Source organism: Kitasatospora sp. NPDC049285, from assembly GCF_040678815.1.
Classification (GTDB): domain Bacteria; phylum Actinomycetota; class Actinomycetes; order Streptomycetales; family Streptomycetaceae; genus Kitasatospora.
On the sequence record NZ_JBFAQR010000034.1, the window covers coordinates 1 to 56,642 of the forward strand.

The 56,642-nt window shown below is 74.0% G+C and carries 49 protein-coding genes, 1 pseudogene and 1 riboswitch (1 of these 51 running past the window's edge); of the genes and pseudogenes, 15 read left to right on the plus strand and 35 right to left on the minus strand.

From position 1 onward, the window contains the following. The first annotated feature begins 321 nt into the window (after nucleotides 1–321). Complete coding sequence (locus AB0K51_RS21485; protein WP_363457812.1) at nucleotides 322–984, plus strand: carbohydrate binding domain-containing protein; 663 nt, start codon at nucleotides 322–324, stop codon at nucleotides 982–984. A gap of 7 nt (nucleotides 985–991) precedes the next feature. Here the strand turns inward: AB0K51_RS21485 and AB0K51_RS21490 are convergent, their stop codons facing one another. Then, nucleotides 992–1,696, minus strand: coding sequence for a 50S ribosomal protein L11 methyltransferase (locus tag AB0K51_RS21490; protein ID WP_363457814.1), 705 nt, complete (start codon nucleotides 1,694–1,696; stop codon nucleotides 992–994). A 308-nt stretch (nucleotides 1,697–2,004) separates the two neighbouring features. Between AB0K51_RS21490 and AB0K51_RS21495 the strand changes: the two genes are divergently transcribed. Next, nucleotides 2,005–3,159 (plus strand): ROK family protein, encoded by a 1,155-nt coding sequence (locus AB0K51_RS21495; RefSeq protein WP_363457817.1) that lies wholly within the window; start codon nucleotides 2,005–2,007, stop codon nucleotides 3,157–3,159. Nucleotides 3,160–3,208: 49 nt separating this feature from the next. On the opposite strand, the gene AB0K51_RS21500 is transcribed toward AB0K51_RS21495, so the two are convergent. Further along, nucleotides 3,209–3,850 carry a hypothetical protein gene (locus AB0K51_RS21500; RefSeq protein ID WP_363457820.1) on the minus strand — a complete coding sequence of 214 codons (642 nt, stop codon included), beginning with the start codon at nucleotides 3,848–3,850 and terminating at the stop codon, nucleotides 3,209–3,211. Between the two features lie 197 nt (nucleotides 3,851–4,047). After that, the gene (locus AB0K51_RS21505; protein ID WP_363457936.1) at nucleotides 4,048–4,734 is read right to left on the minus strand and encodes a GntR family transcriptional regulator; all 687 of its coding nucleotides are present in this window, start codon (nucleotides 4,732–4,734) and stop codon (nucleotides 4,048–4,050) included. A gap of 268 nt (nucleotides 4,735–5,002) precedes the next feature. Here AB0K51_RS21505 and AB0K51_RS21510 point away from each other — a divergent pair, with 268 nt between their 5' ends. Next, entirely contained in the window at nucleotides 5,003–5,800 is a 798-nt protein-coding gene (locus tag AB0K51_RS21510) for an exodeoxyribonuclease III (RefSeq protein WP_363457823.1), read from the plus strand. A 45-nt stretch (nucleotides 5,801–5,845) separates the two neighbouring features. On the opposite strand, the gene AB0K51_RS21515 is transcribed toward AB0K51_RS21510, so the two are convergent. Both AB0K51_RS21515 and AB0K51_RS21520 read right to left on the minus strand, forming a co-directional pair. Next, complete coding sequence (locus AB0K51_RS21515; protein WP_363457826.1) at nucleotides 5,846–6,802, minus strand: sigma-70 family RNA polymerase sigma factor; 957 nt, start codon at nucleotides 6,800–6,802, stop codon at nucleotides 5,846–5,848. 25 nt (nucleotides 6,803–6,827) lie between these two features. After that, nucleotides 6,828–8,075, minus strand: a complete 1,248-nt coding sequence (locus AB0K51_RS21520) for an FAD-dependent oxidoreductase (RefSeq protein WP_363457829.1) — start codon at nucleotides 8,073–8,075, stop codon at nucleotides 6,828–6,830. A 304-nt stretch (nucleotides 8,076–8,379) separates the two neighbouring features. On the opposite strand from AB0K51_RS21520, the gene AB0K51_RS21525 reads away from it, so the two are divergent. From AB0K51_RS21525 to AB0K51_RS21535, 3 genes and pseudogenes are all read left to right on the plus strand, one after another. After that, entirely contained in the window at nucleotides 8,380–9,525 is a 1,146-nt protein-coding gene (locus AB0K51_RS21525) for a beta-propeller fold lactonase family protein (protein WP_363457832.1), read from the plus strand. 106 nt (nucleotides 9,526–9,631) lie between these two features. Further along, a pseudogene (locus tag AB0K51_RS21530) lies at nucleotides 9,632–9,883 on the plus strand (AAA family ATPase); the annotation flags it as partial. Between the two features lie 570 nt (nucleotides 9,884–10,453). Further along, nucleotides 10,454–10,858: a VOC family protein gene (locus AB0K51_RS21535; protein WP_363457938.1), complete on the plus strand. Its 405-nt coding sequence runs from the start codon at nucleotides 10,454–10,456 to the stop codon at nucleotides 10,856–10,858. 51 nt (nucleotides 10,859–10,909) lie between these two features. Here the strand turns inward: AB0K51_RS21535 and AB0K51_RS21540 are convergent, their stop codons facing one another. The 5 genes from AB0K51_RS21540 to AB0K51_RS21560 form a co-directional block, all read right to left on the minus strand. Continuing rightward, complete coding sequence (locus AB0K51_RS21540) at nucleotides 10,910–11,794, minus strand: geranyl diphosphate 2-C-methyltransferase (RefSeq protein ID WP_363457835.1); 885 nt, start codon at nucleotides 11,792–11,794, stop codon at nucleotides 10,910–10,912. Nucleotides 11,795–11,811: 17 nt separating this feature from the next. After that, the gene (locus AB0K51_RS21545) at nucleotides 11,812–13,062 is read right to left on the minus strand and encodes a family 2 encapsulin nanocompartment cargo protein terpene cyclase (protein WP_363457838.1); all 1,251 of its coding nucleotides are present in this window, start codon (nucleotides 13,060–13,062) and stop codon (nucleotides 11,812–11,814) included. Between the two features lie 897 nt (nucleotides 13,063–13,959). Then, complete coding sequence (locus tag AB0K51_RS21550; protein ID WP_363457841.1) at nucleotides 13,960–14,943, minus strand: DUF3048 domain-containing protein; 984 nt, start codon at nucleotides 14,941–14,943, stop codon at nucleotides 13,960–13,962. A 152-nt stretch (nucleotides 14,944–15,095) separates the two neighbouring features. Continuing rightward, nucleotides 15,096–16,103, minus strand: coding sequence for an MASE1 domain-containing protein (locus tag AB0K51_RS21555; RefSeq protein WP_363457844.1), 1,008 nt, complete (start codon nucleotides 16,101–16,103; stop codon nucleotides 15,096–15,098). An 80-nt stretch (nucleotides 16,104–16,183) separates the two neighbouring features. Next, nucleotides 16,184–17,014, minus strand: coding sequence for a PP2C family protein-serine/threonine phosphatase (locus tag AB0K51_RS21560; RefSeq protein ID WP_363457847.1), 831 nt, complete (start codon nucleotides 17,012–17,014; stop codon nucleotides 16,184–16,186). Between the two features lie 216 nt (nucleotides 17,015–17,230). Between AB0K51_RS21560 and AB0K51_RS21565 the strand changes: the two genes are divergently transcribed. After that, a complete protein-coding gene (locus tag AB0K51_RS21565) occupies nucleotides 17,231–17,971 on the plus strand; it encodes a Mut7-C RNAse domain-containing protein (protein WP_363457850.1) in 741 nt (246 codons plus the stop codon). A 15-nt stretch (nucleotides 17,972–17,986) separates the two neighbouring features. Here AB0K51_RS21565 and AB0K51_RS21570 read toward each other — a convergent pair whose 3' ends face one another. The 6 genes from AB0K51_RS21570 to kdpF form a co-directional block, all read right to left on the minus strand. After that, nucleotides 17,987–19,432, minus strand: a complete 1,446-nt coding sequence (locus tag AB0K51_RS21570) for a hypothetical protein (protein WP_363457852.1) — start codon at nucleotides 19,430–19,432, stop codon at nucleotides 17,987–17,989. Between the two features lie 157 nt (nucleotides 19,433–19,589). Continuing rightward, entirely contained in the window at nucleotides 19,590–22,130 is a 2,541-nt protein-coding gene (locus tag AB0K51_RS21575) for an ATP-binding protein (RefSeq protein ID WP_363457854.1), read from the minus strand. Nucleotides 22,131–22,219: 89 nt separating this feature from the next. Then, the gene (gene kdpC, locus AB0K51_RS21580; RefSeq protein WP_363457856.1) at nucleotides 22,220–22,828 is read right to left on the minus strand and encodes a potassium-transporting ATPase subunit KdpC; all 609 of its coding nucleotides are present in this window, start codon (nucleotides 22,826–22,828) and stop codon (nucleotides 22,220–22,222) included. A 17-nt stretch (nucleotides 22,829–22,845) separates the two neighbouring features. Then, on the minus strand, nucleotides 22,846–24,936 hold the full coding sequence (gene kdpB / locus AB0K51_RS21585; RefSeq protein ID WP_363457858.1) for a potassium-transporting ATPase subunit KdpB: 2,091 nt from the start codon (nucleotides 24,934–24,936) through the stop codon (nucleotides 22,846–22,848). Continuing rightward, nucleotides 24,936–26,597, minus strand: a complete 1,662-nt coding sequence (gene kdpA, locus AB0K51_RS21590; RefSeq protein WP_363457860.1) for a potassium-transporting ATPase subunit KdpA — start codon at nucleotides 26,595–26,597, stop codon at nucleotides 24,936–24,938. Before kdpA ends, kdpB begins: the two co-directional genes overlap by 1 nt. A 1-nt stretch (nucleotide 26,598) precedes the next feature. Next, nucleotides 26,599–26,688, minus strand: coding sequence for a K(+)-transporting ATPase subunit F (gene kdpF / locus AB0K51_RS21595; RefSeq protein ID WP_097237446.1), 90 nt, complete (start codon nucleotides 26,686–26,688; stop codon nucleotides 26,599–26,601). A 763-nt stretch (nucleotides 26,689–27,451) separates the two neighbouring features. Between kdpF and AB0K51_RS21600 the strand changes: the two genes are divergently transcribed. Beyond that, complete coding sequence (locus AB0K51_RS21600; RefSeq protein WP_363457862.1) at nucleotides 27,452–27,631, plus strand: hypothetical protein; 180 nt, start codon at nucleotides 27,452–27,454, stop codon at nucleotides 27,629–27,631. Nucleotides 27,632–27,684: 53 nt separating this feature from the next. On the opposite strand, the gene AB0K51_RS21605 is transcribed toward AB0K51_RS21600, so the two are convergent. The 3 genes from AB0K51_RS21605 to AB0K51_RS21615 all read right to left on the minus strand — a co-directional run bounded on the left by AB0K51_RS21605 (nucleotide 27,685) and on the right by AB0K51_RS21615 (nucleotide 28,865). Then, nucleotides 27,685–28,113 carry a hypothetical protein gene (locus AB0K51_RS21605; RefSeq protein ID WP_363457864.1) on the minus strand — a complete coding sequence of 143 codons (429 nt, stop codon included), beginning with the start codon at nucleotides 28,111–28,113 and terminating at the stop codon, nucleotides 27,685–27,687. Nucleotides 28,114–28,254: 141 nt separating this feature from the next. After that, nucleotides 28,255–28,632, minus strand: coding sequence for an SAV_915 family protein (locus tag AB0K51_RS21610; protein WP_363457866.1), 378 nt, complete (start codon nucleotides 28,630–28,632; stop codon nucleotides 28,255–28,257). Between the two features lie 32 nt (nucleotides 28,633–28,664). Further along, nucleotides 28,665–28,865 (minus strand): hypothetical protein, encoded by a 201-nt coding sequence (locus tag AB0K51_RS21615; protein ID WP_363457868.1) that lies wholly within the window; start codon nucleotides 28,863–28,865, stop codon nucleotides 28,665–28,667. A gap of 289 nt (nucleotides 28,866–29,154) precedes the next feature. On the opposite strand from AB0K51_RS21615, the gene AB0K51_RS21620 reads away from it, so the two are divergent. Next, nucleotides 29,155–31,101 (plus strand): potassium transporter Kup, encoded by a 1,947-nt coding sequence (locus AB0K51_RS21620; protein ID WP_363457870.1) that lies wholly within the window; start codon nucleotides 29,155–29,157, stop codon nucleotides 31,099–31,101. A gap of 82 nt (nucleotides 31,102–31,183) precedes the next feature. Next, a complete protein-coding gene (locus AB0K51_RS21625; protein WP_363457873.1) occupies nucleotides 31,184–31,876 on the plus strand; it encodes an ester cyclase in 693 nt (230 codons plus the stop codon). A 29-nt stretch (nucleotides 31,877–31,905) separates the two neighbouring features. Here the strand turns inward: AB0K51_RS21625 and AB0K51_RS21630 are convergent, their stop codons facing one another. From AB0K51_RS21630 to AB0K51_RS21650, 5 genes are all read right to left on the minus strand, one after another. Next, nucleotides 31,906–32,049 carry a hypothetical protein gene (locus AB0K51_RS21630; RefSeq protein WP_363457875.1) on the minus strand — a complete coding sequence of 48 codons (144 nt, stop codon included), beginning with the start codon at nucleotides 32,047–32,049 and terminating at the stop codon, nucleotides 31,906–31,908. Nucleotides 32,050–32,134: 85 nt separating this feature from the next. Continuing rightward, nucleotides 32,135–33,007: an AraC family transcriptional regulator gene (locus AB0K51_RS21635; protein WP_363457877.1), complete on the minus strand. Its 873-nt coding sequence runs from the start codon at nucleotides 33,005–33,007 to the stop codon at nucleotides 32,135–32,137. Nucleotides 33,008–33,149: 142 nt separating this feature from the next. Beyond that, complete coding sequence (locus tag AB0K51_RS21640; protein WP_363457880.1) at nucleotides 33,150–35,030, minus strand: discoidin domain-containing protein; 1,881 nt, start codon at nucleotides 35,028–35,030, stop codon at nucleotides 33,150–33,152. 135 nt (nucleotides 35,031–35,165) lie between these two features. Next, nucleotides 35,166–37,055, minus strand: a complete 1,890-nt coding sequence (locus tag AB0K51_RS21645) for a hypothetical protein (RefSeq protein WP_363457883.1) — start codon at nucleotides 37,053–37,055, stop codon at nucleotides 35,166–35,168. Nucleotides 37,056–37,212: 157 nt separating this feature from the next. Beyond that, nucleotides 37,213–38,262: a mechanosensitive ion channel domain-containing protein gene (locus AB0K51_RS21650; protein ID WP_363457886.1), complete on the minus strand. Its 1,050-nt coding sequence runs from the start codon at nucleotides 38,260–38,262 to the stop codon at nucleotides 37,213–37,215. 195 nt (nucleotides 38,263–38,457) lie between these two features. On the opposite strand from AB0K51_RS21650, the gene AB0K51_RS21655 reads away from it, so the two are divergent. Further along, complete coding sequence (locus tag AB0K51_RS21655) at nucleotides 38,458–38,835, plus strand: PRC-barrel domain-containing protein (protein WP_363457889.1); 378 nt, start codon at nucleotides 38,458–38,460, stop codon at nucleotides 38,833–38,835. A gap of 10 nt (nucleotides 38,836–38,845) precedes the next feature. Here the strand turns inward: AB0K51_RS21655 and AB0K51_RS21660 are convergent, their stop codons facing one another. Further along, entirely contained in the window at nucleotides 38,846–39,148 is a 303-nt protein-coding gene (locus AB0K51_RS21660) for a hypothetical protein (RefSeq protein ID WP_363457891.1), read from the minus strand. 139 nt (nucleotides 39,149–39,287) lie between these two features. Further along, a complete protein-coding gene (locus tag AB0K51_RS21665; RefSeq protein WP_363457894.1) occupies nucleotides 39,288–41,387 on the minus strand; it encodes an FUSC family protein in 2,100 nt (699 codons plus the stop codon). A 209-nt stretch (nucleotides 41,388–41,596) separates the two neighbouring features. Beyond that, nucleotides 41,597–41,709, plus strand: a riboswitch (SAM riboswitch). 59 nt (nucleotides 41,710–41,768) lie between these two features. Between AB0K51_RS21665 and AB0K51_RS21670 the strand changes: the two genes are divergently transcribed. The 4 genes from AB0K51_RS21670 (at nucleotide 41,769) to AB0K51_RS21685 (ending at nucleotide 45,541) form a co-directional block, all read left to right on the plus strand. Next, a complete protein-coding gene (locus AB0K51_RS21670) occupies nucleotides 41,769–41,915 on the plus strand; it encodes a putative leader peptide (protein ID WP_363457897.1) in 147 nt (48 codons plus the stop codon). Nucleotides 41,916–42,069: 154 nt separating this feature from the next. Beyond that, nucleotides 42,070–43,293 carry an LLM class flavin-dependent oxidoreductase gene (locus AB0K51_RS21675; RefSeq protein WP_363457899.1) on the plus strand — a complete coding sequence of 408 codons (1,224 nt, stop codon included), beginning with the start codon at nucleotides 42,070–42,072 and terminating at the stop codon, nucleotides 43,291–43,293. Between the two features lie 20 nt (nucleotides 43,294–43,313). Next, nucleotides 43,314–44,666: an NtaA/DmoA family FMN-dependent monooxygenase gene (locus tag AB0K51_RS21680; RefSeq protein WP_363457901.1), complete on the plus strand. Its 1,353-nt coding sequence runs from the start codon at nucleotides 43,314–43,316 to the stop codon at nucleotides 44,664–44,666. Nucleotides 44,667–44,716: 50 nt separating this feature from the next. Further along, the gene (locus AB0K51_RS21685; RefSeq protein WP_363457904.1) at nucleotides 44,717–45,541 is read left to right on the plus strand and encodes a DUF1684 domain-containing protein; all 825 of its coding nucleotides are present in this window, start codon (nucleotides 44,717–44,719) and stop codon (nucleotides 45,539–45,541) included. Nucleotides 45,542–45,604: 63 nt separating this feature from the next. Here the strand turns inward: AB0K51_RS21685 and AB0K51_RS21690 are convergent, their stop codons facing one another. From AB0K51_RS21690 to AB0K51_RS21730, 9 genes are all read right to left on the minus strand, one after another. Continuing rightward, complete coding sequence (locus AB0K51_RS21690) at nucleotides 45,605–46,261, minus strand: 4'-phosphopantetheinyl transferase superfamily protein (RefSeq protein ID WP_363457907.1); 657 nt, start codon at nucleotides 46,259–46,261, stop codon at nucleotides 45,605–45,607. 283 nt (nucleotides 46,262–46,544) lie between these two features. Further along, complete coding sequence (locus AB0K51_RS21695) at nucleotides 46,545–48,308, minus strand: ABC transporter ATP-binding protein (protein ID WP_363457909.1); 1,764 nt, start codon at nucleotides 48,306–48,308, stop codon at nucleotides 46,545–46,547. Further along, nucleotides 48,305–49,123, minus strand: coding sequence for an ABC transporter permease (locus tag AB0K51_RS21700; protein ID WP_363457911.1), 819 nt, complete (start codon nucleotides 49,121–49,123; stop codon nucleotides 48,305–48,307). The genes AB0K51_RS21695 and AB0K51_RS21700 overlap by 4 nt, the downstream gene beginning before the upstream one ends. Before the next feature lie 3 nt (nucleotides 49,124–49,126). Further along, a complete protein-coding gene (locus AB0K51_RS21705) occupies nucleotides 49,127–50,080 on the minus strand; it encodes an ABC transporter permease (RefSeq protein WP_363457914.1) in 954 nt (317 codons plus the stop codon). 1 nt (nucleotide 50,081) lies between these two features. Continuing rightward, on the minus strand, nucleotides 50,082–51,740 hold the full coding sequence (locus tag AB0K51_RS21710) for an ABC transporter substrate-binding protein (RefSeq protein ID WP_363457917.1): 1,659 nt from the start codon (nucleotides 51,738–51,740) through the stop codon (nucleotides 50,082–50,084). 115 nt (nucleotides 51,741–51,855) lie between these two features. Continuing rightward, complete coding sequence (locus AB0K51_RS21715) at nucleotides 51,856–52,257, minus strand: nuclear transport factor 2 family protein (RefSeq protein WP_363457920.1); 402 nt, start codon at nucleotides 52,255–52,257, stop codon at nucleotides 51,856–51,858. Nucleotides 52,258–52,393: 136 nt separating this feature from the next. After that, nucleotides 52,394–52,810, minus strand: coding sequence for an ester cyclase (locus AB0K51_RS21720; RefSeq protein ID WP_363457923.1), 417 nt, complete (start codon nucleotides 52,808–52,810; stop codon nucleotides 52,394–52,396). Nucleotides 52,811–52,857: 47 nt separating this feature from the next. Then, nucleotides 52,858–53,622 (minus strand): SDR family oxidoreductase, encoded by a 765-nt coding sequence (locus AB0K51_RS21725; protein WP_363457925.1) that lies wholly within the window; start codon nucleotides 53,620–53,622, stop codon nucleotides 52,858–52,860. After that, a protein-coding gene (locus AB0K51_RS21730) for a type I polyketide synthase (RefSeq protein ID WP_363457928.1) crosses the window boundary here: on the minus strand, nucleotides 53,607–56,642 show its 3' portion. The gene runs 2,928 nt beyond the window's last position; the window shows 3,036 of its 5,964 coding nt (coding positions 2,929–5,964); its start codon lies off the right edge, out of view — the gene reads right to left on this strand; its stop codon occupies nucleotides 53,607–53,609. The genes AB0K51_RS21725 and AB0K51_RS21730 overlap by 16 nt, the downstream gene beginning before the upstream one ends.

Below are 56,642 nucleotides of genomic sequence, written 5' to 3' on the forward strand. Positions count from 1 at the left end.
GTGTCGATGTGCTGTGGGCGATGCTGCGTGACAAGAGGCTGTTCACCTCCGCCCCGTCGGTCACGCAGACGGCTTGACACGATCATTGAGATTCCTATCAACGGCGCGGCACCGCCCACCAGCGGTTTTCACCAGCCGGACGCCGGACCCTGTTCACCGGGCGCCAGGTCGTCGGCCTCCGCGGGGTGGCCGGCATACCGGCTGACGCAGTGTCAACCGCCGTACGGTGAGACGCCCTTGACGGCGGAACGTCCGCTCCAGCAGGGTGGCTGCCGCTCCCCGCACCGCACTCCATCGACCTCCCCCACACCTGGAGATGGCATGCGTGCACCCCTGACCTCCCGCCGCCGCGGCGGCGGCCTGCCGATCGGACTCGCCGCCGGCGGCCTCGCGCTGGCGGGCGCCGTGTTCGGCGCGGCCGCCCCGGCGACGGCGCTCTCGCCGAACGTCGAGGTGGTCCGCAACGGCGGGTTCAACCAGGGCAACCGAATGGTGTTCTGGTCCTGCGAGTCCGGCACCGTCGCGCCGTTCCACAGCGACGAGCTGGGCTACGGCCTGCAGGGCTTCCCCGGACCGGACGCCTACTCGGGCTGCACCCAGCAGGTCCCGGTCGAGCCGAACGCCACCTACCGGATGCAGGCGACCGTCGCCGGCCCGTACGCCTTCGTCGGCACCACCGGCGCGGGCACCACCGACCTGACGCTGTGGTCGTCCACCATCGGCTGGAACACCCTGTCCGGGACGGTCACCACCGGGCCCGCCACCACCTCACTGACCGTCTACTTCCACGGCTGGTACGGCCAGGGCCCCTACCAGGTGGCCCGCGTCTCGCTGGTCGGCCCCGGCACCCCGCCCGACCCGTGCGCGCCCATCCCACCGACCGCCACGACCGGCCCGACCGGCCCGACCGCAACGCCCACGGCCACCGCCGTCAGCACGCCGACGCCCAGTTGCAGCTCCACGCCGTACCCCTCCACCACCTGACCGCGGGTCAGCGCAGCGCCCACACCGTGGTGGTCTTGACCGAGGCGTCCTCCAGGTCCGCGGCGACCGGGACGCGGTACTCGGCGAGCGCGGTGAAGTGCTCGCGCGGCAGGTAGGCCCGCCCGGGGTCGCCGACCACCACGGTGGCGCCCCGGGCGGCGGCGCGGTGCAGGAACGGCAGGAAGCGGGCGGCCATGGCGCGTTCGTAGAAGACGTCGCCGGCCAGCACGACCTGGCAGCCCTCGCCGTCGCCGTCCAGCACGTCGGCGAGTTCGGCGGCGATCCGGACGCCGTTGGCGGCGGCGTTGACGGCGATCGAGGCGACCGCGTAGGCGTCGATCTCGGCGGCCCGCACCTCCTGCGCGCCGCGCAGCGCGGCGGCCACCGCGACCAGTCCGGAACCGGCCGCGAGGTCCAGCACGGTTCGACCGGCCACCAGTTCGGGGTGGTCGAGCACGTACCGGGCGACCGCGACCCCGCCCGCCCAGGGGAACGCCCAGAACGGCGGCGGCAGTCCGATCTCCCCGCGCGCCCGCTCGGTGGTCTCCCACAGGTCGATGGCGTCCTCGGCCATGTGCAGCCGCACCTCGGGCACGAACGGCACCGGCCCGGGCCGGGTGTGCGCCCGGACGAAGTCGGTGTCCGCGGACGTGGATTGGCTGGGAGCCGGGTACGCGCTGGCGTCCGGGCGGGTGACTGCGTCGTTCCGCATGCCGTGAGTCTAGGGGGCACCGGATGTCCGGAAGATCCGCCTCCGCTCCCGCATGGTGCCGCCGGAGGGTCACCGGGCGATCACAGACCACGTACCGTTTCGATACCGAAGCCGTTATGAGCTGCGGAAACGCTCGCTCCCGAGGGGGTGCCCGAGTACGATCCGGGCAGACGTCCCGGTGGTGCCGCAGGCTGGCGCCGCGCCGAGGCGAGGGCTCCACGCGGGCGCGTCCGGCACACACGCCGGTGGCGGGCCGCGCTCACGGCACCGCGCGCCAGGGCAGTCGCGCGAAGCGGAAGGGCAGCGACTTGGCGGATCGGCTCACCGGAGGGGACTCCTCACTGCTGCGGCGGATCAACGCGGCGGTCACCCTGCGGGCGTTGCGCGACGGGCAGGCGGTCACCCTGACCCAACTGGTCGGCGACACCGGGCTGTCCCGGCCCACCGTCGAGGGCGTGATCGAGGGGCTGCTGGAGGCCGGGCTGGTCGCCGAGGTGGAGCACGGGCAGGAGACGGGCCGTCAGCGCGGCCGTCCGGCGCGCTGGTTCCGCTTCCGCGCCGAGGCCGGACACGTGCTCGGCATCGAGATCGGCGTGCACGACATCCGGGTGGTGCTCGCCGACCTGGCCGGCGAGGTGCTCACCACCTTCTCGAAGCCGGCCGACGAGTCGCTGGACGCCGAGGACCGGCTGACCCTGGTCCGCACCACCGTCGCCGAGGTGCTGCGCAAGGCCGGCGTCTCCCGGGACAACCTGTGGGTGGTCGCCGTCGGCACGCCCGGCATCGTCGACCGCGAAGGCACCGTCCGGCTCGGCACCGCGATGCCCGGCTGGACCGGCCTCGACCTCGGCGCCCGGCTGCGCCGCTCGTTCCGCTGCCCGGTGGTGATCGAGAACGACGCCAACCTGGCGGCGATCGCCGAGCACTGGAAGGGCGCCGCGGTCGGCAAGGGCGACGTGGTGTTCGTGATGGCCGGCCTCAGCCCGGGCGCGGGTTCGCTGATCGGCGGCCGGCTGCACCGCGGCTTCGGCGGCGCGGCCGGCGAGATCGGCGCGCTCCACCTGCTCGGCCAGCAGGCCACGCCCGAGCGGCTGTTGTCCACCACCGGCAAGCCGCTCGACCCGCTGGACGAGGCGGCGGTGGCCCGGGTGCTGCGGCTCGCGCGCGAGGGCGACCAGGTGGCACAGGTGGCGATGGACCGCTTCCTGGGCCGCCTGGTGCACGACGTGACCGCGCTGGTGCTCGCCCTCGACCCGCAGCTGGTGGTGGTCGGCGGCTGGGCGGCCGGGCTGGACGGCGTCCTGGAGCCGCTGCGCGAGCAACTCGCCCGCTACACCCTGCGCGCCCCCGAGGTGGCGCTGGCCGCGCTGGGCTCCGAGGTGGTCGCGATGGGCGCGCTGCGGGTCGCCCTGGACCACGTCGAGGAGCAGCTGTTCGCGGTCGACCCGCCGCCCGCGCGCTGACGGGCCGTCGGCAGGGGGGCGCGGCCGGGGCTGCCGGCTACGGCTTCGACTACGGCAGGCAGAGCAGGTCGTACTCGCCCTTGAGGCGGTCGCGGGCGTGGGTGCGCATCCGGTCCGCGTAGACCTGGTGGTGGCGCAGGCCGTCGTAGCCCTGGTAGTCGGGGTCCTCGACGTCCAGGACGCCGGCGGTGTCGGCGAGGTAGACGTCGAAGCCGGGGTACATCAGCACCGCGTACGGCAGGTCGTCGATGTCGAGCGCGAACACCGGGTACTCGCCGTGCTCGTCGCGCTGCCCGGCCGGTCCGACCGACAGCACGCGCCGGGAGTCGGAGCCGCCGGGCAGCAGGAAGCACTCGCCGAACAGGTCGGAGAACGGGACGAAGCACCCGCCCCAGCCCTCGCCGAACTCCTCCTCGGCGATCTCGCCCAGGGTCCGCGGGGCGAGCGCGCCGTCCTCGTCGAACCAGCCGTTCCGCTCCAACAGCCCGCGGTCGTACGCCAGCCAGGCGCGCACGCTCGGTGGCAGCGGGTGGCCGCTGGGGAACGCGTCGACGGCGAGCGGCCGGGGGGCGCCCTCCACCCAGGAGCCGGCGAACCGGTTGTAGTCGAGGACCGGCCGCCCGGGGTCGACGGCTATCGCCGCGATCGCCCGCTCGACCAGTGCCGCCCCGTGTGCCGCGTCCGAAGTCATCGCCGTCCCGCCCCTGGTGTCCGTCCCGTCAATGCGCCAGACGGTAGTGGACCGGGGTGACATCCCGATTCTGACGGGGCGTCAGAATCGGGTCCTCCGGGATGACGGTTCGGCTTGAGTGACGGTTCGTCCGGGCTGGCGATTCACCTGGACTGACGGCTCGGCCGGACTGACGGCGCGGCCGGACTGACGGCGCGTCAGGACGCGGCGGAGACCGCGGTGGTGGCGACCTCGACGGTGCCGGACTCGCCGAAGGTGAGCTTGCAGGTGTCGGCGCGGTAGGTGGAGACCGCGACGGCGGCGAGCCGGCCGGCCGTGGCGTACTGGGTGGTGACGACCAGCACCGGGGTGCCCGGGGGGCGCTCGAGCAGGGCGGCCTCCTCGGCCTCGGCGACGCCGAGCTCCACCGAGCGGGACTCGCCGTCCACGCCGATCCGCTCCAGCTGGCGCAGCACGCCGCGGGCCCGGTCGTTCTCCTCGGCGAAGGCCGCCAGGTGCGGCAGCGCGACGGCCGGGACGTGCAGCGACTCGGCGGCGACGGTGACGCCCTGGACGATCCGCAGCCGGCGCACGGTGTGCACCTGCTCGCCCTCGGCGACGCCGAGGGTGCGGGCCAGCGCGGCGGAGGCCGGGGCGGTGGTGCAGTCGACCACCCGCCAGGCGGTGCTGCGGGCGGCGCCCGGCCAGCCCGCGTCGCGGCCGTTGACCGGGACGCCGACGCGCGGGGCGGCGATCAGCGTGCCGATACCGCGGCGGCGGACCAGGCGGCCCTCGAGTTCCAGCTGGTCCAGCGCCTGCCGGAGGGTGGCCCGGGCCACGCCGAAGCGGGCGGACAACTCCCGCTCGTTCGGCAGGACCTGGCCGGTGGAGAACTCGGTGTCCATGGTGCGCAGCAGCACCGTACGCAGGTGCCAGTACTTCGGCTCCGCCACCGCTGCGAGCGTTCCTTGCCCCACCGTGTCCTCCACCCTGAAGGGCGACGGCCCGGGAGCCTCCCCCGTTTTGGCAGGTGGGGAGGCCGGGCTTTATCCGTCCTTCTTTATTAAAGGTCTTTGCAGTAAGTGACAGTAGGGGGTGCCTCCGGAGATGGTCAAGACCAATGGTCGGCCTTGTGTCCGGCTCGTTGTCGGACGCTGCGGGTACCCTCGCTGGGTGCAACGAGTTACGACGGTCAACGTGAACGGAATCCGGGCAGCGGCCAAGAAGGGCTTCCTGGAGTGGATGGGCGACACCAAGGCGGACGTGGTCTGCCTGCAGGAGGTGCGCGCGGAGGTCGAGCAGTTCCCCGAGGTGCTGAGCGAGCTGGACGGCTGGCACGCGGTGTGGGCGCCGGCCGCCACCAAGGGCCGCGCGGGCGTCGCAGTACTCTCCCGCCGCGCCCCGGAGCGCACCGCCATCGGCTTCGGCTCGGCGGAGTTCGACTCCTCCGGCCGCTACGCCGAGCTCTCGCTGCCCGGCCTGACCGTCGCCTCGCTCTACCTGCCCTCCGGTGACGTGGGCACCGAGCGGCAGGACGAGAAGGAGCGGTTCATGGCCGAGTTCCTCGTCCACCTCGCCGAGCTGCGCGACCGCTCCGCCGCGGAGGGCCGCGAGGTGCTGGTCGGCGGCGACTGGAACATCGCCCACCGCGAGGCCGACCTGCGCAACTGGAAGGCCAACCAGAAGAAGGCCGGCTTCCTCCCCGAGGAGCGCGCCTGGCTCACCCGCGTCCTGGACGGCCACGGCTACGTCGACCTGGTCCGCCGCCACCACCCCGACCAGGACGGCCCCTACTCCTGGTGGTCCTACCGCGGCCGCGCCTTCGACAACGACTCCGGCTGGCGCATCGACTACCTGATGGCCAGCCAGGGCCTCGCCACCCGCTGCACCGAGGCCTACGTCGAACGCCCCGCCTCCCACGCCGAACGCTGGTCCGACCACGCCCCGGTCACGGCCGTCTTCGACGTCTGAACTGCCTGACCGCACAGGGCAGTTGAGTCGATCCGGGGCGGGGGATCACCACTCGGCGAGGAGCGGCTCGTCCCGCCCGTGCCGCCGCCACGCCTCGCCGAGGCGGACGAGCCGGGCCGGGGCGGCGATGCCGCGCACGGTGGTGATCCGGCCGCCCGTGACGTCGAACGTCACGGCGCCGGTGACCTGGTCGCCGACCACGAAGAGGATGGCGGGGGCGCCGTTGACGAGCGCGTAGTGGACGGCGGGCGTACCGCCGGCCAGTCGGCGTTTCGCGGGGGTGGGTGTGAAGCCGGCCCGTGCGACGGCGGCCACGCGCTCGGCGGTGTCGAACCGCAGCAGCTTCCGGGACAGGCCGGCCCCGTCGGAGATCGCGGTCGCGTCGTCGGTGAGCAGCGCCACCAGCCGTTCGGTGCGGCCGGTGGAGGCGGCGGCGAGGAATTCCTCGACGATCCTGCGGGCGGACGCCGGGTCGACTCCCTCGCCGCCGGGGCGACGCGCGGCGGCGATCCGGCGCCGGGCCCGGTGGAGGTGCTGCTGACTTGCGGACTCGGTGACGTCGAGGATCTCGGCGATCTCCGCGTGGCTGTGGGAGAACGCCTCGCGAAGCAGGTAGACGGCCCGTTCGACGGGCGACAGGCGTTCCATCAGGGTCAGCACGGCCAGGGAGACCGATTCGCGCTGCTCGAAGGTCTCGGCCGGGCCGAGCATCGGATCGCCGTCGAGCAGCGGTTCGGGCAGCCAGGCGCCGACGGTGCGTTCGCGGCGGGCCTGCGCCGAGCGGAGCCGGTCGAGGCACAGGTTGGTGACGACCTTGGTCAGCCATGCTTCCGGCACCTTGATCCGCTGCCGGTCGGCGGCCTGCCAGTGCAGGAACGCGTCCTGCACGGCGTCCTCCGCGTCGGTGGCGGAGCCCAGCATCCGGTACGCCAACGAGGCCAGCCGGTTCCGGCCGGCCTCGAACCGACCGGTGTCGAAGCGATCAGTGGCAGTGCTGTCCACGCGGACCACCTTAGGTACCCGGCGGCTACGCGACCGACCGCCGGGGGTTCGCCGGCACGCTCCCCGCGGGCACCCTCCCCGCGGACGCGTCAGGCGTAGCCGCCAGGCGGCGCTTGCGCCTGGGCAGGCCGAAGGTCGGGTGCGAGGTGGCCCACAGCGCCGTCCCGAGGATGCCCGCCTTGATCCGCGCGGCCTTCCGGCCACCCAGGTACCTCGGCTTCGCCCGCCCTTCGTCGTCGACCATCTGCAGGATCCCGTCCCGCCGCCCGAGGCTGATGTGGTTGCCCAGGTACTCCAGCTTGGTGCTCGCGATCCTGCGGCCGGTCAGGCGTCCCACGATCGCGGCCACGGCCTGCATGCCGGTGAAGCCGGCCGAGGCGCAGGACATCGGCAGCGGCCGGCCGTTGTCGCCGATGGCGTGGGCGCTGTCGCCGACGGCGTAGACGTTCGGGTGCGAGACCGACCGCATGGTGCGGTCGACGACGATCCGACCGTGGTCGGTGACCTCCAGCCCGCCGGCGGTGGCGATCGGGTCGACCGCGAACCCGGCCGCCCACACGGTGGCGTCGGACGCCAGGGCGGTGCCGTCGGAGCACCGCACCCGCGTCGCTTCGACGGCTTCGACGGTGGTGTGCTCGAGAACGGTGATGCCCAGTCGGTCGCAGGCCCGGCGCAGGTGGCTGCGGGCTCCGGCGGAGAGCGGGGCGCCCAGCGCGCCGCGGGCGATAAGTGTGACCGCCAGACCGGGCCGGGACTCGGCGATCTCGGTGGCGGCCTCGATGCCGGTCAACCCGTCGCCGACGACCAGCACGCTCCCGCCTTCGCGCCGCCCGGCCAGGCTGTCCAGGCGCTCGCGCAGGCGCAGCGCCGAGGGCCGGCCGGCGACGTCGAAGGCGTGCTCGGCGACGCCGGGGACGCCGTGGTCGGCGACGTGGCTGCCGAGCGCGTAGAGCAGTGTGTCGTAGCCGAGCTCGCCGCCGCCCGCTGTGCTTGGGCCGGCGTCGGCCACCGTGACGACCTGGCGCTCGGGGTCGACGGCGGTGACGCGGCCCAGGCGCAGCCGGATCCCCGTGCCCGCGAACACGTCGGCGAGGCGGGGCGCCTCGATCTCCTGGCCGGCCGCGAGCTGGTGCAGCCGCAACCGCTGGACGAAGTCCGGCTCGGCGTTGACCACGGTGATCTCGGTGTCCGCCGGGGACAGCCGGCGGGCCAGGGTCCCGGCCGCGTGGGCTCCGGCGTAGCCGGCGCCGAGGACGACGATGCGGTGCTTCATGTGTCGCTCCTGTCGGTTCGCTTGCTCTCGTGACTTGAGCGGGGCAGCGCCCCGATTCCTGACGGGAACGACGTGTGACCTGCGTCACGGACCGTCGGGGAGTCCGCGGGCCGCGCGGCGCCGAGGGGTGGCGTCTTCAGCGGTTTCTGACAAACCGTCACATACCGTGGCAGAAGGGAAGGTGGCGAGCTTCTCGTGCGCAGGTCACCGCCGACGGGATTCCCGCCATGGCCCTCCCCCGATGTCGGTCCGACTCCCGTCCGAGGTGGGGAGTCGGCCCCGGACCCCCAGGAGGCAGTACCTCATGCAGAAGATCACTCGGCTCGCCGTGGCAGTCGCCACCGTGCTCGCGGCGGCAGCCGTCGGCACCCCGTCCGCAGTGGCGGCGCACGGCGGCGAAGGCCACCCGCACGGCGGGCAGCACGCGGTGTTCGTCCAGACCGACAACCCGACGGGCAATCAGGTCATCGCCTACCGGCGGGCGGACGACGGGCAGCTCACCCCGGCCGGGACGTACGACACGAACGGCCTCGGCGGCGTGCTGGCCGGGTCGGTCGCCGACCACCTCGCGTCCCAGGGCTCGCTGACCTACGACCCGCGGCACGCCCTGCTGTACGCGGTGAACGCCGGGAGCGACACCGTCTCCGTCTTCGCGGTGGACGGCGACCGGCTGGCGCTGCGGCAGGTGGTCGGCTCCGGCGGCCGCTTCCCGGTCAGCGTCGCCGTGCACGACGACGTGGTCTACGTGCTCAACGCCCTGGACGGCGGCTCGGTCCAGGGCTACACGGTCCGCGACGGCCGCCTCCACGAGGAGGCCGACTGGAACCGCTGCCTCGGGCTCGACCCGAACGCCACACCCCAGTTCACCAACACCCCGGGCCAGGTGGGCTTCACCGGCGAGGGCTCCCAGCTCGTCGTCACCACCAAGGCGAACGGCAGCAGCCTCCTGGTGTTCGACCTCGATCACGGCGGCGCCCCCGCCGACACGCCCGTGGTCACCCAGCTGCCCGGCGCCGTGCCGTTCGCGTTCGTCCCCAACGGCCGGCACGGCCTGTTCCTGGCGGAGGCGGGCACGAACGCCGTCGCGACGTTCACGGTCCACCGCGACGGAACCGCCACGCAGGAGGCGTTCGCGGCCACCGGCCAGGCGGCCACCTGCTGGATCGTCGCCGTCCGTGACCTGCTCTACACCTCCAACGCGGGCAGCTCCACCCTCACCGGCGTGCGCACCGCCGACCACGGCCGCCAACTGACCGTCCTGGGCAACACGCCCACCGACCCCGGCACCGTCGACGCCGCGGTCTCCTCGGACGGCCGGTTCCTCTACGCCCAGACCGGCGTCCACGGCATCGTCGACGAGTTCGCGATCAACGACGACGGCTCGCTGACCGCGCTCGGCTCCCAGACCGTCCCCGGCGGCGCCGGCGGCGAAGGCATCGTCGCCTTCTGACCCCCGCACGGCAGTTCGCCGCCCGACTGCTCGCCGGTGCGGCTTCGCCGGGAGCAGGGCTGCGGGCCAGCGTGGTCGTGACAGGGCAGGTGATCGCGTGGGGCAGGTGTCGGACCGCAGTCCCGCGTCGTCGGGCGGAGCGTTCCGGTTCGTCGGCCGTGGGCGCGAGCTGGATCTGCTGCTGAACGCGGTGCGGCACCCGCCGGCGGTGGTGGTGGTCGAGGGTGAGGCCGGGATCGGCAAGTCCCGGCTGATCGCCGAGGCCACCGCCGTGCTGGTCGGTGAGCGGCGGCCGGTACTGACCGGGTTCTGTCACCCGCTCCGGGAGCCGCTCCCGTACGGCCCGGTGGTGGACGCGCTGGGCAAGGCCGGGCCATGGCTGCCCGCCGACGGCCTGCCGCCCGCCACCGGAGCCCTCACCCCGCTGCTGCCCGACCTCGCCGCCGCCGCTGGTGCAGATCGCCCGCCACACCCTGGCGGGCGGCGAGCGCCGGGACTGGCTGCAGGCGGCGGAGGAGGCCGCCGACCAGGCCATCGCGCCGTCGGCGACACCGGCACCGCCGCGACCCTGATCAACCGGATCCTCGACGAGCCCGACCTGGACCCCGACCTGCGCTCGCGCGCCGCGCTGGCGCTGGCGGGCATCGCGGCCAAGGGCGTGGACCGGTCGAGCATCACGTCGCCAGCGTCCTGCGCAAACTCGAGACCACGCGGAGGAACGTCGGAGCCAAGCTCTCCGAGGACGAGGCAGCCGGCTGAGCCGGCACCTTCCCGACCTCCCCGGAGGCGGCCGTGGGGAAGCGGCCGGGGCCGTCCCGACGTCGGGACGCCATCCGGGCGCCGAGCCCGCGTCGTGGCCGCGATTTCCGGCCGCGAGCGGCTCGCGACTGGTACAGGTGGTGGATCCACCTCCGAGGAAGGGCCGCACATGACCGGCGACATCGACGTACCCCGGCTGTTCCGCCTCACCGTGGAGGTGGACGACCTGGGCCGGGCGGCTGCCTTCTACTCCGCGCTGTTCGCCCTGGACGCCCGCGAACAGGGCGGCGGGCGCTGCTACTTCGACTGCGGCCCGGTCACGCTCCAGGTGCTGGACGTCTCCAGCCGCGGCGCGGTGCAGTCGCTGCCGAAGTCGCTGTACTTCACCGTCGACCGGCTGGACGGCGTCTTCGAGCGGGCCCGCGAGCTCGGGTGCCTCTCGACCGCGCCGGTGCACGGCACCCCGGGCGGACAGATCGCCGAACGCCCGTGGGGGGAGCGCTCGTTCTACGTCGACGACCCCTGGGGCAACTCGCTGTGCTTCGTCGAGGCCGGCACCGTCTACGGCGGTTGACGCCCTGCGGGCCCGGCGCGCCGACGGCGCACCGGGCCCGGACGGCCGGGGTCAGACCCGGTCGGCCGCGATCAGGACGTACTGGAACGAGCCGTCCTTGTACGACTCGATGAAGGCCTCCTCGATGCCGGTGACCAGCGAGGACGTGGCCCGCAGCTCCCAGTAGGGCAGCGTGTCGGGGGTCAGGTCGATCACGGCCTGCGGCACCAGGCGGTTGTCGGCCATCGCCCGCAGGTACTCGCGGCGGGAGTGGATGTTGCACTCGAAGTGGGCGTTGATCTGCGAGACCCACTTCGAGGGCTGCCCGTAGCGCGGGTTCCAGCAGCCGGTGATGGTGACGTACCGGCCGCCGACCGCGAGGACCCGCGAGTGCTCCGCGAACAGGTCGTGCAGGTCGACGTACATGCTCGACTCGTTGTTCCACGAGCCGGCCATCTGCCCGGTCCTGAACGGGGTGTCGAGCATGTTGCAGACCCGGGAGTGCACCTGGTCGCCGATGCCGAGCTCCTGGGCGCGCCGGTTGCCGAACTCGGCCTGCGTGGCGGAGAGGGTGACGCCCTCGACCGTGCACCCGAAGCGCTGGTGGGCCATCACCATGGAGCCGCCGCGGCCGCAGCCCGCGTCCATCAGGGTGTCGCCCGCCTTGATCGGGCCGAGGTGGTCCAGGAGCACCTCGGCCTGGGCCGACTCCAGCCGGTGCAGTTCGGCGATCAGCTTCTTCTCGTACTCGCTGTCGGCGACGTCCCCGAGGGCGGCGTGGTCGATCTCGCCGATGCCGTAGTGGTGGTGGTAGAGCCCGTCGACGTCGCCGAGGCGCAGGTTCACCGGCCTGGCCTCGTTGTTCCAGTAGCGGGCGATGTCGCCCTGGTAGGGGGTCGCGGGCGTCGGGACGAACGCGGAAGTGCTCGCGGCGGTGGCGAACTCGGTGCTGGTCACTGATGAAGGTCCTTTTCTTACCAGAAATCGGGCAGGCTGTAGCGGTAGGTATTGGTCTGGTGCCAGTGGTGGTTGCCGTCCACCCAGGCGGCCACGCCGCGCAGGAAGCGCAGCAGGTTCGGTGCGGGACAGGCGGCGGCGAGGGCGGCGGCCTCGGCCTCGAAGGCGTGCATGAGGTCGTTGTGGACCTCGATCGCCTTCAGGTAGCCGTCCTGGTCGGAGAGGCCCTCGCGTTCGGCGATCACCACGGGCAGGTTGAGGTGCCGACCCGGGCTCGCGAGTTCCTTGGTGTACGAGTACAGGTCGTTGACGAGCGTGGTCGCGTTGCCGGCGAGTGCGATGACCCGCTGGGTCGCGGGCAGCGCGTGCAGGTCCGCCGGCAGTTCGTAGCCGCCCACGGTGTCGGTGATGGTCGGGCAGGGGCGGAAGTTGTTGAACTGACGCATCGCCAGGTACTCCCACACCTCGGGCACGTGGTCGGTCTCGGCCCACGCGGCCTCGGCCAGGTAGCCCAGGTGCAGCCGCGCCATGTCGTGCCGGAACCGGTCGGCCTGGGCCGGGGTGGCCATCTCGGCGAAGTAGCCCATGGCGGACCGGTAGGCGCGCCGCGGTGCGTCCGATCCGAGCGACTCCGCCCAGCCCGGCGCGTACTCCGGCGTGGTGTGCAGCGGGTCGAGGGCGGTGTGGGCGAGGAGCAGCCGGCTGCCGAGGCCGACCGGCGAGCCGCCGTGGTCCTCGCAGTAGCAGTCGTCGACCGCGTTCTCGGCGACCATCAGGCGGGCGGCGAGCATCAGGTGGTCGACGGTCGGGGCGTCCGGGTGGCAGGCGACCATGTAGCGCCCGATGGAGAAGCCGTCGAACTGGCCTTCCCACTCGTCGGGGAACAGGTCGACCTCGTCGACCGCCCAGTCCTTGATCCGGCGGCTGACCTCCGCCACCCGGGCGGGATCGGGCTCCGGGACCGGATGGTGGTAGAGGCCCGGCACCGGGACGCCCTCCACCACGGCGGCGGGCTGCGGCGGCTGCGCCGGCTCGGCAGGCCGGGCGAGCAGGAGGCCCGCCGTCCCCAGCCCGCTGGGACCGCGCAGGATCCGCTCGAGTTCGGGACCGGATGGTACGGGCACGGCGTCGATGCCGGGCGGCGCGGGCGGCGCGTCCGCGGGCGCGGCAGCCGCGGCCGGGAACGGGGCGGAGGGCGGACCGGGCAGCGGGAAGGGGGCGGGTGCGGGCGGACCTGAGGGCAGGGAGGAAAGCCCGGGGTCGGGCATCCGTGGCTCCTTACGGGGAGGGTGGGGCGGTTCCGGCCGGGGAGGCCGACCGGGACGGCCCTCGGACGCATCCGCCGGACGGCGGATGCGCGGGGCGGCCGGGCGAACTGACGGTTCGTCAGTTCGCCGAGCGGGTCCGGCCCGGGGGCCCGACCGAGGCGCAGGGGGTGACGGGGCGCGGGATGACCGGCTGGTGGTCGCTGCGCGTGCGGCACTCCGGCGGACCGGCCGGTCCGCCGTCGGTGGCCGATTCGGCGCAGGGGCGGGCGCCCGAGCCGGTCGGCTCCGGGCGGCGGGGGCGGCGCTCGCCGCGATCGTCCGGGGACGTGGGCGCGCCGCCGCGTACCCGCGGGCGCGGGCGCTGCTAGCGGGTCGCCGCAGCGGCCGGTCGGCTCGGCGGTCTCGGCCCGGCCGCACGCGTTCTGCCGCTGCCGGGGCGAGCCGCTCCCCCGGAGGCGGCAGTCGGGCGCCGGAGCCCGGGAACGGTGTGGCTCCGGGCAGCCGCCGTGCTCACCCTCGACTGCGGCCGCCGCGGTGCCGACGCCAGGTCCGGACCGGTCTCAACGGTCATGGGGCGAGCGCTCCTTGAAACGAGGGGAGGCCGACGAATCGCCGGAAATCCCGGCCGCCGCGGCCGGGTCGTGGGGAACGCTAACGGTCCGTGCGCACGGTTCGCCCGTGAGGCCGCAGGTGTGTACCTCGATATGGTGATCCGCTCGAAGCGAGGTTTACCCGGGCGGCCGACGCCATTCGAGCCAGCCGACGCGCGCCGCCCCGAGGCACCCGTTCGCATCCAGACTGCACGGTGCCGCGCCCGTTTTCGCCGTCACCGTGACCTGCCGACACCGGTCCGCAGGACCGGTTTCCGGCCACCGTCGCGGCCGGCCGATCCGCGCGCTACGGCACCATGACGACCAGCACCGGCCCGGTGGCGAAGGGCATGGCGGTGCCGTCAGGGAGGGTGAACGCGGTTCCGGCGGCGGGGTCGGGCCGGTCCCAGTGGGCGGCCCACACCTTGCCGTCGCGGAGCACCTCGGCCGTGCCGGAGCCGGTGGTCCGGGTGAACACCTCGTTGTCGGGGTGCCCGGCGTTGAAGTCGGTGAAGTCGCCGGGGACGATCCTGACGTGCTGGACCACGACGGTCGCGGTGCCGGACCAGCCCGGGTGGCCGTCGACGGCGACGTCGTAGGTGCTGCCGGTGTAGCGGACGCCGAGCGCCGCGGCCGGCAGGTGCCAGGTCATCGCGTCGAGCGCGCTGCCGCCGCCCGGCGCGGGGCCGAAGGTGTAGCCCGGGGAGCGGGCCGGCACGGACGGGTACCGGGCGAGGATCTGGTGCGGGTCGACGAAGGTGGGGTCCACGGCGTGGTCGGTGAACGCGCCGGAGTCGGTGGCCGGGGTGACGTTCTGCAGGTCGGCCCGGTCGAGCAGCGGGAGCAGCCCGCTGATCGCGCCGCTGTACGCGAAGTCGAGCCGCCCGTACTGCTGGAGCAGCGGGATGTCGGTCTGCCGGGCGGATCGCACGGGGCCGATCAGCGCGGGCAGGTGGTTGGCGTCGTACACGGCGAGGAACCGGGACAGTCCGCCCTCCACCTGGATCCAGTACACGATGTCGGCCTGGGCGAGCCCCCGGTGCATCGCCTGGACCTGCGTGCCGACGTTGTCGATCTTCACGGCGAGGAGGTTGCCCGCCGTGCCGACGTTGTCGAGCGGGTTCCCGGCCTGGGCGGACGGCGTGGGCCGCTCGGGTGGGCCGCCGCAGCCCTGGACGGCGGCGAGCCCGAGGCCGGCGCCGACCGCCGCGAGCGGCAGGGCGACCGTGACGCGGGTGCGCCGGCTCCCGTGGCGGGCTGCCGGTACGCGGGCCGTGCTGCGGATGTTCACCGTTGCTCCCTGTCCCGTGGACGGATGCGGTGGTGATCGGCGACGGGCGGGTGGGTGCCGCCGGCGTCGACGCTCTCGCCTGACACTGGGGAACACGAACGGCCGGGCGCTCCCGGTTCCCGACCGCGCTGTCCGGTCCGTCCGACGCTCGATCAGTCGGTGCGTCGGCGGTCGGGGTCCGGGGGGAGCCAGGAGGGGTCGGCCTCCCCCGGGGCGAGCCGGTTCACCACCTCGGCGAGGGCGAGGCAGGCCTGTTCGATGGTCCGCAGGGTGTTGTCGCGCTCGGTGGTGACGGCGGCGAGCAGCAGGCCGGTCAGGGCCAGGACGCCGTTGAGGGCCTGCAGGACGACCATGGTGGCGAGCAGGCCGTGGTGGGCGAACGGGCCGGCGTGCTCGAGCGCGGCGGGGACGGCGAACAGGGTCGCCACCAGGACGCACGGCGCGGCGCCGGCCAGTTGGAAGCGCAGCGCCGCCCACATGATCACCGGGAGGACCAGGAACAGCAGCGAGAGCGGACTGCGGGTCGCCACGAGCGCGATGCCGACGGTGCTGGCCAGCAGCGCGGCGGCCTCGACCCAGCGGTACGGCGGGACGTCGCGCGGCAGCCGGACCGTGCGGGCGGCCAGCAGCAGCGGGGTGACCACGAGCACGCCCATCGCGTCACCGGTCCACCAGGCCGACCAGGCCGGCCAGAACTGGCTGCCGGACATCGCGCCGTCGGCCAGCAGCACGACGCAGGCCGCGGTCGCGCTGATCAGCGTGGAGCCGAGTGCCCCCAGGAAGACCAGCGCCACGCCGTCGCGCAGCCGGTCGAGCTCCACCCGGAAGTCCACCCGGGCGAGCAGCAGGACGGCGACCACCGGGGCGAGCGTGTTGCCCGCCGCGATGCCGAAGGACGCGAGGGTGAGCGACCCGAAGCCCGCGATGACCAACAGGGCGCCGAGCGCGATCCCGGGCCACACGCGCAGGCCCAGCACCAGCAGGCCGGCCACGGCGACGCCGGTCGGCGGCCACAGCGGCGTGACGTGGACGCCCCCGACGACGACCTGTGCCAGCAGCCCGAGCTTGCCCCCCGCCCAGTACACGAGCGCGACGCCCAGGATCGACAGGCCGGTCCCCGCGATTCTCCCGGCCTTCGCGTTGCGCAGCACAGCAGCCATCAGACCGCACTTCATCGCCCGGACCCGGCCGTGACACGCCCGGCGGGTGCGCCGCGCTCACCCGTTGGCGGCCGCCGTCGTCACGGTTCGTCGTGGCAGAGCACCAGGACGGCGGCGTCGTCCGAGTGTCCGGTGAGTTCGGCGACCCCGATCACGTCGGCGGCCAGCGCCTCCGGCGTGCCGCCGACCCCGGCGCGCACCCGCCGCAGGACCTGCTCCAGCCCGTCGTCGAGCGGGAACGACGGTCCCTCCACCACGCCGTCCGTCACCAGCACGACGGCCTCCGGGCTCGCCAGCCGTCGCCGCGTCACCGGGTACACCTCGCCGGACTCGATGCCGAGCGGCAGGCCGACCTCCTCGACGTCCTCGACGTCCTCGACGCCGGAGCGGCCGTCGCCGGTGGCCCAGACCGCCGGCACGTGGCCGGCCCGAGCGGTCGAGAGCACCCGGGTGACGGGGTCGAAGCGCAGGAAGCAGCAGGTGGCGAACAGGCCGTCGGACATCGACAGCAGCAGTTCGTTGGTCCGGCTGAGCACCTCGCCCGGGTCGCTCGCGCCGGTGGCCAGCGCCCGCAGGCCGATCCGGACCTGGCCCATGAACACGGCCGCCTCGACGTCGTGGCCCTGCACGTCGCCGATGGACAGTCCGAGCGTCCCGTCCGGGAGGCAGAAGCCGTCGTACCAGTCGCCGCCGATGTCCAGGCCGTGGCGCGCGGGCGAGTAGCGGGCGGCGACCCGCAGCCCGGGCAGGCTCGGCAGCGCGGACGGGAGCAGCTCGCGTTGCAGCGCCATGGCGAGTTCGACCCGGGCGCGCTGCATCTCGACGTGTTCCAGCGCCTGGGCGGTGAGCCGGCCGAGCCGGCCCAGCAGTTCGTGCGCGCTCGCGGGGTGGGAGGAACGGCGACGGGTCACGGGCGGCTCCGGGGCTGGTCGGCTCGCGGACGGCGGCGAGAGCCCTCTTGCCGCATGTGTCCTATTGTCGCTTCACCCGATCGGACCCGCGTCCGCACGAACGGGAACCCCGCGAACCCGCCGGTCACCGACCGGCCCCTCCTCCCCCGGACCGCGCCCGCGGCCCGGAGCGGAAAGCACTGGCCCCGGCACCTCGCACGCTGGCATCCTGGCCGCGTGGAGAGACCCGAGATCTGGATCAGCTTCGCTCCCGAGCTGCACTTGTTCCTCGCCACGGCGCGGCGCACGGCGCGCTCGGCGGTGCGCACCGACGGCGTGTCGACGCTCGGGCACGTCGTGGAGTCCCTCGGCGTGCCGCTCACGGAGGTCGGGGCGCTGCTGGTCCACGGGCGCCCGGTCGACACCTCGCACGTCCCCGCCGACGGCGAGGAGATCGCGGTACGGAGCGTGACGCGGCCGCAGCAGCTCGCCGGCCCGCCCCGCTACCTGCTCGACGTCCACCTCGGGACGCTCGCCCGACGGCTGCGCCTGCTCGGCATCGACGCCGCCTACGAGAACCCGGACATCGGCGACGCGGCGCTGGCCGCCCGCTCCGCAGCGGAGCAGCGGGTCATGCTCTCGCGCGACCGGGGGCTGCTGCGGCGGCGCGAGATCTGGGCCGGCGCGTACGTCTACAGCCACCGCCCCGCCGACCAGCTCACGGACGTCCTCTCCCGCTTCGCGCCCCCGCTGGCCCCGTGGACCAGGTGCACCGCCTGCAACGGAACGCTCCGACCCGCCGCCAAGGACGCGGTGCACGAGCAGCTGCAGGACGGCACCCAGCACTCCTACGACGTCTTCGCCAAGTGCACCGACTGCGGCCAGGTCTACTGGCGCGGCGCGCACCACGCCCGCCTGACCGAGATCGTCGACGCGGCCCTGCGCGACTTCGGCCCACCCTGCGCCGTGCGGACCTGACGGCCCCGGTCCGGGTCAGCGGTACTCGCGCAGCCGCGGACGGACGCCGAGGACGGTCAGCGCGAGGGCGGCGGCCAGGGCGAGGGCTCCGGTGGCCGCGGTGGTGGCTCCGAGGTCGTCGTCGGTGGCGGTGACGGTGCGGTCGAAGGCGTCCTGGTTGATGGCCAGGACGCCGTCGAGGGCCTTGTCCAGCGCGCCGAAGTCGGCGTTGGACTGGCCTGCGGCGAGCCCGGTGTTGAAGGTGACGGCGTCTTTGAGCCGGCCCTGGCGGAGCAGGTCGCGCAGCGTGCGGTCGTCGCGCTGGTACTGCTGGAACGCGGTGAGGACGCGCTCGGCGGCGTCCTGCTCGCCGGGGAAGGTGATGTTGCCCAGTTCCGCACCGAGGAAGCCGCCGAACGGGACGGTGCGGCGGTCGGCGCGGTGCCGGTCGACGGCCTGCGCCAGCCGGGCGTCGTACGTGCTGAGGGTGGCCCCGTCGAGGCGGGCGAAGGACTGGGCCTTGTCGAGGAAGCCCTGCTCGTACGCGGCGGCGCGGGCCGGGTCGGTGAGGTAGCGGCTCTCGTCGGCGTTCATGTCGTACGCGGCGGCGCGGGCACGGCTGAGCGCGAGCACCGAGTCGTAGGCGTTGGACTTGGCGACGGCGAGGTGGTCCCCGGTCCGTGAGGTGAGGACCACGGCGGCGGTGAGGCCGCAGAGGAGCAGCAGGGTGGCGGCGGCCAGCGGCGGGTTGACCAGGCGTCGGTGACGGACCGTCAGGGTGCGCTGCAGGGCGGCGAGGGTACCCAGGGCGAGCAGGCCGGCGCCGAGGATCCACCGGCGGCCGCTCGCGAGGTCGCCGCGCAGCGCGGCGTGGATGCGGTCCACGGTGGCGGAGTTGGCCGCGGTCACCTGGTCGGCGGCGGGCAGCAGTTGCTGCCGCAGCAGGTCGGTGGCCTGCCGGTAGGCGTCCAGGGCGTCCGGGGAGGGCCGCCCGGCCGGGGCGTGGGCCTGGTCCTCCAGGAGCTGGGCGCGGGCCACCAGGGCTTCGTAGTGGCCGAGTTCACCGAGGACGGTGTGGACGGCCCGTTGCCCGGCGGGGTCGTCGGCGGTGGCCTCGGCGGCGTGCTGGAGGCCGGTGTCGGCCTGGGCGCGGCGCTGCTCGTAGGTGTCCAGGGTCTGCCGGCGCAGCGCGGCGTAGTCGGGGTCGGCGCCGAGCAGCAGCAGGTTGGCGGCCTGGGCGTCCATGTCGTTGAGCGCGAAGTACAGGTCTGCGGCGCGGACGGCCTGCGGGGCGGCGCGGTGGCCGATCCCGTCCATGCCGTCCCGGGCGCCGCTCAGGACGAGTGCGGTGGCGGCGGCGCAGCCGAGCAGCGTGGCCAGGCAGAGCGCGGTGAGCGCACGGACCAGCCGCGGGGTGCTCCACCGGGCGAGCCCGCTCCGCGTCGCCCTCGCAGTGACTCTTCCCCACGTACCCGCTGCCATGGCCGCGCGTCCCTCTCCCCCGGTCCCGGCCGCCGGTGGCCGGCCGCGAACTCGCGGCTGACGCTATGTCCGGCGGGAGGTCGGTCAGGGTGGTCCTGACGCTTCCTTGACGCCCTCGGCCCGGGTCCTGACGCGTTGTTGGCGCCCGGGCGGCGGGCTACGCCGCGTGCGCGTCGCGGGGCGGGTCGGCGGCGGGCAGGGTGAGCAGCATGGTGGTGCCGCCGCCGGGGGTGTCCTCGACGTCGAGGGTGCCGCCCATGGCTTCGGCGAGGCCGCGGGAGAGGGCGAGGCCCAGGCCGACGCCGGTGGTGTTGTCGGTGTCGCCGAGGCGTTGGAACGGCAGGAAGACCCGGTCTCGGTCCTCCGGCGGGATGCCCGGGCCCCGGTCGATCACCCGGATCTCCACCCGGTCGAGGTGGTGGCTGGCGGCGACCAGGACGGGCGCGCCCGGCGCGTTGTGGCGCAGGGCGTTGGTGATGACGTTGGCCAGCACCCGTTCCAGCAGCGGCGGGTCGGCCAGCACCGGGGGGGCGGTGTCCAGGTCGAGCGGTTGGACGGGCGCGTCCGGCCGTGCCAGCGAGTCCATCGCGCCGCGCAGGACCGCGGTGAGAGCCGTGGGCTCCAGGTGGAGCGTGAGGGCGCCGGCCTGCAGGCGGCTCATGTCGAGCAGGTTGTCGACGAGGCGGGTGAGCTTGACCAGCGACTCGTCCGCCATGTCGAGGAGTTCGGCCCGGTCGTCGTCGGAGAACTCGACGTCGGGGCTGCGCAGCGAGCCGACCGCGGCGAGGGCGGCGGCGAGCGGGGTGCGCAGGTCGTGGCTGACGGCGGCGAGCAGCGCGGTGCGCATCCGGTCGGCGGAGCGGATGGGTTCGAGTTCGGCGGCGGCGGTGGCGAGCCGGTCGCGTTCCAGGGCGGCGGCGATGTGGGCGGCGAACGCGGTGAGCACCCTCTGGTCGGCGGCGGGCAGCCGGCGTCCGGCCAGGACCAGCAACGACTCGGGGCCGACCGGGACTTCGGTGATGGTGCGGTCCGGTGCGGGGTCGCCGTCCGCGTCGCTGCGCCCGAGGGTCTCGCCGCCCGCGCGGTCGAGCAGGGCGACGGAGTCGAGGCCGAAGGCCGTGCGGGTCTTCTCCAGCAGGGCGGGCAGCGCGTCGGCGCCGCGCAGGACGCTGCCGGCCAGGGTGGAGAGGGTCTCGGCCTCGGCGGTGGCCCGGGCTGCGCGCTGGGTCAGCTTCGCGGCGTAGTCGACCACGGTGGAGACGGTGAGGGCGACGGCGGCGAACACCACCAGCGCGATGGCGTTGTTCGGCTCGTTGATGGTGAAGGTGTGGACGGGCGGGATGAAGTAGTAGTTCAGCAGCAGCGAGGCGACCAGCGAGGCCAGCAGTGCGGAGGTCGCCCCGCCGAGCAACGCCACCGCCACCACGCCGAGTTGGAACACCAGCGCGTCGGTGGTGAGGTTCAGGGACCCGGCGAGTTGGGACAGGACGACGGTGAGCAGCACCGGGAGCAGCAGGCCTGCGGCGAAGCCGGCGGCGGTCCGCCGCGGGGAGTGGCGGCGGCCCAGCGAGGGCAGTCGGCCGCGGCCGGTGAACGCGTGGGTGACCATGTGGACGTCGATGTCCTCGGAGAGGTCGACGGTGGTCTGCCCGTTGCCGGGGCCGGTGAGGAAGCGGTTGATCCGGCCGCGGCGGCTGGTGCCGAGGACGAGCTGGGTGGCGTCGTGGGCGCGGGCGAAGGAGAGCAACGAGCTCGGGATGTCGTCGCCGACCACCACGTGGTAGGTGCCGCCGAGCGTCTCGACCAGCTGCCGCTGCTCGGCGAGGGCGCCCGGGGAGGCGCCCGCCAGGCCGTCGCTGCGGGTGACGTGCACGGCGAGCAGTTCACCGCCCGCGGTGCGGTCGGCGATCCGGGCGGCACGGCGGATGATGGTCTCGCCCTCGGGGCCGCCGGTGAGGGCGACCACGACCCGCTCGCGGGTCTCCCACACCCGGTCGATGTTGTGGCTGGCACGGTAGTCGCGCAGGCCCTCGTCGACGCGCCCGGCGACCCAGAGCAGCGCCAGCTCGCGCAGCGCGGTGAGGTTGCCGACCCGGAAGTAGTTGGAGAGCGCGGCGTCCACCTTCTCCGCCTTGTAGACGTTGCCGTGGGCCATGCGGCGCCGCAGCGCCTGGGGTGCCATGTCGACCAGTTCGAGCTGGTCCGCGCGGCGGAAGACCTCGTCGGGCACGGTCTCGCGCTGCGGGATGCCGGTGATCTTCTGCACCACGTCGTTGAGCGACTCCAGGTGCTGCACGTTGACGGTCGTGATGACGTCGATGCCGGCGGCGAGCAGGTCCTCGACGTCCTGCCAGCGCTTGGCGTTGCGCCCGCCGGGGATGTTGGTGTGGGCGAGCTCGTCCACCAGCACCACCGCGGGCCGTCGGGCCAGCACGGCGTCGAGGTCCATCTCCTGGAAGTCCGTCCCCCGGTAACGGCGCGTCAGGCGCGGGACGGTCTCCAGCCCGTGGAGCATCTCCTCGGTGTGCCGTCGGCCGTGGCACTCGATGAACCCGACCACCACGTCCGCGCCGCGGTCCCGTCTGCGACGCGCCTCGTCCAGCATCCGGTACGTCTTGCCGACGCCGGGGGCCGATCCGAGGTACACCCTCAACTGCCCGCGGCGGGTGACGGTGCCGGGCGTGAGGTCACGGGGCATGGGCGCTGCTCTCTCTCCGAGGAAGGGGCGGACCGACCCGGGCACGGCTCTCCCTCCGTGCCCGGGTCGGTCCGGTCAGCCTGCGGACGTCACTTGATCTCGCTGACGGCCGTGTTGAGGAGGACGACGTTGACGCCGGCCTCGCCGAGGAAGCCGAGCGAGCGGCCCTCGGTGTACGTGTCGACTAGCTTGTCGAGCTGGTCGGCGGTGAGGCCGCGCTCCTTGGCGACCCGGTTGACCTGCTCCTTGGCGTAGGCCACGGAGATGTGCGGGTCGAGGCCGGAGCCGGAGGCGGTCAGCGCGTCGGCCGGGACGCTGGCCGGGTCGACGCCGTCGAAGGCGGCGACGGCGGCGCGGCGGTCGTCGACGGCCTTCAGCAGGTCGTCGCTGTTCGGGCCGAGGTTGGACGCGCCGGAGGAGGCGGGGTTGTAGCCGCCCGCGGACGGCCGGGGCTGGAACCACTTCGGGTCAGGCTGCGACGGGTCCTCCGGGTTGGCCTTCGGCAGGTCGTAGCTCTGGCCGAGCAGGCTGGAGCCGATCGCCTTGCCGTCGGACTTCACGATCGATCCGTTGGCCTTGTCGGCGAAGGCGACCTGGCTGATGCCGGTGACCAGCAGCGGGTAGCCGAGGCCGAGGATCACGGTCATCACCAGCAGCATCCGCAGCGCGGTGAGGTGGGTGCGCAGGAAAGTGGGCATGGGGACTCTGGCCTCTCTCAGCTCAGGCCGGGGATGAACTGGACGATCAGGTCGATCGCCTTGATGCCGACGAACGGGACGACGAGGCCGCCGAGTCCGTAGATCCCGATGTTCCGCGCCAGCAGCGAACCAGCGTCGGTGGGGCGGTACTTGACGCCGCGCAGGGCGAGCGGGATCAGGCCGACGATGACCAGTGCGTTGAAGACGATCGCCGAGGTGATCGCGGAGGTCGGGCTGTGCAGGCCCATGATGTTCAGGTGCTTCAGGCCCGGGTACACGCCCGCGAACATCGCCGGGATGATCGCGAAGTACTTCGCGACGTCGTTGGCGATCGAGAAGGTGGTCAACGCACCGCGGGTGATGAGGAGTTGCTTGCCGATCTCGACGATCTCGATCAGCTTGGTCGGGTTGGAGTCCAGGTCCACCATGTTGCCGGCCTCCTTGGCCGCCATGGTGCCGGTGTTCATCGCCACGCCGACGTCGGCCTGCGCGAGGGCGGGGGCGTCGTTGGTGCCGTCGCCGGTCATCGCGACCAGCTTTCCGCCCTCCTGTTCCTTGCGGATCAGGGCCATCTTGTCCTCGGGGGTGGCCTCGGCGAGGAAGTCGTCCACGCCCGCCTCCTCCGCGATCGCCTTGGCGGTCAACGGGTTGTCACCGGTGATCATCACGGTCTTGATGCCCATGCGGCGCAGCTCCTCGAAGCGCTCCCGCATGCCCTCCTTCACCACGTCCTTGAGGTGGATCACCCCGAGCACGCGCGGCGTCCGGGCGCCGTCCTGCTCCGCGACGACCAGCGGGGTGCCGCCCGCCGCGGAGATCCCGTCGACCAGGGTCGCCACGTCCGCGCCGACGCTGCCGCCGTGCCGGGTCACCCAGTTGGCGACCGAACCGGCCGCGCCCTTGCGGACCTGCCGCCCGTCCACGTCCACGCCCGACATACGGGTCTGCGCGGTGAACGGCACCCAGGTGGCGTGCGCCAACTCGCCCTGGGCGCGGGCCCGCAGGCCGTACCCGGTCTTCGCGAGCACCACGATCGAGCGGCCCTCGGGCGTCTCGTCCGCCAGCGAGGACAGCTGCGCCGCGTCCGCCAGCTCCTCGACCGAGACCCCCTCGGCGGGCTGGAACTCGGCGGCCTGCCGGTTGCCGAGCGTGATGGTGCCGGTCTTGTCGAGCAGCAGGGTGTTGACGTCGCCCGCCGCCTCGACGGCCCGGCCGGACATGGCGAGGACGTTGCGCTGCACGAGGCGGTCCATGCCCGCGATGCCGATCGCGGAGAGCAGCGCGCCGATGGTGGTCGGGATCAGCGCCACGATCAGCGCCACCAGCACGATCGTCGACTGCGGGGCGCCCGCGTAGGTCGCCATCGGCTGCAGGGTGACCACCGCGATCAGGAACACGATCGTCAGCGACGCCAGCAGGATGTTCAGCGCGATCTCGTTGGGTGTCTTCTGCCGGGCCGCCCCCTCGACCAGGGCGATCATCCGGTCGATGAAGGACTTGCCGGGCTCGGAGGCGATCTTCACCACGATCCGGTCGGACAGCACCTTGGTGCCGCCGGTCACCGCCGAGCGGTCGCCACCGGACTCGCGGATCACCGGCGCGGACTCGCCGGTGATCGCCGACTCGTCCACCGACGCGACGCCCTCGACCACGTCGCCGCCACCGGGGATCACCTGCCCGGCCTCGACCACCACGTGGTCGCCCAGCCGCAGCGCGGTGCCCGGCACCTCCTCCTCGTCCTGCGAGGCGGGCCAGTTGACGAGGCGTCGGGCGGTGGTCTCGGTCTTGGTCTTGCGCAGCGTGTCGGCTTGCGCCTTGCCGCGGCCCTCGGCGACGGCCTCGGCCAGGTTGGCGAAGACGGTGGTCAGCCACAGCCAGACGGTGATCGCCCAGGCGAAGACGGACGGGTCGGCGATCGCGGCGACGGTGGTGACCACCGAGCCGACCTCGACCACGAACATCACCGGGTTCTTCACCATCACCCGCGGGTCGAGCTTGCGCACCGCGTCCGGCAGCGACTTGACGAGCAGTTTCGGGTCGAGCAGGCCGGAGGAGACTCTGTGCGGCGCCTGTTCGGGGGCCGCGGGATCAAGGGTGCTGGTGGACATCAGTGGAGACCTTCTGCGATCGGCCCGAGGGCCAGGGCCGGGAAGTAGGTGAGGCCGACGACGATCAGGACGACGCCCGAGAGCAGACCGACGAACAGCGGCTTGTGCGTGGGCAGGGTGCCCGCACTCGCGGGGACCGGCTGCTGCTGCGCGAGGGAGCCCGCCAGCGCGAGGACGAACACCATCGGCAGGAACCGGCCGAACACCATCGCCAGACCCAGCGCCGTGTCGTACCAGGCGGTGTTGACGGTGATGCCGGCGAACGCCGAACCGTTGTTGTTCGCCGCGGAGGTGAACGCGTACAGCACCTCGGAGAAGCCGTGCGCACCGGAGTTGAGCATCCCCGCCCGCTCGCCGGGCAGCGCGATCGCGGTGCCCGCGCCGATCAGCACGATCGCCGGGGTGGTCAGGATGTACAGCGAGGCGAACTTCATCTCCCGGCCGCCGAGCTTCTTGCCCAGGTACTCGGGGGTACGGCCGACCATCAGACCGGCCACGAACACCGCGACGACCGCCAGGATCAGCATGCCGTACAGGCCGGAGCCGGTACCGCCGGGCGCGATCTCACCGAGCATCATGTTGAAGATCGTCAGACCGCCGCCGAACGGGGTGAACGAGTCGTGGAAGGCGTTGACCGCACCGGTCGACGTCAATGTGGTCGACGCCGCGAACAGGCTGGATGCGGCCACGCCGAAGCGCTGCTCCTTGCCCTCCATCGCCGCGCCCGCCGCCTGCAGCGCGGCACCGCCGTGCTGCTGCTCGAAGAAGGTGATCAACGCGGCGGAGGCGACCCAGAACAGGCCCATCACCGCGACGATCGCGTAGCCCTGCCGGTGGTCGCCGACCATCCGGCCGAAGGTGCGCGGCAGCGCGAACGGGATCACCAGCAGCAGGAAGATCTCCAGCCAGTTGGTGAAGCCGGTGGCGTTCTCGAACGGGTGCGCCGAGTTGGCGTTGTAGAAGCCGCCGCCGTTGGTGCCCAGCTCCTTGATGACCTCCTGCGAGGCCACTGGGCCGCCCGGTATCGACTGCTGACCACCCGTCAGGGTCGTCAGGTCGTGGAAGCCGTGGAAGTTCTGCACCACGCCGTTGGCCACCAGGACCAGGGCGAAGACGATCGACAGCGGCAGCAGCAGGCGCAGCGTGATCCGGGTCAGGTCGACCCAGAAGTTGCCGACCCGGTCGGTGCGGTTGCGGGTGAATCCGCGGATCAGCGCCGCCACGATCGCGATGCCCACCGCGGCGGAGACGAAGTTCTGCACCGCCAGCCCGGCCATCTGCACCAGGTGGCCCATCGCGGACTCGCCGCTGTAGGACTGCCAGTTGGTGTTGGTGGTGAACGAGATCGCGGTGTTCCAGGCCTGGTGCGGGGCCATCTCCGGCACGCCCAGGCTCAGCAGCAGGTGTGTCTGCAGCCGGATCAGCCCGTACAGGAACAGCACCGAGAGGGCGGAGAACGCCAGCACCGACCGCAGGTACACCGGCCAGCGCTGATCGGCGTCGCCGTCGACACCGACCACCTTGTACAGGATCTTCTCGGCTCTCAGATGCCGCGCCGAGGTCAGGAGGTGGGCGATGTAGTCGCCCACCGGGCGGTAGCACAGGGCCAGCGCGCCGACCAGGGCGAGGGCCTGCAGCCACCCGGCAAGAGTGGAACCCATGTCAGAACTTCTCCGGGTAGATCAACGCGACGACGAGGTAGCCGACGAGCGCGACGGCGACGATGAGACCTGCGATGTTCTCGGCGCTCACAGCTTCTCGACCCCCCTGGCGATGAGGGCGATGACGGCGAACACGGCGACCGTGACACCGACGAAGACGAGATCGAGCATGGTGCTCCACCCACTGGTCAGAGGCTGTTGCCGCCGGTGTCCCTCGGACTCCCCTGGCGGCACCGGTGGACGACCGGCACAAGCAGCAAACCAGCCGGTCAGGGCCCTTTTCGGGCTCCCTGACGTCCTCCATACGGGTGCGCACGCAACCTTGACGCCGCCTTGACGTCCGGGCCATTCGCCCGAGTCCGCGCCTTGGCCGGAACGCGCCGGCCCCGGCTCACGCTTCCGCAACTGTGCGCCTCCGCCGCACCGTTGCGCTGCCACGATGTGCCGGTCCGCCACGACCACAGTCAAGGATCTGCCGTGCGCCACCACATCGTCGGCATCGCTGCGGCCGCCACCGCGCTGCTCGCCGCGACCGCCTGCAGCAGCACCAGTAGCCCCGCGACGGCTCCCGCCACGCAGGCCGCCGGCAGCCAGGCCCCTGGCGCTGCTCCCGCCGGCTCCGCCCCGCCCAAGGCAGCTCCGCCGAAGGACGCCACCGCCGCGCTCGCCGCCCTGGCCAAGGCCGTCCCCTCGGCGAAGGCCGGCACCGTCATCACCGACACCACCGACCCGAACCATCTCCTCGGCCGGCCGGTCAGTACACCTCGAAGATCACGTTCACCGACTCGCGCATCAACGCCGCCGACGCACACAGCAACGACCCCACCGACATCGAATCCGGCGGCGCCATCGAGATGTTCGCCAACGCCGACGACGCGAAGCTCCGCGCCGACTACATCCAGAGCATCGGCAAGAGCATGCCCGCGCTCCTGGAGTACGACTTCCCGCACGGCAACGTGCTGGTCCGCGTCTCGAAGCTCCTGACCGCGCCGCAGGCCGGCGAGTACGACAAGGCCGCGTCTGCAGTGGGCTGAGGTCCGACCGGTGGGTGGGTGGCGGTCGTGACGGGGTGTCGGCTGACGGAGCCTCAGCTCCGGGTGCCGGCCTGGTGATCAGCCGCCCTCATCCGTTGGACGCGGACCCGGCGGTGGGGCAGCGCGCCCGGGAGGGAGGTGAGCAGGGCGGCAGCGGCGAGCGCGCCCAGGCGCAGCAGGTCGGTTCGTCCGGACCAGCTCAGGGTCGCGTCGCCGTGCACGGCGAACCCGTCGAAGAACAGCCAGCCCGCGAGGCCCACCAGCGGCGCCGTCGGAGGCCGGGAGACCGCTCCGACGAGGGCGCAGAGCAGGGCGTACGCGCCGAGGGCGAACCAGCCGCCGTTCAGCTCGCCCACCCAGTCCAGGGCGGGGGTCAGGGCCGCGCTCAGGGTGAGCGCGACGGCCGATGCCGGGCCGGCGCCGAGCCGCGGTACCGCCGGGTGGTACCAGCGGCCTCCGGGCCGGACGCGGTAGAGCCTCACCGGTTCGCTCCTCGGGGTGGTCGGTCGTTCAGGGGCAGCAGACACCGCGGCCGTCGACGCCGGGCCGCCGCCGCGCCAGCGGGTCACCGGAACGGCCGCGCCGCCTCGCGCTGCGCGTCCCAGCCAAGCCGCTCCGCCCGGTCACGCCGCGTTTCTTGACGGGCCCCTGACGGTCCGGCCCGGAATCCCGACGCGGCCTTGACGCTCGGACGGCGCCGCGGCCGTCGAGACCCGGTAGGCGCCCGCCGCGGGGGCGACGAGCGCGGGGTCGAGGACCAGGCGGTGGACGCCGAGCGGCGCGGTGAGGCCACGCAGCGCCGGCTCGGTGAGCTCCGCCGACTCCTGGTCGGCCCCCAGCAGCGCGTGCAGCGCCGCCAGGGTGCTGAAGGCGACGGCGCAGCGGCCGCCGTCGCGGTCCCGGAACAGCCGCAGCACCTGCGCCGGGCCGACGGTGCGCACCGGCACGTGGCGCGGCGCGTGTTCGTGCGGGTCGTCCGCTGCTTCGTCTTCGGTGGTCATCACACGCTCCTCGGGGGTTCCGTGACGCGTCGTCAGTCGACGTAGTACATGGCGGACCGGCAGTGTGCGGCGGCCGGGCCGCCGTCCTCGTCCGCCGGGAGCGGGCGCTCCTGCGCGGCGTGCCGCGGCTCCGCCGTTCCTCCGGCGGGCCGGGGGTCGAAGACGGTTCCGTGCAGCAGCTCGCGGAACGCGGCGTCGTCGCGCGCGGCGACGATGCGGTCGTGGGTCGTCATGGCTCACCGTTTCGTTGGGGTCGCGGCGGGAGCCGGGGATTGGTCCTGCCGCAGCTCCAGTGCAGCGCCTGCGTCCACCGGTCGCAGCGGCCTTGACGCCGGGGCTACGCGGATCGGGCCCGCGTTGACGGGACGCTGACGCCGGGCGGCCAGAACGCGGTCGGAACGCGAACGGAACACGGCGACGGGCGGCGCTGCCTGCAGCTGATCGAACAATCGGATCGGTAATGTCCCCACCGGAGCCCATGCCTGGCAGCGTCCCGATCCGCGGCAGAGCAGGAGTGTCACCATGGCCGATCGCGATTCCGCCGCCCAGCCGGCTGCGGCGGGGCATCCGCACGGGCCCGACGCGGCGCGTCTCGGACTCGTGGTCGGCGCGCTCGGCGTGGTCTTCGGCGACATCGGCACCAGCCCGATCTACACGCTCCAGACCGTGTTCAACCCGGACGACCCGCACCCCGTGCCGGTCTCCACCCCGAACGTGTACGGCGTGGTGTCGCTGGTCTTCTGGTCCGTGGTGATCATCGTCCTGATCACCTACGTCCTGCTGGCGATGCGCGCCGACAACGACGGCGAGGGCGGCATCATGGCGCTGATCACCCTGCTGCGCCGCTCGGCCTCGCAGCGCGGGCGCCGGACCACCGCCGTGCTGGCCGCGCTCGGCATCTTCGGCGCGTCACTGTTCTTCGGCGACAGCATGATCACCCCGGCGATCTCGGTGCTGTCCGCGGTCGAGGGCCTCAAGGTGGTCGAACCCTCGCTCGGGGACGCGGTCGTCCCGATCACCGCGGTGATCATCGTGGTGCTGTTCCTGGTCCAGCGCAACGGCACCGCCGCGGTCGGCCGGGTGTTCGGACCGGTGATGATCGTCTGGTTCGTGACCATCGGCGCCTGCGGCGTCTCCGGCATCGTCGACCACCCGCAGATCCTCCGGGCGCTCTCGCCGAGCTACGCCCTGACCTTCCTCACCGGCCACTTCGGCACCGCGTTCTTCGCCCTCGCCGCCGTCGTGCTGGCGGTCACCGGCGCGGAGGCGCTCTACGCCGACATGGGGCACTTCGGCCGCCGCTCGATCACCCGCGGCTGGCTGTTCCTGGTCTTCCCCGCCTGCGTGCTGAGCTACCTCGGCCAGGGCGCGCTGATCCTCGCCGACCCGGCCAACATCAGCGGCCCGTTCTTCCTGCTGGTGCCCGGCTGGGGACGCTGGCCGATGGTCCTGCTCGCCACCGCCGCGACGGTGATCGCCTCCCAGGCCGTGATCACCGGCGCGTACTCGGTCGCCTCGCAGGCCGCCCAGCTCGGCTACCTGCCGCGTCTGCGGATCGCGTACACCTCCGAGTCGACGATGGGTCAGATCTACGTCCCGTGGATCAACTGGCTGCTGATGGTCTCGGTGCTGACCCTGGTCTTCGCCTTCCGCAGCTCGGCGGCGCTCGCCTTCGCCTTCGGCATGGCGGTCACCGGCACCATCACCATCACCACGCTGCTGTTCTTCTACGTCGCCCGCGCGCGCTGGGGCACGCCGAAGTGGCTGATCGCCATCGGTGCGAGCACGCTGCTCTTCGTCGACCTGCTGTTCGTCGCGGCCAACGCCACCAAGTTCCTGCACGGCGCGTGGCTGCCGCTGCTGATCGGGCTCACGGCGTTCACCGTCATGACGACCTGGCAGCGCGGCCGCGAGATCGTCACCGCCGAACGGGCCCGGCACGAGGGCCCGCTGCGCGAGTTCGTCGACGGCCTGCACAGCGGGCGGGTGCACGCCCTCCGGGTCCCGGGCACCGCCGTCTTCCTCAACCGCGGCAAGCAGACCGCTCCGCTGGCCATGCGCGCCAACGTCGAGCACAACCACGTGCGGCACGACCAGGTCGTCATCCTGTCCATCGAGACCGAGACCGTCCCGCGCGTCCCGGCCGAGCGGCGGCTGCTCGTCGACGACCTCGGCTACGCCGAGGACGGGATCATCCACGTCACCGCCCGCTTCGGCTACATGGAGACCCCGGACGTGCCCGGGACGCTCGCGATGCTCGACCCGGCCGAAGCCGAGGGGCCGTTGGCGCTCGACCAGGCGTCCTACTTCCTGTCGACGATCGAACTCCGCCGCGGCCAGGCGCCGACCATGGCCCCCTGGCGCAAGCGCCTGTTCGTCGCCACCTCCTACATCACCGCCGACGCCGCCGAGTACTTCGGCCTCCCCCGCGACCGCACGATCATCATGGGCGCCCACGTCGAGGTGTGAGGGAGCCTCGCAATCTCGCGGCGCGGTACCGCCGGGCGCACAGTGGAACCAGGACGATCGGCGCCGGATCGGGAGGTTCACGATGACTTTTGTGCAGATCGTAGAGTGCCGCACGGAGCGACCTGACGAGCTCAACCGGCTGATGGACAGCTGGATCGAGATGACCGAGGGCAAACGGACCGCCACCCACACGATGGTCGGCGCGGACCGGGACGACGCCCGACACGTGGTGGAGATCGTCGAGTTCCCCTCGTACGAGGCGGCGATGCGCAACTCCGGGCTGCCGGAGACCGACCGGGTCTTCCAGGAGATGGTCGCCCTCTGTCAGGAGCCGCCCACCTTCACCAACCTGGACCTGGTCCGCGACGAGCAGTTCCTCAAGGACGCGGCGCGCCGCATGCTGGTGGAGCCGCCGACCGGGGACATGTCGTGCATCGACGAACTGGTGGCCCCCGGCTACCGGGATCACGACCCGTCGATGGAGGAGGACACCGTCGGTCCCGCCGCCGTCAAGGCGATGATCGAGGGCTACCGCCGCGCCTTCGACTTCTCGTTCACCATCGACGGCCAGATCGCCGAGGGTGACCAGGTGTGCACCCGCTGGACCTGGCGCGGCACCAACATCGGCGAGTTCATGGGCATGCCCGCCACCAACCGGACCGCCGAGGTCACCGGCATGACCATCTGGCGCTTCGAGGACGGCATGGCCATGGAGGGCTGGTGGAGCTGGGACGGCGTCGGCATGATGCGCCAACTCGGCATGATGCCCTCCTGACCGCCCGCCCGCCCGGTACCGGTGCCGGCTCAGCGCAGCACGGGCGGCGTCGGGGCCACCGGGACGTCGATGACCACGGGAGAGTGGAAGAGCCGGTGGTCCTGCGGGAAGCCCGCGCGGCCGTCGGCGGCCGTCGACCACACCGCCAGGTGGCAGCGCTCCGCCAGGGCCACCGCGTCCGCCCAGGCGTGGCCGGCGTGCGCGTTCGCTCGAAATGGCGGGCGCGCACGCCGGGTTGACGGACCGTCGGTTGCCGGGTCAGACCGCGGTGCGGGCCACTGGGATCCACAGCTGGGCGTCGGACTGCGCCGGGTCGGCCTGTGCCGGGCGGGTGCGCAGGATCTCCGGCCCCGGGCGGTACTCGTACGGGTTGGACGGGAACCACTGGGCGGCGACGTCGGCCCACATCTGCTGCAGTGCCTCCGGGAACGGCCCGGTGTTCTCGAACACCGCCCAGGTGCCCGCCGGGCAGTCCAGCACGTCGAGGTCCGCGGGCAGCTCGGCGGCGGTGCTCACCACGGCGTGGTAGTAGTCGAGTTCGCTGCCCTCCTCGAAGCCGTCGGACAGCCGCACGGTCGCCGACACCACACCCTCCGGGTCCTCGCCCGAGAGGGCGGCGATCCGCAGCATGGTCTCCGGCGGGATGCTCCGGATGTGCGCGGCGATGTGCGGGTTGACGCCCTGGTAGATCAGCGGGACGCGGGCCTTCCTGCCGACCACCCGGAAGGCTTCCTTCTCCACGATGCGGTACCGCATGGTGCTGTTCCCTTCGACGATGAGGCGGAAGGACAGCCGGGGCTGCGAGTTCAGGGCCGCGCCGGTACGCCGGGCCTCACCGGGACCGATGCCGTGCACGGCGCGGAACGCCCGGGCGAAGGCCTCCCCCGAGGTGTAGCCGTAGCGGACCGCGATCTCCAGCAGGGTCGGCTCCCCGGCCAGCACGTCGGCGCCCGCCACGGTGAGCCGGCGGCGTCGGACGTACTCCGACAGCGGCATCCCCGCCAGCGACGAGAACAGCCGCCGGAAGTGGTACTCCGACGTGGCCGTGATCCGGGCCAGCGCGGACACCTCGATCTGCCGGTCGAGGTGCTCCTCGATGTGTGCCATGGCCTGGTTCAACCGATCCAGCAACCCCGGCCTCCTTCCTTCTTACGATCACCCACCGTAGGAAGGACCAAGCCTGCCGCACCCGACATCCTGTGCCCGCTCCGGTCGGGTCCCCCGGCGGGGGTGGGCCGCCCCTGACGCGGTCCACCCCCGCCGGCGCTCGCGGTCAGGCGAGCTGCTCCACCCGCACCCAGTCCACGGCGAGGGTGGCTGCGCCCGCGGCGACCTGGTCGACGCTGGACTGCGGCAGGCCCCAGTACGGGGTGGTGACCTTGTTCCAGCCGGCCGGGTAGGCGCCGCCGAGGGCGAAGTTGAGGATCACGTACTGGTTGTGGTCGTAGGCCCAGGCGCCGCGGGTGGCCTGGGTCTTCTGCCGGGTGACCTCGAGGGTCTGGACGCCGTCGACCGAGAAGCGCATCGCGGTGGGGGTCCACTCGACCGCGTAGACGTGCCAGGCGGTCGCGTCCTGGCCGGCCGGGAAGTTCTGCAGTGCGCCGATGTTGCCGTCCGCGGAGTAGCCGGGGCCGTGCAGGGCGCTGCTGGTCCAGGCCGGGTAGCCGATGTTCTCCATGATGTCGGTCTCGCCGCAGTCGGGCCAGGAGACGTCCGGGTCCTCGACGTTGCTGCCGAGCAGCCAGAACGCGGGCCAGAAGCCGAGTCCGGCGGGCATCTTCAGCCGGGCGCTGACCCGGCCGTAGGTGAAGTTGACCGCGGCGGAGGTGTCGATCCGGGCCGAGGTGAAGTGGTAGGTGCCGCCGCCCGGCGCGGTGTAGCCGTTCGGCAGGTAGCGCGGGGTGATGAGCAGTTGGCTGTTGGCGAGGGTGAGGGTGCTGGCGGAGTCGATGTAGGCCTGCGCCTCGCCGTTGACCGACCCCATGGTCGAACCGGTCACCACCACCCGCCACTTGCTGCGGTCCAGGGTGGCGCCGGTGAAGTCGTCGAAGAAGACCGTGCGGTAGGTCCCGGTCCGGTCGCCCGGCTGGGCCGGGTACTCGGCCGCGCCGCTGCCGCCGGTCCCCCAGACCTGGAACTCGTAGAGCGAGTAGCCGAACTGGGCGGTCGCCGGGGCCGGGTTGTAGAAGCGGCGGCGGCGCAGCCCGAGCATCCGGACGTAGCGGCCGGTCACCGGGGCGGGCAGGGTGATCGCGTCGTGGAGGCCGGCCGAGGAGCCGGGGGTGCCGATGTCGGCGTCGCGGGCGGCGACCTGAGCGGCCGTCGGCTGGTACACGGTGCGCCAGGTCTGGTTGTCGTCGGAGACCTGCAGCTGGTAGTCGACCGCGTAGGCGGACTCCCAGTACAGGTCGAAGGCGCTGATCCGGGCGCTCGCGCCGAGGTCGACGGCGACCCACCGGTGGTCGTTCCAGTCGCTGGCCCACCGGGTGGCGTCGCCGCTGAGCCCGGCCGGGAAGCCGCCGTCGAAGGCGTGCAGCGGGGTGTGCCCGGCGTCCTGGTAGTAGTTGCCGAACGCGGGGTGGTTCAGCGCCAGGTTGGCGGTGGTGGCGGCGGCGGGGGTGGGGATGCCGCCGTTGACCTGGAAGGCGTAGAGCGAGTAGCCGTACGGGGTGGCGCGCTGGACGCCGCGCATCCGGACGTAGCGGCCGAGGGCGGGCTGCGGGTGGGTGTGGATGGTGACGGTGCCGCCGGTGCCGGCGTTCTCGGTGTAGATCGACTTCCAGCTGGCGCCGTCGGTGGAGACCTCGACGGCGTACCGCAGGCCGTACGCGGCCTCCCAGACCAGGACGACCTGGGTGACCCGGATGACGGTGCCGAGGTCGATCCGGATCCAGGCGTCGTCGGCGAAGTTGCTGGAGAACCGGGTGCCGCCGTTGTTGTCGAAGGCGAGGCCGGGGCCGAGCCCGGCGTTCTCGGTGCCGGAGGCGGTGGCGGCGCCCGGGTCGGCGGCGTAGGCGGCGGCCGCCCAGTCGTCGCTCCAGCCGAGGGCGGTCGGGGCGGCGGACGCGGTGGCGGGTGCGGCCAGGGACACGCCGCCGAGGCCGGCGGTGAGGGCGGCGAGGAGCAGGGCGTTGCGACGGCTGAGCTCGGTCATGGGGACTCCGCTGCGGGTGTGGGGAACCGGTGGGTGGGGGTACCGGCCTGGGGGCTGGCCGGTGACGCTGCCGGTTGGTGCGGGGCGGGCTCCGGGGGTTGTCCGGGGCCCGCCCCGCGGTTCGGGGGGGTCGGGTCAGGGGGCCGGGTAGCTGACGACGTCGCTGGGGCCGCCGAAGGTGGGGTCGACGGCGCGGCCGGTGCCGTTGATCACCGAGTCGATGCCGCCGGAGCCGTTCAGGAAGACCGTCAGCAGGTCGTGGAACTGCACGCCGGGGGCGGTGGGCGCCTGGAAGGCCATCGCGTTGCGGATGTCGACGCCCTGGTTGAAGTACGAGTAGCTGCCCATGCCCCAGCCCTGGAAGGTCTTCACCTTCGGGCCGACGGCGAACGCCGGGTAGCCCCGCTGGGTCGGGCTCGCCATCCACGCGGCCTGGTTCGGGACGTCGTAGGGGTTCTCGTTCTGGAAGAAGACCACCTTGCCGTCCTGGCCGTTCCAGACCGTCTCGGTCTTCTGGAAGTGCTCGACCGCCAGGCCGGTCGCGGTGACGCGGTCGCCGTTGACGACCAGTCCGGTGTCGCTGCGGGCGCTGTCCCAGCTGCCGCCGCCCGCGCCGTGGTCGGCGCGCCAGATCCAGGCGTCGTCGATCAGGGTGTCGTCGCTGTCGACCACCAGGGCGGTGGTCGCCGAGCCGTTCACCGCGCCGCCGACCCGGAAGAACACGTCGTCCAGGCCGATCGGGTCGGCCGCGTGCCGAGCCTTCGACCCCTTGGTGCCGACCTGGAGCAGCGCGGGCGAGGTGATCGGGCCGGCGTCGATGATCAGGCCGGAGACGTTGACGCCGTCCACGTCCGCGATCTTCATCGCGACGTTGCCGGCGGTCGGGACCAGGGTGGCGAACCCGAGGCCGACGATCTTCGTGCCGGGGCGCACCACCTTGACGGTGTCGGGGAGTCGGTACACGCCGGGGGTCAGCAGCAGGTTGCGGCCGGCGGCGAGCGCGGCGTTGATCTGCTTCACGCTGGCGCCGGGCCGGACCACGAAGAAGTCGTCCAGCGGCAGCGAGCTGCCCGGCGTCCCGCCGTTCGTCCAGGTCGGCCCGGCGGACTCGCGCTGCAGGGCGGGCACGAAGACCCGGTAGCTGCCCGCCTCGTCGAGGTACAGGTACGGCGCCTCGCGGGTGACCGGGCAGGTGTCGAGGGTGGTGTACGGGGCGGCGCCGCCGCTGAGGCCGGAGTCGGCGGCGAAGGACTGCGCGGGCGCGCCGGGCGAGCCGCAGAACACCTGGTTCCACACGCCGTTGGTCCAGCCGTCGAGGGCGCTGTTGCGGGTGAAGTACTGCTGCTGCGAGCCGTTGATCACGGTGCCGCCGGTGAACTGCGAGTCGGCGATGAAGCCGCCGGAGGCCCAGGCGGGCGAGCCGGTGCAGTAGTCCATCAGGCTGACGTTGCCGTTCACGTGCACCCGGCGCAGCGGCGCGGCCTGGGAGACCGCCCAGAACTCGGTGTTGCCGTAGCAGCCGCTCTGGCCGGCCACGTTGACGGTCAGGTTGCTGAGCGAGCGCCAGAAGTTGGTGGTGGCGTAGCACTTGGACTGGTCGCCGTCGACGCACTGGTTGTACACGTCGACGGAGCCGTTGATCACCACGTCTCCGGGGTTGCGGCCGAGGCCGGCCACGCTCTCGTAGAAGCCGACGGAGAAGACCAGCGGGTCCGCGGCGGTGCCGTAGGTGCCGGGCTTGAACATGATGGCGTACCGCTCGGACCCGAACTCGTTGCCCGCCTGGGCGGCGGCGATCGCGTCGAGCCGGCTCTGGATGTCGGCCTTGGGCATGGCCGGGTCGAGGACGATCACGTTCGGGCCGAGGCTCCCGCCGCCGGGCGGCGTCCCGTGCCCGGCCTTGGCCTGGTCGGCGGCCGGGTCCGGCGTCGCGTGGGCGGCCGGGGCGGCGAACGCCGCCAGGGCCAGCGCCGCGAGTCCGGCCACCGCACGCCCGCGCCGGCGGTGTCTGCTCGCACTGCTCATCTGTGTGCACACCCATCTGATGGGCCCGGGGAACGCTCCACCCGGGCTGACGGTTCGTCATCCGGCGGCTGACGCCGCTTTCTTCACGGCGAGATTTAACGTCTGAGAAAAGTAGCGCGTCAAGAGCCGTGACAGGAACGGTTCCACGACCGCCGGTTCAGGCCCGGTCGGCGCGAGGTCCCGGGGCGGGCGTGACGTTGACCCGGGGCAGCGCCTGCGGGTGGTGTTCGTGCAGGTAGCCGATCAGGTGCTCGCGCAGGTCGCAGCGGAGCTCGAAGGCGTCGCTCGCGTTGGCGGCGGTGGCCAGCGCGCGGACCACCAGGGTGCTGGGCGTGGTGTCGACGACCTGCAGGGCGCTGCCCTCGCCGTCCCAGCGCGGGTTCTTCGCCAGGTAGTCGTCGAACTCCCGGCGCAGCTCGCCGATCGGGGCGCTGTGGTCGAGGTGGAGCAGCGCCGTCCCGGTGATGTGGTCGGAGCGCCGGGACCAGTTCTCGAACGGGCGCCCGGCGAAGTACGACATCGGCATGACGATCCGCCGCTGGTCCCAGGTGGCGATCACCACCGCGGTCAGGGTGATCTCCTCGACGGTGCCCCACTCGCCGCCGACCACCACCACGTCGCCGATCCGGGCGAGGTCTCCGAAGGCCATCTGGATGCCCGCGAACAGGTTCGACAGGGTGCTCTGCGCGGCGACGCCCGCCACCACGCCGACCAGGCCCGCGGAGGCCAGCAGGCTGGTGCCGACCACCCGGACCGCGGGAAAGGTCATCAGCATCGCGGCCAGCGCGAGCAGTGCGATCGACGCCTGCAGGATCCGGCCGAGCAGCCCGGCCTGGGTGCGGGCCCGGCCGGCCCAGGCGGCGTCGCGCCGGCGGACGGCGAGCCGCACCGCGCCGTCCAGCAGCAGCGCGGCCGCGCGGGCGGTGAGCCAGCCGCAGGAGGCGATCATCGCCAGGACCAGCGCGTGGGTGAGGCCGTGCCGGGCGCCGGCCGGAGCGTGGATCCACGGCTGCGCGCCCAGCAGCAGGCCGCAGCAGACCACGGCCAGCAGCGGTCCGCGGCAGCCGCGCAGCAGCCGGGGCGCGGTGGCCGCGCCGGAGCGCGCCGCCAGCCGGTTCGCCGTCAGGTCGGCGACCCGGCCGATCCCCCAGCCGACCAGGCCCACCGCCGCGCAGGCCACCGCCAGTCGCACCGCGCTCCACCACATCGCGGGTCTCCCTCCCGTCCGCGCCCCGGCCCCCGGGTCCGGGCGCCGTCGGCGGATGCCGCCTTTCCCGGCTGCGGACGTTCACACCCGGACCCGGACGGCTGGCCGGGCACCGGGGTGCATGGTCCGCGCGGGGCGGGTTAGGCGCACAGGGTCCGCCGGCCCGCCGGGCCGGCCCGGGAGGAAGTGGGAGACATGAGCGAGCAGAGCGGTATCTGGCAGTTCCGCGACGCGTCCGGCCACACCGCGGGCACGGACCTGATCGGGTTCCGGGTGGAGGCCGTCGACGGCCACATCGGCAAGGTCGACAAGCTGTCCGAGGCGATCGACGCCCAGTTCCTGGTGGTCGACACCGGCCCGTGGATCTTCGGCCGGCTGGTGCTGCTGCCCGCCGGCACGGTGTCGCGGATCGAGATCGGCGAGCGGAAGGTCTACGTCGACCTCGCCAGGGAGGAGATCAAGGCGAGCCCGGACTACGACCCGGTCCCCCGCTCCGCCGAGGCCGAGGAAGACGACCTCCGGGACGCCTACACCCGCTACTACGGGCCGTTCCTCGGCGGCCCGATGCACTGACCCCGCGGGGTCAGTCCTCGAAGGCCCGCTCGTTCAGCAGGTCGAGGTTGCGGAAGACCGGCGGGCCGTCGCAGAGTTCCGCGGCCCGGGCGGCGAACTCCGCCGTCTCGGGGCGTTCGGAGTTCGCCATCGCCGCCTCGTACGAGGGGAACTCCACGATGTTCAGGTAGACGTCGGCCGCGTCGCGGTCCCTGGTCTGCACGGCCCGGACCGCGATGCGGTTGCCCTCGTTGCGCGCGACCCAGTCGTCCAGCAGGGCGTTGAACTCGTCGATCCGCCCGGTCCGGTACTCGATGATCTGGATGAACCTCACCGGAGACCTCCTCGTCTCGGCTGGCGGGCTGCCGTGCCCGCCCCCGTCCAGCGTCCCCACCGCCGGCCCGGGGCGCAAAGCCTCGCGGTCCGCGTGACCCGCGCCCCGGCCTGCGGCGCGACCTCGGCGCGGTGGCCGTTCACCCGGGCGAGGCGGCGGTGCGGTCCGTTCGGCCGCTGCGCGGGCCCGCCGGGCGCTGACGGACCGTCATCCGCCGGGAAGCGGCGGGTCGGCGGACGCCGCGAGGGCGGAGCGACGGCACCCGGCGGGGCCGGGGCGCGGGCGGCCGTCCTGGCTCGGGGCGGGCGAGTTGGGCGAGGCGGTCCAGCTCGGTGAGGACGGCGTCGAGGGTGCCGCACTCCCCGACGGCGGGCGGGCTCGGGCGGACGGCGGGCTCGGGGCCGCCCTCCAGGGCGTCGGCGACGGCGGCCAGCGCCGAGCCGACCCGGCGGGCGGTCTCCTGGTCCGGCCGGACCGCTCCGTGGTCGAGCCGGGTCGCGCAGGCGGTGGCCGCGTCGGCGATCCGCTCGGCGCCGGCGGTGACGCGCAGCCAGCGCGGGTCGCCGCCGCGGAGTTCGGCGGCGGCGCTCTCGGCGGCGGCCCGGGCCTCGGCGAGCGCGTGGTAGGCGGCCCGGCGCAGGTCGGTACGCCGGACGGCACCGGGCGGGCCGGCCGGTTCGGCGAGCACGTGGTCCAGGTAGCGGCCGGTGCTGCGCAGGGCCTGGGCCGAGCGGTGGCCGACCCGGGCCCGGGTGTCCGAGAGCCCCGGCAGGTGGCCGATCAGCAGGACGATCGCGCAGGCCGTCGCGGTGTCGACGAGTCGCGAGCCGGCCGCCTGGGTGTCACCGGCGGTGGCGACGAAGGCCAGCACGGTGACGGTGACGGCGGCGGTCTGCAGCGCGAAGTGCCGCAGCGCGAGGGGGGTGAGCGCGCCGGCGAGGGTCGCGGCGGCGATCGGCACCCACCGTGCGGCGTCCCCGTGCCCGGCGACCCAGCCGCCGGCCGCGGTCGCGCCCGCCAGCAGCAGCACGCCCAGCGCGGTGCCGGCGAAGCGGTTGACGGTCCGTGAGAACAGCGGCCCGTAGTCCGGCTTGACCAGGAACGCGGCGGTGACGGGCAGCCAGTACCAGTGGTCCGCGCGCAGCAGGTGCGCGACGGCGGCGCTGGCCGCGACGCACGCCGCCACCCGCACCCCGTACTCCCGCCCGGCCGGGCCGCTCGCCCGGGACCCGCGCAGCCGCACCGGCCCACCCGTCGCCCCCGCCTCGCCCGTCCGGAGTCGGAGCGCGGTGCGCCGTCCGGCACCGGGTCGGGTGGCGAAGGCGACGCCCGCGGCCAGGACCGCCCGGTCGAAGGCGAGGCGGGCCGGGGTGCCGGGGGCGGGGGCGGGCAGCGGGCCGGGCGGGCCGTCGTCGCGGACGGCGGCGGCGAGGCGGCGCGGGCCGACGCTGATCCGGGCGGGCAGCGGTGCGGCCTCCCACAGCAGGGCGACGCCGGCCTCGCACAGGGCGGACGCGGCGGCGGCGCGGGCCGCGAGCCGGTCGTCCGCGCCGGTGTGCCGCAGCCGCACCAGCAGGCGCAGCCGCAGCGCCTCGTCGGCGCGGTCGAGGGCCGCGGTGAGCCGCCGCCGGGCCGGTTCGGCGGCGGGGGTGCCGACGGCGTCGAGCGCGTCGGCCAGCGCGTCGAACACGGCGGCCACCAGCAGGCGTTCGCCGTGGCGCGGACCGGTGGGCCCGCCGCGCCGCGGGTGCAGGAGGCGCAGCAGCAGGATCCAGCCGGCGCCGGCCAGGTAGCAGGCCGCCTTCACCGGACCCGGCATGGCGAGCGGCATGCCGCCGCCGACGGCGGTGAGCACCAGCAGTTGGACCGCGGCGGCCGAGCTGACCGGGCCGCGGACGCTGATCGCCCCGGAGACCAGGCCGACGACGGCCAGCAGCGCCACGGCCGGCCACCCGTCGGCGCGGCCGAGCAGCAGCCCGGCGGCGCCGGCCAGCGCGGGCAGCCCGATGTGCGGGAGCCCGGTGCGCCGGGTGCCGGGGCGGTCGTTGATGGAGGCGAACATGGCGCCGAGTCCGGCGAGCACGCCCGCGCCGTGCCGGTCGGTGGCGACGCCGAGCGCGAGCAGCGGCCCGGAGCCGAGCGTGCCGCGGGCCATCGCCGCCCAGGGGATCGGGCCCGGCTGACGGCGTGTGACGTGGGCGAGCCAGGCGGGTGGCGGGGCGGCGGCCGGACGGTGCACGGTCCTCCTGAGGCCGGGGATGTCGTCGGCCACCACAGTAGGCGGGCGATGCGACGGGACCGCTGCGCCCTCGTTACGGGGCCGTGTCGGCTTACCGGCGGCGCCCGGTCGCACCCACCGGGCCCGGCCGACGGCCCGTCAGGCGGGCCCGTCCGGTGGGTGTCCGACGGGATTGTGCCGGACGCCGGTGGCGGGTTACGGTGCAGCCAGGTCATGAGTGTCAGCGACGAGCCCTGGCTTGCTGACCGGCAACCCTCCCGCGCGGCGGGGTGCTCCAGGTGACGACCCGGCGGTGCCGAGAACGGTGCCGCAAGCGCGAGCTCGAAGCGGTGCGAACCGGTCGGGACGGAGGTGGCGGCGGTGCGGGAGATGTCCAGGCCCATGGCGGTCGTCACCGTGAAGGCCCGCTGCCGGGTCACCACGACGTACGCGCGGCTGCACATCGATCTGCAGCGCGTGTCCACCGCGCTGTGTCCGGCGACGCCGCACGCCGTCGCGCGTCGCGGCACGCCGTACCGCGCCGCCTGACGCCGCGTCACCCGGCCCCGCGCCGCCCTACGCCTGTCGTCTGACCCCGCGTCACCGTGTCCGCCACTTCCGCGCCGGCCCGTGGCCGGCGTCCGTGCGCGCGGTGTGACGCACCCTCGACGTCCCTTCCCCCCGAACCGGAGGCGGTCCCGCCATGCCCGATTCCCCCGTACCCCTGCACCTGGCCGTCGCGCTGGACGGCGCCGGCTGGCACCCCGCCGCGTGGCGCGAACCCGGTGCCAGGACCGAGGAGTTGTTCACCGCCCGGTACTGGGCCGACCTGGTCGCCGAGGCCGAGCGCGGCCTGCTGGACCTGGTCACCCTCGAGGACGCGTTGAGTCTGCAGTCCACCCACCCGTTCGAGCCGGACCGGCGGACCGACCAGGTGCGGGGCCGGCTGGACGCGGTGCTGATCGCCTCCCGCGTCGCACCGCTGACCCGGCACGTCGGGCTGGTGCCGACCGCGGTGGTCACCCACACCGAGCCGTTCCACCTGTCCAAGGCGGTCGCGACGCTCGACCACGTCAGCGGGGGCCGGGCGGGTGTCCGGGTGAAGGTGTCCGGGCGTTCCGACGAGGCCGCGCACTTCGGCCGCCGGCCCGCGCCGGGCCTGCGGCTGGAGGAGTTGGACTCGCCGGCCGGCCTGGCCGCCCTGCGGGAGTCCTTCGGCGAGGCGGAGGACTACGTGGAGGTGCTGCGGCGCCTGTGGGACAGCTGGGAGGACGACGCGGAGATCCGCGACGTCGCGAGCGGCCGGTTCGTCGACCGCGCGAAGCTCCACTACATCGACTTCGAGGGCAGCCGGTTCAGCGTGCGGGGGCCCTCCATCACGCCGCGTCCGCCGCAGGGCCAGCCGCTCGTCGCGGCGTTGGCGCACCGGGGCGAGCCGTACCGGCTGGCCGGCCGCTCGGCGGACCTGGCGTTCGTCACGCCCGCCGACGCGGCGGACGCCCGCGCGATCGTCGCGGAGATCCGCACCGCGCAGGCCGCCGCGGGGCGCGCCGAGGAGACGGTGCACGTCTTCGGCGACCTGGTGGTCTTCCTCGATCCGGAGCCGGGCGCCGCCGCCGACCGCCTGGCGCGGCTGGACGAGCGCGCGGGCGAGGCGTACGGCAGCGACGCCCGGATCTTCGCCGGCACGCCCGCCGCCCTCGCCGACCTGCTGCGGGAGTGGCAGCAGGCCGGGCTGACCGGGTTCCGGCTGCGGCCCGGCACGCTCCCGCACGACCTGGAGCAGATCACCCGCGCCCTGGTGCCGGAGCTCCAGCGCCGCGGGCTGTTCCGCACCGCCTACGAGGCGTCGACCCTGCGCGGGCTGCTCGGCCTGCCCCGCCCCGCCAACCGCTACGCCGCGCCCGCCGCCGGCGCCCTCGTCTGAGCCGGAAGGACCGCACCGCCATGAGCAAGCCCGTCAAGCAGATCCACCTCGCCGCGCACTTCCCCGGCGTCAACAACACCACCGTGTGGAGCGATCCGGCGGCCGGCAGCCAGATCGACTTCTCCTCCTTCGTCCACTTCGCGCGGACGGCGGAGCGCGCCAGGTTCGACTTCCTCTTCCTCGCCGAGGGCCTGCGGCTGCGCGAGCAGAACGGCGAGATCTACGACCTGGACGTGGTCGGGCGGCCCGACACCTTCACCGTGCTGGCCGCGCTGGCCGCCGTCACCGACCGGCTCGGCCTGGCCGGGACGATCAACTCCACCTTCAACGAACCGTACGAGGTGGCACGGCAGTTCGCCTCGCTGGACCACCTGTCGGCGGGTCGCGCCGCGTGGAACGTGGTGACCTCCTGGGACGCCTTCACCGGCGAGAACTTCCGGCGCGGCGGCTTCCTCGCCCAGGAGGACCGCTACGAGCGGGCGCGCCAGTTCCTCACCGCGGCCGGGGTGCTGTTCGACTCCTGGCGCGGCGACGAGATCGTCGCGGACCGGGCGTCCGGCGTCTTCCTGGGCGAGCCGGACCCGGGCCGGTTCGCCCACCGCGTCAGCCAGTTCGACATCTCCGGGCGGTTCGACGTGCCGCGCAGCCCGCAGGGGCGCCCCGTCGTCTTCCAGGCCGGCGACTCCGAGGAGGGCCGGGAGTTCGCCGCGTCGGCGGCCGACGCCATCTTCTCCCGGCACGGCACCCTGGAGGCGGGCCGGGCGTTCTACACCGACGTCAAGGACCGGCTGGCGAAGTACGGCCGCGAGCGGGACGATCTGAAGATCCTGCCCGGGGTGACCTTCGTGCTCGGCGACAGCGACGCCGACGCCCGGGAGAAGGCCGAGCTGATCCGCCGTCAGCAGGTCAGCGGGCAGACCGCCCTCCGCACGCTGGAGCAGGTCTGGAACCGCGACCTGAGCGCCTACGACCCGGACGGCCCGCTGCCGGACGTCGACCCGCTGCCCGGCGAGCACACCGTCGTCCAGGGCCGGGCGGCGGTGCGCGCCCACCGGGACCCGTTCGCGGTCGCCGCCGAGTGGCGGGCGCTCGCCGAGGCGAAGCGGCTGTCCATCCGCGAACTGGTCATCGAGGTGACCGGGCGGCAGACCTTCGTCGGCAGCCCGGCCCGGGTGGCCGCCGAGATCGACGAGTTCGTGCAGACCGACGCGGCCGACGGGTTCATCCTCGTGCCGCACCTGGTGCCGGGCGGGCTGGACGAGTTCGCCGACACGGTCGTGCCGCTGCTGCAGGAGCGCGGCGTGTTCCGCACCGAGTACGCCGGCGAGACGCTCCGCGACCACCTCGGGCTCGCCGTGCCCGCGCGCCGCTGAGCCCCCGTCAGAACCGCCACCACCGCCACCGTGATCACCAAGGAGCAGACATGACGACGCAGGAGATCGACCTCGCCACCTTCGCCCGCGAGTGGGAGGAGTGGCACCTCGCGCACGAGCGGGCGCTCGCGGACCCGCACGGCTTCCTCGCCGTCACCGGCCTGCACTGGCTGGACGCGGAGCCGACCCGGTTCCCCGACGCGCCGGGCGCGTGGTCGACCACCGCGGCGGGCGTGGTGGTCGAACTGGCCGACGGCGAGGAGCTGGTGGTCGACGGCACGCCGGTGCGTGGGCGCCACTCCTTCGGCGTGGTCGCGGAGCGCGACAGCCTGTACGCCCGGGCCGGCGAGGCCGTGATCGAGGTCGCCAAGCGCGGCGGGCACGACCTCGTGCGCCCGCGCCACCCCGACCACTCGCTGCGCGCCGAGTACACCCGCACCCCGGCCTATGCGCCCGATCCGCGCTGGGCCGTGACGGGCCGTTACCTGCCCTTCGACGCGCCGCGCGCGGTGACGGTGGGCGCGGCGGTCGAGGGCCTCCAGCACGTGTACGACGCGCCCGGGGAGATCGAGTTCGAGCTGGCGGACGGCCGGTCGTACCGGCTCACCGCGTTCAACGGCGGTCGGCCCGGCAGCCTGCAGGTGCTGTTCACCGACGCCACCTCGGGGGTGACCACGTACGCGGCCAACCGCTCGCTCGCGGTGGACGCGCCGGACGCGCAGGGGCGGGTGGTGCTCGACTTCAACCGGGCGGTCAACCTGCCCTGCGCCTACACCGACCTGGCCACCTGCCCGCTGCCCCCGGCCGGCAACCGGCTCCCGGTGGCGGTCGAGGCCGGTGAGAAGATCCCGTTCGAGCGTTTGGGCCGGGCGTAGCCGACGACGACCGGGGGCGGGACACGCGCAGTGGTCCGCCCCCGGTCGTCGTATCGGGCCGGGTCAGGTCAGCAGTTCGGAGCAGACCGTCGCCAGCAGGCCGTCGGCGACCAGCCAGCGGCCGGCGAAGCCGCGCGGCAGGGCGGCGCCGGGGGCGCCTTCGGTGGTGCGGATCCGGGCCCGCCAGGTGCCGTCGGGCTGCAGGACGACGTCCGCCTCCTCGAAGTCCAGCGGGCGGCGGGTGAGCGGGTACCAAGCCTTGAAGACGCTCTCCTTGACGCTGAACAGCAGCCGGTCCCAGTGGACTTCGGGGTGGCTCGTGCGCAGGGTCTGGCGGCGGGCCCGCTCCTGCGGGAGCGAGATGGTCGGGTAGACCCCGTGCGGGAGCGGGCGGTGCGGTTCGGCGTCGATGCCGAGCACCGGGACGGCGGTGGCGCGGGCCACGGCGGCGGCCTGGTAGCCGGCGCAGTGCGTCATGCTGCCGACCAGGCCGGCCGGCCAGCCCGGCTCCCCGCGCGGGCCCGGGACGATCGGCCCGGGCGGCACCCCGAGCCGCCCCAGCGCCTGGCGGGCGCAGACCCGGACGGCGGCGAACTCCCGCCGCCGCGCCGGGACCATCCGCGCGGCCGCACGCTCCTCCGGCGGGAACAGCCCACCGTCCACCGGGTCGCCGAACGACTCGGACCAGGCCACCGCCCCTGGGAGGATCAGCCCGATCACGCCGGATCCGGGAACGACGGGCGACGGCCGGGCCGGTGCGCGGTCAGGTCGCGGCCTCGCGGTCGCCCCCCGGCCCCGCGGGGGCCGCCAGGTGTGCTGACGACGGACCCCCGGGGCCCGGCGGCGAGCCGGCGGCGGTCGGGCCGGTGGGGCGTCATGTCGCGGCTCCCGAGGGCCCTCGTCGAACCCCCGTCTCCCCCAGCCCCGCAGGGGCCTCCAGGTGTGCTGACGACGAACCCCCGGGGCCTGGCGGCGAGCAGGTGGTGGTCGGGCCGATGGGGCGTCATGTCGCGGCTCCCAGCGGCGTGGCGGCGAGCAGGCGGCGGGTGTAGTCCGCGGCGGGGCGGGCGAAGACCTCGTCCACCTCGCCGGTCTCGACCAGGTGGCCGTCCTTCATGACGGCGACCCGGTCGGCGAGGTGGTGGACGACGCCCAGGTCGTGCGAGATGAAGAGCATCGCCACGCCGAGGTCGCGGCGCAGGTCGTGCAGCAGGTCGAGGATCTGCGCCTGGACGGAGACGTCGAGCGCGGAGACCGGCTCGTCGCAGACCAGGATCTGCGGTGCGGGGGCGAGGGCGCGGGCGATCGCCACGCGTTGGCGCTGGCCGCCGGAGAGTTCGGCGGGTCGGCGGCGCAGCAGGGCGGCGGGCAGCCCGACCTGGTCGAGCAGTTCGGTGGTGCGCCGGGTGCGCTCGCGTCCGCGCGGCACGCCGGCCCGGGCGAGGGCCTCGCCGATCACCCGGGCCACGTCGGCCCGGGGGTCGAAGGAGGACAGCGGGTCCTGCTGGACGGCCTGCAGGCGCAGCCGGTCGGCGCGGCGGCGGCGTTCGTGCACGCCGCTCCAGGGCTGCCCGCCGAGCCGGACGGTGCCGGAGTCGGGTTCCTCCAGGCCGAGGACGATCCGGGCGACGGTGGTCTTGCCGGAGCCGGACTCGCCGACCAGGCCGAGCACTTCGCCCGCCGCGAGCTGCAGGGACACCTCGTGGACGACGGTGCGTCCGCCGAAGGCCTTGGTGATCCGCTCGGCGTCGAGCAGCGGACCGCCGGGGCCGGCGTCCGCGGTGGCGGCGGGCCGCGGGGACGGCGCAGGGGGCACCGGGCGCAGCACGCCGGGCGGGTCGGCCGGTCCGGGGTGCCAGCAGCGGGTGCCGTGGCCGTCGACCGGCGGCAGCGTGTCGCGGCAGGTGCGGTCGGCGCGCGCGCAGCGGCTCGCGTAGGGGCAGCCGTCCGCAGCGGGTGACGGTCCGTCAAGGACCGGTACCGCGAGGCGGGTTCCGCGGGTGCGCGGTCCGGGGACGGCGGCGAGCAGCGCCCGGGTGTACGGGTGGCGCGGGTCGGCGAGCAGCCGTTCGGTGGGGCCGGTCTCGACGATCCGCCCGCCGTACATGACCGCGACGCGGTCGGCGAGCCGGGCGACCACGGACAGGTCGTGGCTGATCAGCAGCAGGGCGGTGCCGGCCCGGCGCAGCTCGTCGAGGAGGTCGAGCACCTGGGCCTGGACGGTGACGTCGAGGGCGGTGGTGGGTTCGTCGGCGATCAGCAGGTCGGGTTCCCCGGCGAGTGCGGAGGCGATCAGCGCGCGCTGGCGCAGGCCGCCGGAGAGCTGGTGCGGGTACTGGTCGGCGCGACGCGCGGGGTCGGGGATGCCGGCCCGGGTGAGCAGGTCGCGGACCCGGGCGGGGCGCTCGGCGGCGGGGGCGAGGCGGTGCACGCGCAGCGGTTCGGCGACCTCGGCGCCGATGGTGCGCAGCGGGTCGAGCGAGGTGAGGGCGTCCTGCAGGACGAGTCCGATGCGGCGGCCGCGGACGGCCCGCCAGCGCTTGTCCGGCAGGCTGGTGAGGTCCTCGCCGTCGAAGTCCAGCCGCCCGGTGACGGTGGAGCCGGCGCCGGTGAGGCCGACCAGGGTGCGGGCGGTGACGCTCTTGCCCGAACCGGACTCACCGACCACGGCGAGGCACTCGCCGCGGTCGAGGGTGAAGGAGACGTCGCGGACGGCGTGCACGTCGCCGAAGCGCACGTGCAGTCCTTCGACGGCCAGCAGCGTCATGCGGTCCTCCGGGTGAAGCGGCGCTGCGCGTGCCGGCCGACGGCGCCGGTGGCGAGCGCGGTGAGGGTGATGGCGGCTCCCGGGAAGACGCCGATCCACCAGGCGGTCTGCAGGAAGCTGCGGCCCTGGGAGAGCATCGCGCCCCACTCCGGGGACGGCGGTTGCGGGCCGAGGCCGAGGAAGCTGAGGCCGGAGGCGGCGATCAGCGCGGCGCCGAAGCCGACGGTGGCCAGCACCAGCATCGGGCCGATCGCGTTCGGCAGGACGTGACGGAGGATCAGCACCGGCCGGGGCACGCCGAGGACGACGGCCGACTCGACGTAGCCGGAGCGCCGTACCACCAGCGTCTCGGCCCGGACGATCCGGGCGTAGCCGGGGACGAAGGCGATGGCGATGGCGATCATCACGTTGACCGCGCCGGTGCCGAGCACGCTGACGGCGAGCAGGGCGAGCAGGATCGGCGGGAGGGCGAGCAGGACGTCGGCGAGCCGCATCAGCGCCTGGTCGGCGAGGCGGCCGCCGAGGGCGGCGGCGAGCCCGAGGGCGGCGCCGCCGGCCACCGACATCGCGGTGGCACCGAGGCCGAGCAGCAGGGACGGGCGGGCGCCGTAGAGCACCCTGGTGTACAGGTCGCGGCCGAGCTGGTCGGTGCCGAACCAGTGCGCGCCGCCCGGCGGGGTGAGGGCGCGGGCGGGGTCGGTGTCGAGCGGGGAGGCGTGGGTGAGCAGGCCGGGGGCGAAGGCGGCGAGCACGATCAGACCGAGCAGGACGGCGGCGAGCACCGGGGCGGTGCGGCGGGCGGCGGGTCGGGCCATGGGTCACCGGCTCCTGAGTCGGGGGTCGATGGCGAGGTAGAGCAGGTCGACCGCGGTGGAGATGGCCACGAAGACCAGGGCGGCGAGCAGTACCAGGCCGACGACCAGCGGCATGTCCTTGTTGGTGGTGCCCTGGAGGCTGAGCGCGCCGATACCGGGGCGGCCGAAGACGCTCTCCACCAGGACGGCCCCGCCGAGCAGGGAGCCGCTGAGCCAGCCGGTCAGGGTGACGGCGGAGGCGGCGGCGTGCCGCAGCGCGTGGCGCAGCAGGACGGCGGTGGGGGCGAGGCCGCGGGCGCGGGCGGTGAGGGCGAACGGCTGGGCGAGGGCGGCTTCCAGGCCTTCGCGCAGGACCTGGGCGAGGACGCCGGTGAGCGGCAGGGCGAGGGTGAGGGCGGGCAGCACCAGGGCGGGCAGGCCCTGGTCGCCGGCGACCGGGAAGAGGTGCAGTTGGAAGGAGAAGGCGGTGAGCAGCAGGATGCCGATCCAGTAGGTGGGGCTGGAGGCGGCGAGCAGTTCGGCGAGGGTGCCGGCGGTGCGCAGCGCGCGGTGCCGGCCCGCCGTGGCGACGGCGGCCGCCACGGCGAGGACGACGGCGGTCGCCAGGGCGGCGAGGGCGAGTTGGACGGTCGGCCAGAGCTGGTCGCCGATCAGGTCGACGACGGGGCGCCGGAGTTGGTAGGACTCGCCGAGGTCGCCGGTGGCGAGCCGGCCGAGGTAGTGCAGGTACTGCTGGGCGACGGGCTGGTCGAGGCCGTACTGGGCCCGGATCTGCGCCTTCACCTCGGGGGTGGCGGCGGTGCCCGGGCCCAGCATGACGGTGACGGGGTCGCCGGGGATCAGCTGGAGCGCGGCGAACGCGACCGTGGCGGCCCCGAGGAGCACCGCGAGGGCGCCGGCCAGACGTCGTGCCGTTCCGCGCAGCAGGGCGGGGACGTTGCGGTCGGTTCGCCCCATGTCACTTGCCGAGCCAGGCGTCGTGGAAGCTGAGCCAGGTGTTGGGGTCGGCGGTGAGGCCGTGGACCTGGGTGGAGTAGCCGACGACGGCGGTGCGCACGTACAGCGGGACGATCAGCGACAGGTCGATGGCCCGCTTCTGGGTCTTGCTGTAGAGGTCCTGCCGGGTCGCCTTGTCGAGGGTGGCCTTGCCGGCGTTGGTCCACTCGTCGAGCTGGGCGTCCTGGTAGAAGGTGGCGTTCTGGCCGCCCTTGGCGGGCTGGCTGGAGCTGTTGAAGTACAGCCGCAGCACGTCGGGGTCGAAGCGGGCCCAGCTGTAGTCGGCGATGTGCTCCTTGCCGCCGTAGACGTTGGCGATGTAGGTGCCGATGTCGAGTCGGGGGCGGGTGACCTCGACGCCGATCTTCTTCAGGTCGGCCTGGACGGCCTGGCCGAGGGTCTCGCGCTGCTCGCGGACGTACTCGGCGGGCGGCAGCGGCCATTCGAGGGTGAGCCGCTGGCCGTTCTTGGTGCGGTAGCCGTCGGCGTCGCGGGTGGTCCAGCCGGCTGCGTCGAGGGCCTTGTCGGCGCCGGCCCTGTCGTAGGGCCAGGCGTTCTCGAGGGACTTGTCGTAGCCGGGGGTGGTCGGGGAGATCGGGCTCCAGGCGCGCTTGTAGACGCCGAAGTAGACGCTCTTGATGTCGGTGTCGAGGTCGATGCCGGTCTGGACGGCCTTGCGGACCTGCGGGTCGTCGAGCGGGGCCTTGGTGGTGTTGAGGACCAGCGCGTAGTTGGCGCCGGGGGCGTCGGTGGTGAGCAGCTTGAGGCGGGAGTCGGCCTGGACGGTCTTGACGTTGGCCGGCGGGACGGACTCGGCGACCTGGACCTGGCCGCTGGTGAGGGCGCCGAGGCGGACCGAGTCCTCGGTGAGGAAGCGGATGGTCAGCTTGTCGAGGTAGGCCGGTCCCTGGTGGGCGGCGCCGGTGTAGGCCCAGTTGTAGTTGGGGTTGCGGGTGAAGGTGACGTTCTGGCCCTTGGTGTAGCTGCTGAAGACGAACGGGCCGGTGCCGACGTCGACCGGGCCGCCGGCGCCCAGCTTGGGGCCGTTCTCCTTGATCGTCTTCGGCGAGTAGAAGCCCAGGTAGGCGGTGGAGGCGGCCTGCAGGAACGGCGCGAACGGCTCGCTGAAGCTCACCTTCACGGTGTGCGGGTCGATCACCTCGGTGCCGGTGTACGGGCCGAGCAGGCTGGCCGCGTACTGCGACTTGGTCTCCTTGGCGACGATCCGGTCGAAGTTGACCTTCACGGCCTCGGCGTCGAACGGGGTGCCGTCGGTGAAGGTGACGCCGTCGCGCAGGTGGAAGGTGTAGCTCTTCAGGTCGGGGGCGATCTCCCAGGAGCTGGCCAGCCAGGGCTGGAAGTCGCCACTGGCGTCCTGGTGGACCAGCGAGTCGAAGACGTTGCGCTGGATGGCGCCGGTGATGTCCTGCTGGCTGACGTGGATGTCGAAGGAGATCGGCTCGACGTCGGTGGCGTAGGTGAGCGAGCCGCCGGCGACGGGCGTGCCGGCGGCCGCGTCCTGGGCCTGACCCGCCCCGCCGGAGGCGCAGCCGGCGAGCAGCAGGGTCCCCGCGGTGAGGGCGGCGAGCAGCGGGACGGGGCGGGGCCCGGTTCTGGGCATGCAGGTGACTCCGTTGCAGGAAAGGGGAGTTGAGCTGGGCGAATACCGAGAAACTACGACCCGGCGGACGCCCCGGCACCCCTACCCGACCCCTAGCGGACCCCTGCCCCGGGCGCTACGGGTGGGTCTGCGGGTAGCGCGGCACCGAGCGGCGGTGGGCGATCCGCCAGCCGTCCGGGGTGCGGACGTACCGGTCGAGGTACTCGCCGTTGTGCACGCTGCCGTCGGCCAGCAGCACCAGGTAGCGGCTGCGTCCGCGGACGGTGCCGTCGGGGTCCGCGGTCAGCACGGTGTCGACGGTCTGGTGGTCCGGCGAGGTCGGGCCGAGGTCGCGGGCGAACTTCCGGATCTCCTCCAGTCCGGTGAACACGGCGCCGGTGCGGGCGAGTTCGATGACGCCGTCGGCGGCGAAGACGGTGCCGAGGGCCTCGTCGTCGGCGTTGTCGAAGGCGTGCGAGAAGCGGGCCAGCAGCTGGCGCAGCTGCTCGGCGTCGGTCGGGGTCGGGTCGGCGGGCACGGGGTCCTCCTGGCGGGTGCGGAGCCGGGCCCGGCGGGCGCGGTGGACGCCTGCCGGGCCCGGAACGGGCGGTGACGGCCCGTCCGCGCGCCGAGCGGGCAGCGGTGACGGGCCGTCAGACGGTGGTGACGGGGTGTCAGGCGGTGGGGACGAGCTGCTGGACGATGCCGAGCCGGTCGGGGAGCACGCTGTAGCGGGTGACCTGTCCGTCGCGGATGGTCAGCGTGCTGATGCTGAAGCCGGTGAAGTGGCGGCCGGTGGCGGGCACCCCGAAGATCGGGCCGACGTGGACGCCCTCGATCCGCCAGAACGCGATCACCCGGTCGTCCTCGGCGACCAGGTCCTGCACGGTGGCCTTGACGTCGCGGACGTTCTCCCACAGCCAGCGCAGGTGCTCGCGGAAGTCCTCCCGGGTGCCGGTGCCCCCGGCGCCGACCCGCGACTCGTCGGCGGCGTCCTCCGCGACCAGTTCCTCCAGCAGCTCGATCCGCTGCCCGGTGACCAGCTCGTGGTAGTAGCGCTCGACCAGTGCCTTGTTGGCCTCGATGCTCATCGGTTGTGCTCTCCTCGGGTGGGTGGGTGTGGGTGGGTGACGGATGGTCAGGAGCGGGCGGGCGGCGGCAGCAGGATGCCGCCGTTGGCGGTCAGGCCGCCGTCGACCGGGAGGGTCGTCCCGGTCACGTAGGACGCCGCGGGCGAGGCCAGGAACCACACCGCCTCGGCCTGTTCGCGCGGCGCGGACCAGCGCTGCGCGGGGATGCGGCGGGTGATGAAGGCGGACACGTCCGGGTCGGCGACCTGACCGGCCGTCAGGGCGGTGACGGTGCCGCCCGGGGCGATGGCGTTGACCCGGATGCCCTCGGCGGCGTAGTCGATCGCCGCGGCCCGCACCAGGTTGATCACCGCCGCCTTGGTGGCGTTGTACGCCCAGGTGCCGGGGTCGCCGCGCAGGCCGGAGACGGACGAGGTCGCGACCACCGAGCCGCCGCCGGAGGCGCGCAGGGCGGGGACGGCGGCCCGGATGCCGGCCGCGACGCCGCGCACGTTGACCGCGTAGAGCCGGTCCAGCCGCTCGATCGCGCCCGGCGCCTCCAGCGGTCCGCCGCCGCCGATCCCGGCGTTCAGCACCGCGGTGTCGAGGCGGCCGAACCGCTCCAGGGCGAGTGCGACCGCGCGGGCGCTGGTGTCCTCCTCGGCGACGTCGCCGGTCAGGGTGGCCACCCCGTCCAGCTCGGCCAGCGCCTCCAGGCCCGTCTTGTCCACGTCCACGGCGACCACGCGGTGGCCGCGTTCGGCGAACAGCCGGGCCACCGCCTCGCCGATGCCCGACGCCGCGCCGGTCACCAGGACTACCGGGTCGACCATTCCTGCTCCTTCGTCTCGATCCAGGCCCGGACGGCCTGCGCCGTCGTCGGGGTGTGCTGTTCCAGCACGGTGAAGTGGTCTCCGGGGATGTCGCGCACCTCGTGCGGAACCGGCCAGTAGGCGCGCCAGTCGTGCGTGCCGGTCGGGTCGAGGACGGTGCCGCGCAGCGGCGTGTCGGCCCGCAGCGCGAGGACGGGTGCGGCGACCGGGCCGGGGCGCCAGCCGTCGAAGACCGAGTTGTAGCCACCCATCGCGGTCAGGCTGGCGTCGCTCCACACCATGTCGTACTGCCGGATCCGGTCGATCATGCCGCCGAGCATGGCGGTCAGCCACCACTCGCCCATGCCCTCCCGCACCGCGCTCTCGATCGGGTACGAGTCGACCAGCACCAGGCCCGCGACCGGGCGGCCGGCAGCCTCCAGCCGCTCCGTGACGGCGTGCGCCACGCAGCCGCCCATCGAGCGGCCGACGATGACGAACGGCCGGTCGGGGCCGACCAGTTCGAGCACCGCCTCGGTGTGCAGGGTGAGGAAGGTGTCCAGGCTGTCCGGCAGGCTGTCGTCGGGCGCCCAGCCCGGGGACGGCAGGACGAACACGTCGCGCTCGCCCTCGAAGGCGTGGCCAAGGCGGGCGTACTCGTGCGGCCCGGAGATCGCGCTCAGCGCGGGGAACGCCACCACCGCCACCGGTTGCTCGCCCGCCGCCAGCCGCAGCGGCGGCAGGGCGTGCCGCCCGCGCTCCGCCGCGGTGAACCGGGTGCGCAGGTGCGAGGCGACCCCGATCAGCGCCGACGCCTCGGCGAAGCCGCCCTGCGCGGCGAGCCGCCGGTAGAGCGTGGACAGCGGGTGCGCCGGGTCGTCGGCGGCCGCGTCCACCGCGCCCGGGCCGCCCGGGGCCGGGCTCCCCGCCGGGGCGGCGTCGAGCAGCTCGGCGAGGTGCGCGGCGAGCGCGGTCGGGTCGGGCCGGTCGAAGGTGACGGTCGGCGCCAGCCGCAGGCCGGTGGCGGCGGTCAGCCGGTTGCGCAGCTCGACCGCGGTGAGCGAGTCCAGTCCGAGGTCGTTGAACGGGCGGGCGGGCGTCACCGACGCCGGCTCGGCGCCGAGCACGGCGGCGACCTCGGCGCGCACCAGCTCCAGCAGGGCCGCGGTGCGCTGCTCCGGGCCGAGCCCGGCCAGGCGCGGGCGCAGCGTGCCCGCGCCGGCCCCGCGGGCCGCGGCCGCCCGGCGGGCGGCCGGGACCAGGCTCCGCAGCAGGACCGGGAGTTCGGGCTGGGCCCGGAGCGCCGCGAGGTCCAGCGGTGCGGCCACCAGGTAGGGCGCGCCGCTCCGGGCGGCCGCGTCGAACAGCGCCGCGCCACGGTCGGCGGTGATCGCCCGCAGGCCCGCCCGGGCGGCCCGTCTCCGGTCCGCCTCGGTCAGGTGGGCGGTCACACCGCTGGCCTCGGCCCACTGGCCCCAGGCCAGGGACTGGGCGGGCAGGCCGATCGCACGGCGGTGCGCGGCGAGCGCGTCCAGGTAGGTGTTGGCGGCCGCGTAGCTCGCCTGGCCGGGGCCGCCGAGGACGGCGGCGACGGAGGAGTACAGCACGAACGCGGCGAGGTCGTGACCCCGCGTCAGTTCGTGCAGGTGGCGGGCGGCTTCGGCCTTCGGCTCCCACACCCCGGCCAGCCGCTCGGGCGTGAGCGAGGTGAACACGCCGTCGTCCACCACGCCCGCGGTGTGCACCACCGCGGTCAGCGGATGCCCGGCCGGAACGTCTGCGATCACCGCCGCCAGCGCAGCACGGTCGGCCACGTCCACGGCCGCGACCGCCACCGTCGCCCCGAGGTTCTCCAGCTCCGCCCGCAGCTCCGCCGCGCCCGGCGCGTCCGTGCCACGGCGGGAGAGCAGCAGCAGGTGCCGCACACCGCGCTCCGCCACCAGGTGCCGGGCCAACAGACCGCCCAGCACGCCCGTCCCACCGGTGATCAGCACCGTACCGTCGGGGTTCCAAGCCGGCGCCGCAGCGTCCGCCGGGCGGACCGCGCGCACCAGCCGCGGCACCCTCACCACGCCCTCGTCCAGGGCGAGTTGAGGCTCGCCCGTGGCGACCGCGGCGGCCAGCACCTGCTCCGACGCGACCGTCCCGTCCGTATCCACCAGCACCAGCCGATCCGGGTGCTCCGACTGCGCCGAGCGCAGCAGACCCCACACCGGCGCCGCCGCCAACTCCGGCGACTCCCCCACCGCACCCCGCGTCACCACGACCAGCCGTCCCGACTCGTGCGCCGACAACCACTCCTGAACACCCGTCAGCACCTCAGCCAACGACCGTCCCTCGACCCGCAACTCCTCGAACGGCTCCCCCGCCGACGCGCCGACCGGCACCTGCGGCCAGTCGAGTGCGAACAGTGCGTCGCGGTCGCGGGCGTCCTGCGGGGTGAGCTGTTCGGCGGCGACCAGGCGGGCGCGCAGCGCCTCGACGGAGGCGACGGGCGCGCCGTCCGCGTCGGCGACGTCGACGGAGATCGCCTCCGGGCCGGTGAACCGCAGCCGGACCCGCAGGGTGTGCGCGCCGGTCGCGTGCAGCCGCACGCCGGTGTACGCGAACGGCAGCCGGCTGTGGCCGGGCGGCGTGTCGGCGAGGCCGTGGTGGGCGGTGACGTGGACGGCGGCGTCCAGCAGAGCCGGGTGCAGGCCGAACCGGGCGGCCTGGTCGCGGTGTTCGGCGGGCAGCGCGACCTCGGCGTAGAAGGTGTCGCCGTCCCGCCAGGCGGCCTGCACGCCGCGGAAGGCGGGCCCGTAGGCCAGCCCGGCGGCGTCGAGGTCGTCGTACAGCCCGTCGACGGCCAGGGGCTCGGCGCCCGGCGGCGGCCAGGCGGCCAACGGCGTTCCGGGGGCGGGCGGTTCGCCGAGCAGGATGCCGGAGGCGTGCCGGGTCCACTCCGGGTCGCCACCGGCCGGGCGGGAGTGCACGGCGACCGAACGGGCGCCGGTGTCGTCGGGCTCCCGCACCGTCACCTGGACGTGGACGGCACCGTG

Coding starts and splice junctions, on each gene's coding strand:
- AB0K51_RS21485 (WP_363457812.1), top strand. CDS start 322: ATGCGTGCACCCCTGACCTCCCGCCGCCGCGGCGGCGGCCTGCCGATC.
- AB0K51_RS21490 (WP_363457814.1), bottom strand. CDS start 1,696: ATGCGGAACGACGCAGTCACCCGCCCGGACGCCAGCGCGTACCCGGCT.
- AB0K51_RS21500 (WP_363457820.1), bottom strand. CDS start 3,850: ATGACTTCGGACGCGGCACACGGGGCGGCACTGGTCGAGCGGGCGATC.
- AB0K51_RS21505 (WP_363457936.1), bottom strand. CDS start 4,734: ATGGACACCGAGTTCTCCACCGGCCAGGTCCTGCCGAACGAGCGGGAG.
- AB0K51_RS21520 (WP_363457829.1), bottom strand. CDS start 8,075: ATGAAGCACCGCATCGTCGTCCTCGGCGCCGGCTACGCCGGAGCCCAC.
- AB0K51_RS21525 (WP_363457832.1), top strand. CDS start 8,380: ATGCAGAAGATCACTCGGCTCGCCGTGGCAGTCGCCACCGTGCTCGCG.
- AB0K51_RS21535 (WP_363457938.1), top strand. CDS start 10,454: ATGACCGGCGACATCGACGTACCCCGGCTGTTCCGCCTCACCGTGGAG.
- AB0K51_RS21545 (WP_363457838.1), bottom strand. CDS start 13,062: ATGCCCGACCCCGGGCTTTCCTCCCTGCCCTCAGGTCCGCCCGCACCC.
- AB0K51_RS21555 (WP_363457844.1), bottom strand. CDS start 16,103: ATGGCTGCTGTGCTGCGCAACGCGAAGGCCGGGAGAATCGCGGGGACC.
- AB0K51_RS21570 (WP_363457852.1), bottom strand. CDS start 19,432: ATGGCAGCGGGTACGTGGGGAAGAGTCACTGCGAGGGCGACGCGGAGC.
- AB0K51_RS21575 (WP_363457854.1), bottom strand. CDS start 22,130: ATGCCCCGTGACCTCACGCCCGGCACCGTCACCCGCCGCGGGCAGTTG.
- kdpC (WP_363457856.1), bottom strand. CDS start 22,828: ATGCCCACTTTCCTGCGCACCCACCTCACCGCGCTGCGGATGCTGCTG.
- kdpB (WP_363457858.1), bottom strand. CDS start 24,936: ATGTCCACCAGCACCCTTGATCCCGCGGCCCCCGAACAGGCGCCGCAC.
- kdpA (WP_363457860.1), bottom strand. CDS start 26,597: ATGGGTTCCACTCTTGCCGGGTGGCTGCAGGCCCTCGCCCTGGTCGGC.
- AB0K51_RS21600 (WP_363457862.1), top strand. CDS start 27,452: ATGTTCGCCAACGCCGACGACGCGAAGCTCCGCGCCGACTACATCCAG.
- AB0K51_RS21610 (WP_363457866.1), bottom strand. CDS start 28,632: ATGACCACCGAAGACGAAGCAGCGGACGACCCGCACGAACACGCGCCG.
- AB0K51_RS21615 (WP_363457868.1), bottom strand. CDS start 28,865: ATGACGACCCACGACCGCATCGTCGCCGCGCGCGACGACGCCGCGTTC.
- AB0K51_RS21620 (WP_363457870.1), top strand. CDS start 29,155: ATGGCCGATCGCGATTCCGCCGCCCAGCCGGCTGCGGCGGGGCATCCG.
- AB0K51_RS21625 (WP_363457873.1), top strand. CDS start 31,184: ATGACTTTTGTGCAGATCGTAGAGTGCCGCACGGAGCGACCTGACGAG.
- AB0K51_RS21640 (WP_363457880.1), bottom strand. CDS start 35,030: ATGACCGAGCTCAGCCGTCGCAACGCCCTGCTCCTCGCCGCCCTCACC.
- AB0K51_RS21645 (WP_363457883.1), bottom strand. CDS start 37,055: ATGAGCAGTGCGAGCAGACACCGCCGGCGCGGGCGTGCGGTGGCCGGA.
- AB0K51_RS21650 (WP_363457886.1), bottom strand. CDS start 38,262: ATGTGGTGGAGCGCGGTGCGACTGGCGGTGGCCTGCGCGGCGGTGGGC.
- AB0K51_RS21655 (WP_363457889.1), top strand. CDS start 38,458: ATGAGCGAGCAGAGCGGTATCTGGCAGTTCCGCGACGCGTCCGGCCAC.
- AB0K51_RS21670 (WP_363457897.1), top strand. CDS start 41,769: ATGGCGGTCGTCACCGTGAAGGCCCGCTGCCGGGTCACCACGACGTAC.
- AB0K51_RS21675 (WP_363457899.1), top strand. CDS start 42,070: ATGCCCGATTCCCCCGTACCCCTGCACCTGGCCGTCGCGCTGGACGGC.
- AB0K51_RS21680 (WP_363457901.1), top strand. CDS start 43,314: ATGAGCAAGCCCGTCAAGCAGATCCACCTCGCCGCGCACTTCCCCGGC.
- AB0K51_RS21685 (WP_363457904.1), top strand. CDS start 44,717: ATGACGACGCAGGAGATCGACCTCGCCACCTTCGCCCGCGAGTGGGAG.
- AB0K51_RS21695 (WP_363457909.1), bottom strand. CDS start 48,308: ATGACGCTGCTGGCCGTCGAAGGACTGCACGTGCGCTTCGGCGACGTG.
- AB0K51_RS21700 (WP_363457911.1), bottom strand. CDS start 49,123: ATGGCCCGACCCGCCGCCCGCCGCACCGCCCCGGTGCTCGCCGCCGTC.
- AB0K51_RS21705 (WP_363457914.1), bottom strand. CDS start 50,080: ATGGGGCGAACCGACCGCAACGTCCCCGCCCTGCTGCGCGGAACGGCA.
- AB0K51_RS21710 (WP_363457917.1), bottom strand. CDS start 51,740: ATGCCCAGAACCGGGCCCCGCCCCGTCCCGCTGCTCGCCGCCCTCACC.
- AB0K51_RS21720 (WP_363457923.1), bottom strand. CDS start 52,810: ATGAGCATCGAGGCCAACAAGGCACTGGTCGAGCGCTACTACCACGAG.
- AB0K51_RS21725 (WP_363457925.1), bottom strand. CDS start 53,622: ATGGTCGACCCGGTAGTCCTGGTGACCGGCGCGGCGTCGGGCATCGGC.